The organism is Rhodococcus antarcticus, assembly GCF_026153295.1.
Classification (GTDB): Bacteria; Actinomycetota; Actinomycetes; order Mycobacteriales; family Mycobacteriaceae; genus Rhodococcus_D; species Rhodococcus_D antarcticus.
Map to the genome: position 1 here is coordinate 3,475,621 of NZ_CP110615.1, position 56,423 is coordinate 3,532,043.

A 56,423-nucleotide genomic window follows, 5' to 3' on the forward strand; every position below is an offset into this window, starting at 1 on the left:
GCGCATCTCAGTGCCAGATCCCGGGACACCACGACCGGACCGCGAACCACCGCGCGGACCCCGCGCTGCGCGAAGGGCCCGGTTGCCAAAGCAACCGGGCCCTTCGACGTGGGGGAGACGTCAGGACTGCAACCAGATGATGTGCCTCGCAGCGACCACCTCCGTCGTGTTGAGTCTGGACTGTGTTGTGCGCACTCATGCGCTGCCCCGTGCAGCGCCTCAGGTGATCCCTCTGTGTCTGCCGATTTTTTAGCACCGGCCCCCACACGCGTCAACACCCGCGAGGCCCCGCCTTCGCGTCTACTGCAGGTGAGGTGTTGGGGTGGGCGTGCAGCAGCCCCTTCGTTGGGTGTCCACCGCGGGCACCGTGTGAGGGCAGCCAGCCACCCGAGCGATCGTCACCCCGCCCCGGCCGCATGTTCATGCGGTGGCGCTTCATGAGCACGAATACGAGCGGTTGTGGAACACGTCGCGGGCGCGAGTTCTGCTGAGCGGCGGGTTGCACTCCCAGACACATGATTGTGTCATACGATATTCCGATGGCGAGTGACGAGCAGATCCAGGGATGGGCCGCCGAGGCGGAGGCCGGGTATGACGTCGAGGAGTTGAAGCGGCGTGGGCGTGGCCGTCCGGGGCGGGGGGCCGAGCCGATGCAGGTGGTGGCAGTGAGGTTGACGGCGGAGGAGATCGCGGCGCTGGATGCGGTGGCCGGGCGGGAGCACTTGTCTCGGTCCGAGGCGATCCGACGGGCGCTGGCTGACTTCGCCGCGTGAAGGTTCACCGCAGCGCGCTGAAGCATGGGGTGTCGAGCGAGGACGCGGTGCAGGCCGCCGACTGGTCGCACTGGGTCGAGCCTCTCGAGGAGGACGACTGGCCGCACCGTGAGCTGCGCCTGGGCTTCGACGCCCAGGCCCGGTTGCTGGAGACCGTGGTGCCGGTCTTCGAGAGCGGTGAGCGGCTGGTGATCCACGCGATGCCGGCACGCAAGCAGTACTGGGACCTGCTCACCTGAACCCAGGAGGTCTCCCCACCCATCGTCAGCACCGGCATGTTGCTCACCGTGACCGACATGACGGTGCGCCGTATTCGGCCGGTTGTGGAACGTGAGAACGGCCTGGTCTACCGACTGTCGTTACCGCCGCAGGGACTCGAGTAGGTCCGGGGCCGAGATCAGCAGGTAGCCGAGCGCGATCGCGGGCAGGGTCCAGGCTGCGGTCTGCAGGAGCTGGCGGGGTGTACGGATGGCCACGGCGAGGACCGCGACCACTGCCAGAACACCGAAGCTGATCACCACGACCCCGTCGGAGGGGTAGCTGCTGGCGCGCCGGTAGGCGTCGGCGGCGAGGAGGCCGATTGCGGCGGCGGTGCTGCGGTGGCCGGTGGTGCCGATGCCGGCGAAGGCAGCGCCGAGGGCGATGCCGGCGATGACCGCGAGCACACCCCACTCGGTGAGCTGGGTGGTGTTGAGCTCGTAGGGCATCCCGGGGTAGCGGATGCCGTACATGAGCTTCTTCCCGACGTAGAAGGCGACCACGGCGGCCAGCAGCGCGAGACACGATGCCCCGATCGCAGAGATGCGTGGTTGGCGGGCGCTGAGCAGGGCGACGGTGAGGATCCAGAGTCCGAAGGTGTGCGACAGCCGCCGGTAGACGGCGTCGTAGTAGGCCCACGCGGCGGCGCCACCGGTCAGGGTCCCGGCCAGGACCGCGATCCCCCATCTCGCCCACACCGCTGCCGAGATCGTGTGGCCGAGCCTGCCCTCTGTGTGCAGTCCGTTCATGCGCCATCCCCGATCAAGCATCTCTGCGCAACCACGGTCGGCTCGGTGGTGCCGTCGACGGCGTGAGCTCAGCGGCTGCACTGCCAGTGTTGACCCGAGGGCCAGCTTTTCCGAGAGGGGGCTGCTAGCAGGATGCGGTGATGAGCAAGCAGTGCCGCAGACGATCGGTTGTGAAACGTCAACGTGGGGTCCGGGCGCTTGATGCGGCTGCGGTCACCCGGAGCTCAGGCGAGGTCAGTGCGGTGGTCGGCGGCCGGGCGGTCCGTTGCGTCCGCGGTGGGCTCGGTGGGGAGTCGGCCTGGTCGGGGTGCAGGGCGGTCAACGCGACCTGGATGACCCCAGGGAGGGCGGTGCTGTCGGCGGCCACGGCGATGAGGGTGGCGGCGTCGTCGGCATCGGCGGTGTCGGGGACCGACAACGTCACCAGCACGGTCACCAACCGCTCATCAGGCTCCACGGCTGCAATATCCTCCGCGTGCGAGCCACCAAGGCGGCGAACCCGGGCGGAGCTGCCAGCCGGGCGCCGGTGCGGTCCGCCGGTACATGGCCTGAGTCCGGGGCCGAACTGGAGAACCCGACAGTCGAGCGCAGGCTCGACCTCGCCACCGCACCGCTGGCGTCCACGTGGGGTCGACGCCCACCGACACCCGACCGCGAGTAACCCCGAAACCGCACCCACCCACCCACCCACCCACCCACCCACCCACCCGCCGTGACGGGGCGGGGCGTGGCGTGGTTCATCACAGGGGTGCTCCCCACCGGGGTAAGGGGACGCCGACCGATGTGGCCGCGAAGCCCCCAACAGTGTCCCCGCCACCGTGTGGCGCCACTCAGCCGTGGGCGTTCGTGATGAGCTGGCGTCTGCTGTTGACGCCGGCTTTGGCGAAGATGGACCGCAGGTGGTCGTTGACCGTGTACTCGCCGATGCCCAGCACGGCGGCCACACCTCTGGTGTCGGCGCCACCAACGAGGTGCCCGACGAGTTCTCGTTCTCGGGCCGTCAGGCCGATCACGCGGCAGTAGACCTCGAGCCGCTGTGCGGGTGGGGCGTGTTCGATCGTGACCGCGATCATCGCCCCGGTTTCCGGTTCGGGATCGAGCCGGGCGGCCCGGACCTGGAGCCACCTCCCGCCACCCCGGTGCAGCCGGGCGGTGGGCGCGTGGGTGTCGATGCCGCTCTCGAGGGCGAGGAGCTGGGCGGCGACGTTGAGGGCCACGGCGGGAACCGGGGACTGCCCCGGCAGGGTTGGGAGCAGCGCGCGGAGCTGGGTGTCCGCCTGGGCGGTCTGCGTAGCGAGCTTGAGCGTGTCGTTCAGCAGCAGCACCGCGGGACCGTCGGACGGGGCCTTCTCGGCGGGCACCGCGAACGTGCCGGCCAGACTTGCACGCAGGCTCTGGGTCAGCTCCGGTAGGACGCTGGCGAGGAACGCTCGGTCCGACCGGGAGAACGCGCGCGAAGTGGGTGCGCTGCGCCAGAGGTCGAGGAACCCCCAGCAGCCCTGGGTGTCGCGCAGGACCATCGAGGCGACGTCGTGGACGCCGTAGCTGCGCAGGAGCTCACGCCACACGAGGCTCTGGTCCAGGTGGCCACCGGTAGCTCCGACGAGCGTCGCGACCTCGTCTCCGGCCAGGGTTGTCCATCTGTTCGTCGGTGTCAGGTACTTGAGCCGGATCAGGGTGGGTAGGTCCTGCAGCGACGGCACCTCGGCGAGTGGGGACGCACCTACCGTGGTGGTCGGGTCGGTGAGCACCCAGACGTAGGCGTCGCAGGGCACCACCTGCCGGATCTCGGCGAGCACCGCCGCGCGCACCGCCCGGTCGTCACCCGGCACGGCGCAGATGCGCGCGATTCGCCGTCGCGCACTGTCCTGCTGACGCTCACCGGGCACACCCGATCATGGCATCGCCCCAGCCCGCGGAGGTGGTTGCTCGTCAACCCCAACAACTCGGGATGCCGACGACGATGCCGCGCTGGCTAGCGTCGGAACACACGATACCGATCAGCGATCCGACCCGGAGGAGACCACCGTGCACACCATGATCGTGACCATGACCTTGGATCCCGCCCACCGCGACGAGGTGGACCGGCACTTCCGGGACCAGGTGTCGGTGTGGGCGAAGGCCCAGCCCGGCTTCGTGACCGGCCAGTGGCTTCGCAGCGACGACGGCACCAAGGGTCTCGGCGTGGTCAGCTTCGCGTCGAACCAGACGGCGACCGCGGCGGCGGCGGGACCACGCACATCACTCCCGGCACCAGCATGGTCAATCGACTCCGTCGAGATCTTCGAGCAGATCACGCAGAACTGAGCGACGCCGAGGCCCCCAGGGGCACGACACCCGAACGAGCCCACGTCTGTAGCCCGACCTGCACCGACATCCCACCGCCGCATGGGGCGAGCAATCGCATTAGAGGTGCAGTTCAAGCCCCAGATTCCGGCGAGCGGGCGGCCCGGTGTGGGCGACCTGGGTGCAGCTGCGAGGTCCGTCAGGAGGAGCGGCGTGCCGTCGCGTGATCGCGAGTGCCGCCGACGGGAAGCGTGCCCCACGCGCGCACTGTGAACTATAGTTGACATGTGGTTGAGGTCGTCACGTGATCGACGTTCGACCAGTGGCTGCGCTCCGGGGATTAACTGGTCCTGCTGCTCACCGGAGGGGAGAAGTCGACCCAGGCCGCGGACATCAGGACCGCCCATGACATAGCTCGAAGCTGGCACCGCAGCCAAGGAGAAGCCCGATGAGCACCGACGCCGAGACCTTCACCCCCTTCGACACGGCCAGCTACCTTGACACCGTCGAGGACGCGGCGGCCTACCTGGAGGCGATCATCGAGCAGGCCGACGACGACCCCACGGTCATCGCCCAAGCGCTGGGGTCGATAGCCCGCTCAAGGAACTTCAGTCAGATCGCCCGGCAGGCAGGCATGAGCCGCGAAGGGCTCTACAAGGCACTGTCCGCCGACGGCAACCCCAGCCTCGCGACCGTCGTCAAGGTGTCCCGCGCACTGGGGCTGCGGCTGCACTTCGAAGCCATCGCCTGAGCCGCCAGCGCCAGGTCGCCAGCAGGTGCACCACCGTGGGGGACTGGGCTACCTAGCCGGCCAAGGCTCCACACTTGTCATAAAATTACTGCTGGGGGGCAGACCTGACGGGGCTACCGACCACGACCCAGATGGTTCATCTAGAGATCCCGGGACGCGAAACTTTTTTACCGCCAATTACGAGCCCAGTCCGTACCGGTAGCCAGCCCGTGAGGGGGACGTCCGTGAGGGCTTCTTCAGCGAACCTCGACGGGGCCGTGGCCCGGGCCGCGGAGTCGGGCGGCCACCCTGCCGCCCACCGCCTCCCTCGCGGCGGCCGGGGACGCGGGGCTGCCCCCGTCGGCTACCCCCTCGCGGCGTGGCTCGCGCCGCCGTACCTGGTGGTGGTGGGGCCGGGTTCGCGGTGGGCCTCGCGCTCGTCGTCGCGGCGTGGCGGTAGGCCAGGCCGGAGTACGGCACCAGCACCCACGTCACCGGCGCGACGGCGGCCGGTCCCGTCGCTCGTGGTGCGCGGGGACCAGCCGAGGGCTCAACCGGACGAGGGCGAGCATGGCGACCAGCTCCACCAGGGTCTGGGTGACGACCACGACGGGCGTGAGCTCGAACCCGGCGGGCAGTGCGAGGGCGAGCGGGAGGACGACCAGGCTGTTGCGGGTCACCCCGCTGAAGACCACCGCACGGCCACCCGCAGGGTCGAGGTGACCGGCCCGCGCCGCCGCCACCCCGACGCCGACCATGACGAGGGCGAAGAGCGCGAAGACGGGGACCACCTGGGCGACGGTGCCCATCGCACCCCGCACCGCCGGGACCTGCGAGGCGACGACGACCAGCAGGGTCACCGCCAGCAGGGGCACCATCAGCGAGGTCATGACCTCGGTGACGGTGACGCCGGCACGGTGTCGGCGGGCGAGGAGCTCGGTGGCCAGGGCGAGCAGCAGCGGGATCGCGATGAGCACGGTGAACGCCCGCACGAAGGGGCCCGGGTCCACCACGTCGGCGACCTCGGGGCCGAGCAGGACCAGCAGGTACAGCGGCAGCAGGAGCAGCTGGGCGAGCATGAGCAGAGGTGTGGCGGCGAGCAGGCGGTACGACGACCCTCCGGCCAGGCCGGAGAAGACGATGACGTAGTCGACGCACGGGGTCAGCAGGACCAGCAGCACCCCGAGCAGCACCGCCTGCCCGCCGGGCACCAGGGGCATCAGGGCCCACACCACCAGGGGGACGACCGCGAAGTCGACCACCAGCACCACCGCCAGGAACCGGGCGTCCCGGAAGGCCCGGGTCAGGGCGGTGAACGGCACCTGCAGGAACGTGGCGAACAGCAGCGCCGCCAGCACCGGCTCGATGGCGTGCTCCAGCGGCGGCGCAGTGCCCGGGACGACCAGGCCCAGCACGGCGCCCGCGGCCAGCGCCAGCAGGTAGACCCCGATCTGGTGGTGGTCCGCCCACGCCACCAGGCGGACGGTCGGACCCGGTCCGGCACCGGTCGCCCGGACCTTCCCGCTCACCGGTGCACCACGGGACCGTCGACGCCCAGCCGCACCTGCCCGACACCTCCACCACCACGTCACCGCCGCCCCCACGCGTTGGGGGCGCTAGGGGGTCGATCCGACTCAACAGCTCCCCGACGTGTGGCAGGCCGTCAACGGCACGGTATGGGGCTCCGCCGCCACGCACACCTCCGGGTCCACCGTCCCCTTCGGCGGCCGCGGCACCGGCTCGGCGCCGAGCAGATCGACCAGGCAGGAGGTGCGGCATGCTGGGGCCCATGAGCATCCACATCACCGGCGACGCGGCGGCCGACGAGATCCTGGCCGACCCCTTCGCGTTGCTGCTCGGGATGCTCCTGGACCAGCAGTACCCCATGGAGCACGCCTTCCGCGGCCCGGCGAAGATCACCGACCGCTTCGGCGGTGTGGACCCGGTGGCGATCGCCGAGGCCGACCCGGAGGAGTTCGCGACGATGTGCGCGACCACCCCGGCCGTGCACCGCTATCCCGGGTCGATGGCCACCAAGATCCAGGCGGTCGCCCGGATCGTCGTGGACGACTACGCGGGCCACGCCGAGCGGATCTGGACCGAGGCGGCCGACGGCGCGGACCTGGTGAAGCGGATCGAGGCCCTGCCCGGGTTCGGGAAGCAGAAGGCGAAGATCTTTACCGCCCTGGTGGCCAAGCAGCTCGGGGCGGGGCCCGCCGGGTGGGAGAAGGCCGTGGGGGACTACGCGCTGGAGGGGTACCGCTCGGTGGCCGACGTGGTGGACCCCGCGTCGCTGCGACGCGTGCGGGACTTCAAGCAGGAGCAGAAGAAGGCCGCCACGACCGCGAAGGGCTGAGCGCCAGCCGCTCACGGGGTCAACGCCCCACCCGCTCCGATCAGGATGCTGGAGGGGGTGCCGCTCGTCCGTAGCCGTCGCAGCGCTTCTCGCACCGTGTGCCGGGAGACCCCGTGGTCGGCAACCAGCTCGGTCTCCGTCGGTCGACGGGCCGGCGACGTGGGCACGTGGGCCTCCCGGGTGCGAGGTGCACAGGGGTGGGGCTGGACCGTCGTGCCACAACCCGGTACGGTACGGATGTACGTACTTATCTGGAGGAGAGGGCGACCATGCAGGTCGAGACGATCGAGACCCCGTCGCTGGGGGACCGGAGCTACCTGGTGCACGACGGCGTGGTGGCGCTGGTCGTGGATCCGCAGCGGGACACCGACCGGGTGACTGCTGCGGCGGCCAGGCTGGGTGTGCGGATCGCAGCGGTGGCCGAGACCCACCTGCACAACGACTACGTCACCGGTGGTGTTCACCTGGCCCAGGAGCTGGGGGTGGACTACCTGGTCAACGCCGCCGACACCGTCGACTTCACCCGTCGCCCGGTCGCCGACGGCGAGGTGGTCGAGGTCGGCCGCCTGCGGGTTCGGGTCGTGGCGACTCCCGGGCACACCCACACCCACCTGTCCTACGTCGTCACCGACACCGGGGGGCCTGGGGATTCCGCCGGGCCGGGGGAGGCGGTGTTCTCCGGCGGCAGCCTGCTGTTCGGCTCCGTGGGGCGCACCGACCTGGTGTCGCCGGCGGACACCGACGGGCTGACCCACGACCAGTTCCACTCGGTGCGTGCCCTGGTCTCGGTGGCCACCGACGAGGCCGCGCTGTTCCCGACGCACGGTTTCGGGTCCTTCTGCTCCTCGGGCCCGGCAACCGGTGCGGACAGCTCCACGGTGGGGGAGCAGCGGCGCAGCAACCACGCCCTGACCACCACCGACGAGGACCGCTTCGTCGCCGAGCTCATCGCGGGCCTGGCTGCCTACCCCACCTACTACGTGCACATGGGCCCGGCCAACGCCCACGGTCCGTCCGCGCCGGACCTCGCCGTGCCGGCCCCGCTGAGCGCCGACGAGCTGCGCGACCGACTCGCCGGTGGTGGGTGGGTGGTGGACCTGCGGACGCGGCGGGCCTTCGCCGACGGGCACCTCGCGGGCACCTTGTCCTTCGAGCCCGGGGCGAGCTTCGTCACCTACCTCGGCTGGACCGTGCCCTGGGGTGAGCCGCTGACCCTGCTCGGCTCCGAGGACGACGTCGCCACCGCGGTCCGCGAGCTGGCCCGCATCGGCTGGGACCACCCCGACGCCGTGCTCGGCGACCCCCTCCAAGCCCTGCCCGGGCACCCCGTGCACTCCTACCGGCGCGCCGGGTGGTCGGAGGTTCTCACCGAGGAGCCTGCCCTGGTCCTCGACGTGCGCCGCACCGACGAGTACGCCGCGGGGCACCTGCCGGGTGCGCTGAACATCCCGTTGCACGAGCTGCTCTCCCGGACCGAGGAGGTCCCGGACGGGCAGGTGTGGGTGCACTGCGGATCCGGCTACCGCGCCGGGGTCGCGGCGAGCGTCCTGGACCGGGCCGGGCGTGACGCCGTCCACGTCGACGCCGCGTTCGACGAGGCGGTCGGCGCCGGGCTCACCGTCACCACCGACGCCCGGGGTCGGCCCGGCACGGTGGTCTGATACGTGACCACCGTCGTCGCCCTGCTCGCCGGAGCGGTCATCGGCGTTCTCCTCGGCGCACTCGGTGGCGGCGGTTCGATCCTCACCGTCCCGGTGCTGGTCTACGGCCTGGGACAGGGCACGGGGGCGGCCACCACGGCCTCGCTGGTCATCGTCGGGATCACCTCGGTCGTCGCCGCGGCCGGGCACCACCGCGGCGGCCGGGTGCGGTGGGCCCCAGGCTTGGTCTTCGGCCTGCTCGGGTCGGTCACCGCGCTGCTCGGGACCCTGGCGGCCAGGCACGTGGCCCCGGCCGTGCTGCTGCTCGGCTTCGCGGTCCTGATGCTGCTGGCCGCAGCAGGGATGGTTCGCCGAGACCGGCACGTCCAGGCCCGCGACGACGCGCCCGCCGAGGCCGGCCGCGACACCCGGGTCGCCACCCGGACCCGCACCGCCACCGGTCGGCGGGTGCTCCTGGTCTCCGCCGCACTCGGGGTCGGACTGCTCACCGGGTTCTTCGGGGTGGGCGGGGGTTTCGTCATCGTGCCCGCCCTCGTGCTCGCCCTGCAGCTGCCGATGCCGGTCGCCGCCGCCACCTCGCTCGTGGTCATCGCCCTGAACAGCGGGGCAGGACTGCTCGCCCGGTGGGGTCACCTCGACATTCCGTGGCACGTCGTGCTCCCGTTCACCGCCGCCGCCGTGCTGACCTCCCTGCTCGGCGGCCAGGTCGCCCAGCACGTCCCGGCCCGGCTGCTCACCCGCGGTTTCATCGCGCTGCTCGTCCTCGTCTCCGCCTACGTCGCGGTGCGGGCCGGGACATCGCTGTGACCGACCCGGTGCCAGCATCTCCGCGCTCGTCCGGGCGCGCACCCTGCACGACACAGAAGGAGTGACGTGACCCAGCTCGTGATCGACTCAGTGCATCCGTTCGCGCTCGATGGGCCGGATGGTCCGGTGACGGTGCTCGCAGGCCCGGGGGGTCCGGGAGGCCTGGTGGGCGTGGGGGGCGGGTTCGGCAGCATCACTGCTCTGCTGGTGGTGTTCGCGGTGGTCGCTCTGCTGGCGGTGGTGGCCCGGTTGACGACCTCCCGCCGCCGTGGTCGCGGCCGCGGCACCGGAGTGGCTGAGCTCGACCAGCGAGACGTGCGGAGGGGTGGGTCGTCGTGATGGGTGGGTTCGGGATGGGTGTCGGGTGGCTGTTCGGGCTGCTGATGCTGGCCGGGGTGGTGGCGTTGGTGGTGGTCGGGGTGCGCGCAGCGCGCGGCGGGATCGGGGGTGGACCCATCCGGTCGACGCCCGCCGACCGATCGGCGGGAGCACGGCAGATCCTGGAGGAGCGGTACGCCCGGGGTGAGCTCAGCACCGAGGAGTACCAGGAACGACGCGAGACCCTCGGCGGCGGCTCGTGACCGGGGCCATCAGCCGCCGGAGCTTCATTCTCGTTGGTGGCGCCGGAGTCGTGGCCACCGCGGTCGGCGGCATCGGACTGGTCCGCTCGTCCGGGTCGGGCTTCGACCCGGTCGTCGGTGGGCCGCTTCGGTCGCCCCCGGTGCTGGCCAGCTCGGGTGGGGTGCTGGTGGCCACGTTGGAGGCGGCGCGGTCCCAGCTACCGGTGGCCGGTCGGGTGGTGACCGCACTGGGGTACAACGGTGGGCTGCCGGGCCCGACGCTCCGGGTGCACCCCGGTGACCTGGTGCGGGTGAGCCTGGTCAACCGGTTGGACGTGCCGACGAACCTGCACGTGCACGGCCTGACCGTGTCACCCGAGCGCAACGGGGACAACGTGTTCCGACGGGTGGCCCCGGGGGAGACCGGGCAGTACGAGTACCGGCTGCCGGCGGATCACCCACCGGGGGTCTTCTGGTACCACCCGCACGTGCACGGGGCGGTCGCCGACCAGGTCTTCGGTGGCCTCTACGGCGCGATCATCGTCGAGGACCCCGCCGCCAGCGCGATCGCGGCCCGGGACGAGGTGATGGTCATCTCCGACACCACCATCGACGGCGGCGAGGTCTCCGGGTCGGTGTCGGCGATGCAGCGGATGCGTGGGCGGGAGGGTGAGCTGCTGCTGCTCAACGGACAGGCCAGCCCGACGATCGCTGCGCGCCCCGGGGAGCGGGTGCGGTGGCGGGTGGTCAACGCGTGCGCGTCCCGCTACGTGACCCTGCAGCTCGAGGGTCACCGGTTCGGCGTGCTCGGGGTCGACTCCGGGCGCACCGCGGCGCCGCAGGACACCGAGCAGGTGACCCTCGCCCCGGGCAACCGGGCCGACCTCCTGATCACCGCCGGCGCCGGGCGCAGCGTGCTGCGCGCCCTTCCCCACGACCGGGGCGGGTCGATGATGGGGGGCACGAGCACCGGGCAGGCGACGACGCTGGCCACCCTGGAGGTGACCGGTGAGCAGGCCGCCGCACCGTCGCCGGTGCCCGTGCAGCCGGTGCCCACCGACCTGCGGGGTGCTCCGATCTCCGGGCGACGCACCCTGACGTTCGCCATGGGCATGGGCATGGGGATGGGTGGCGGTATGACGGCCACCATCGACGGGGCGACGTTCGACCCGCAGCGGGTCGATCAGGATCCCCGCTCGGGCACCGTGGAGGAGTGGGTGCTGCGCAACACCTCGACCCTGAGCCACCCGGTGCACCTGCACGTCTGGCCGATGCAGGTCGTCAGCCAGGACGGCACCCTGGTGGCGGGCGTCGTCGTCCGGGACGTCGTCGACGTCCCGGCCGGCGCCAGCGTCACGGTGCGCATCGCGTTCACCGGACCGGTGGGTCGCACCGTCTACCACTGCCACATCCTCGACCACGAGGATGCCGGGATGATGGGCGTCGTCGACGTCCGTTGAGCGATCCGCGTGCGGCCCTTGCTGTCGAAGGAACTGAGGCGGAGGGTACTTCCGTGGCCAGGAAGAGATGGACCGAGCTTGATCCTCACGTTCGCCGGCTGATCGTCGTGGGGGGAGCCGTCGACGGTGTGCTGAAGGTTGCCGCCCTGGTCGATCTGTACCGGCGCCCTTCTGGTGGGGTCAGGGGTTCGAAGAGGCGATGGGCAACGGCGATCACACTTGTGAGCTCAGCAGGCGTCGTACCCGTCATCTACTTCCGCTACGGACGCCGTAGGTAGCTGGTGGCAACGGGCTCTGCCGGTCCACAGGCGGATCGGCGACCGCGGCACGGGTAGGTGGCGGCACGTGGGGCGCCAGCCCTGTGCGGGCTCAGGCCAGGAAGGTTCTCCAGCCCCCGGTCGGGGCGACCCCGGGGCTCAGCGTGCGCAGGCGGGCGATGACGGCGGGGTCCTGGACGTCGAGCCAGTCCACCAGCTGCCGGAAGGACACCAGCCGGACGTCCTCGTGGGCGGCGATGGTCGTCAGCACCTGCTCGACGGCGTCCATGTAGATGCCGCCGTTCCACTGCTCGAAGTGGTTGCCGATGAACATGGGGGCCCGGTTGCTGGTCAGCGCGCGGGTGAAGCCGGCGAGGTAGGACTGGTAGGCCTGCGTGCGCCACTCCGCGAAGCGTGCGGGGTCACCGTCCGGGTCGCCGCCGTTCTGCTTGTACATGAGGTTGTAGTCCATCGACAGCGTCTGGTGGGCCCCGTCCCCGGCGAACGGGATGGACTGCAGCGGCAGGTCCCACAGGCCGGACTTCTTCGTCGGCCACACCTGGCTGCCGCCGGGCGAGCTCGCGTCGTAGCGCCAGCCGAGCTCGGCGGCGGCGGGCAGCAGGTTCTTCTGCCCCTCCAGGCAGGGTGCGCGGCCGCCCACCAGCTCGGTGGCGTAGTCGAAGGGAAGCGGCGGGGCGTCGGGGGCGGCGGCGTTCGTCCGCCAGGTCTGGACGAACCCCACGGCCTGGTCGATCTCGCTGCGCCACTCCTGCGGGGACCAGCGCCCCGCGCCGTTCGTCCCGCAGAAGTGCCCGTTGAAGTGGGTGCCGATCTCGTGGCCGTCGATCCAGGCGAGCCCGATCTCCGACATCGTGGCCAGCACCTCGTCGCGGTTGAACAACCCGATCGCCGAGGCGCCGACGCGGTGCTGGGGCGGGTGGTACAGCTCGCGCCGGTCCACGGGCAGTGCGTAGGTGCCGGTGAGGAAGAAGGTCATGCTCGCGCCCAGGTCGGCGGCCAGCGAGCGGAAGCGCGGGAACTGCCCGGTCGCCAGGTTGCCGGCGCCGTCCCAGGAGAACACCACGAACTGGGGCGGGGTCTCACCGGGCGCGAGCGGTCGGGGCGTGGGCTGGTGGGGCTGCGGTCCGGTGTCGGAGGTCGAGCCGTCGCCGATGAGCCGCAGCACCGGTCGACCGGAGGCCGTGGTGGTGGCGGCCGCGGGGGTCGTGGTGCTCGCCGCGGAGGCCGACGTCTGGTCGACGGTGCTGCTGGCCGACCCGGCCGCGACCGTCGGCGTGGACTCGGTGCAGGCGGCAACCGCCGTCCCGACCGCGGCGGCCAGGAGCGTGCGCCGGGAGATCATCGACACCGCGTCGTCCCCCTCCACGGGTGCTCCGCCGCCCCCAACGGCCATCACCCTAGGTGGATGACGGTCGGGGGCGGGTTACCCCGCACCCCGACCCGCCGGGCCGGCACCGGGTGGCGGGCCGAGAACAGCTGGGGCACCACCTCAGACTCGGCACTCCAGGGCTGCAGACCGGTCGGCGGCGAGGGAACCCTGATGCTGGGATGCTGGTGAGGTGAGCGCTGAGACCCTCGCCCTGCTGGGCCTCGCGCTGGGTGTCGTGGTGATCGCCGGCTCGGCCGTCGCGAGCCGCACCGGGCTCCCGGCCCCCGTCGTGCTCGTGGTGTTCGGTCTGCTCGCGAGCCTGGTACCCGGGGTCCCCTCGCTGAACCTGCCGCCCGACCTGGTGTTCCTGGTGTTCCTGCCGCCGCTGGTCTACCGGGCCTCCTTCCTGACCCACCCCAGGACGCTGCGCCGTCACGCCACCCCGCTGGCACTGCTCTCGGTGGGACTGGTCCTGACCACCGCGCTGACCGTCGCGCTCCTGGTCTCCCACCTCGTGCCCGGGGTTGGGTTCGCCCAGGGGTTGGTGCTCGGGGCGGTGGTCGCGCCCACCGACCCGGTCGCCGCGTCCGGGATCTTCGGCCGGCTCGGGGCACCCCGCACCGTCGTCGACATCGTCGAGGGCGAGAGCCTCGTCAACGATGCCACCGCCCTGGTCCTCTACGCCGTCGCGGTCCAGGCGGTCGTCAGCGGGCCCCCCACCGTGCTCGGCGCGGCCGGCGGACTGGCCGTGGCCGTCCTCGGCGGTGTCGCCATCGGCCTGGTGACCGGGCTCCTGGTCGTCGTGGTCCGCACCCGGATCCGCGACGTCGGCCTGCAGCTGCTGCTGTCGCTGTTCACCCCCTACGCCGCCTACGTCCTCGCGGAGAAGGCGACGGCGTCGGGGGTGCTGGCCGTCGTCACCGCCGGGGTCCTGATCGGCAGCCGCAGCGGCGGCATCTTCGGCTCGACCGCCCGCCTGCAGACCACGGCGTTCTGGTCGCTGCTCGACGTCGTCCTGAACTCCGTGCTGTTCGTGCTGCTCGGCCTGGAGATCCGCACCGTCCTCGGAGACCTCCCCCCGGACGGGATGTGGCGGCTGACCGGCTACACCGTGGCGGTCGTCGCCACCGTCGTGTCGCTGCGCATGGCGTGGCAGCTGCTCGTGCCACCCCCGGTCTACTGGCTCCGTCAGGTGCTGGGCCGTCCCCGCTCCGACAGCTCCGTCGCCGAGCGGGTCGTCATCGGCTGGACGGGGATGCGGGGCGCCATCAGCCTCGCCGCCGCCCTGGCCATCCCGCTCACCGCCGACGGGGCACCGTTCCCCGCGCGTGCCCTGCTGCTGTTCCTCACCGTCGCCGTCGTGCTGTTCACCCTCCTCGCCCAGGGCACCACCCTGCCGTTCGTGCTGCGTCGCGCCGGGCTCGCCAACGACGAGAGCGAGGCCGAGCAGGAGCGCGACGCCCGCCTCGCCCTCGCCGAGGTCGCCCTCGCCCGCCTCGACGAGCTCGAGGACAGCGGCGAGCTGCCCGCGGGCGGCGCCTCGCCCCTGCGGCAGGTGTGGGAGCAGACCCGAAGCAAGCTCCAGGCCTCCGGGACGGACCCCGACGACGCCGGCGAGGGCGGTGTCGAGGTCGACCTCACCACGCTGCGCCTGGACCTCGCCGAGCGCCAGAGCCGCGAGCTCGACCGACTCAGCGCCACCGACGAGATCGCGCCCGAGGTCGCCCGCACCCTGCGCCGGGAGATCGACCTCCAGCAGATGCGACTGGGCGGAGGGGACAGCTGACGCTGGGAGCCGGTCGTCGTGGTGCGGGCGGTGGTGGTGAGGCAGGCTAGGTGCGGTGGCTGACGCCGACGTACCGACACCCGGCGCCCCGCGGCCTCGCCGGCCACCTCGCGCGATCGACGGGCGCACGTGGCGGCGGGCCGCGTTCGCGCTGTTCGCCGTGGCCGCCGGGACCAACGTGCCGACGCCGCTGCTGCTGATCTACCGCGACACGCTGCACCTGTCCCCGGCCGTGCTGACCGCGGTGTTCGGCATCTACGCCGCGGGCCTGGTCCCGGCGCTGTTCCTGGCCGGGCCCGCCTCCGACCGGCTCGGGCGCCGCAGGATCGTGCTGCCCCTGATGGTGCTCAGCGGCCTCACGTCGCTGCTGCTAGTTGCCGCCGGCAGCTCGCTGTTCGTGCTGTTCGCCGGCCGGTTCCTGCAGGGCGCGGTCAGCGGCGCCGTGTTCGGGGTCGGTAGCGCCTGGGTCGCCGAGCTGTCGACCGACGCCTCCACCGCGGGCCGTCGGGCCGCGGTCGCGATGACCGCCGGGTTCTCCCTCGGCCCGCTCGTGGCGGGCCTGCTCGCGCAGTACGTGTCCGCCCCGACCACGCTGCCCTACCTGGTCCACGTGGCCCTGGTCCTCGTGGGCCTCGCTGCTGTCCTCACCCTGCCCGAGACCGTCGTCCCCAGCCGTGGCCCCACCACCCGCGGGCCACTGCTGGAGCCCGGCGACCGGGGCACGGTGCTCACCGTCCTCGCCCCGCTGGCCATCTGCGTCTACGCGTTCCCGTCCGTGGTGATCACCGCCGTGCCGCTGCTGGTCACCACCAGCGCGCCGCCCGTGCTGTTCATCGGGGTACTGGCCGGAATCACCTCGGGAGCCGGCGCACTCGCCGTCCCCCTGCAACGACGCCTCGCCCGCCGCACCGCCCCGATCGCGGCCGGCCTCGGCGCCGTCGGCTTCGTTCTGACCATCCTCGGCGCCGGCTCCGGGTCAGCGTTGCTGCTGCTCGTCGCCGCCCTGCTGCTCGGTGCCGGCGGCGGGCTCGCCCTGTCCAGCGGGCTCGCCCTCACCGCGCGCCTGGCCCAGCCCGGTCGCCGCGGCGCCCTGAGCGCGGTCTTCCTGGGCAGCGCCTACCTCGGCTTCGCCGCCCCCTACGTGACCGCGACGACCTCCGCAGCCACCACCGTCCAGGTCCCTCTCGCCGCGTTCGCCGCCCTGTCAGCCCTGCTCTGCGCACGCCTGACCCTGGTCACCCGCCGAGGCCTCGACTGGTGAGCCACGGGCCACGAGCTGCACGGCTCGTGGCCTACGGTCTGGGCCATGCCGGGACGGATGGACGGCCAACCGGCCCGCACGGGCCCGCTCGGACCGGCGGTGGCCGCCCCGACGTCAGGCACGGGGGCCGAGGCCCTCCCGGTGACCGTGCTGGTGGTGCTGGCCGCGGCGGTGTTCACCGCGATCACCACGGAGGTGCTGCCGGTCGGGCTGCTCCCGGTGATCAGCGCGGGCCTGCACACCAGCGAGTCCCGCGTGGGGCTGCTCGTGTCGGCCTACGCCGGCGTCGTGGTGCTCGGGTCCATCCCGCTGGCCGCGGTCGTCGTCCGCTGGCCCCGGCGCACCGTGCTCTGCACCCTGCTGGTGACGTACGCGCTGAGCAACGCCGTCATGGCCACCGCCGGTGCCTACTGGATCGCCCTCGTCGCCAGGCTGCTGGGCGGCCTGGCCCACGCCGGGTTCTTCTCCGTGGTGTTCGCCGCGGCCGTCAGCGTCGCACCGGCCGGCAGGCAGGGTCGGGCGATCGCGCTCGTCGGCGCGGGCACCGCCGCCGCCCTGGCTCTCGGCGTCCCGCTCGGCACCGCCGTCGGCACCGCGATCGGCTGGCGCTGGGCCTTCGCCGCCTGCGCGATCGCCATGGTCGTGTTCGCGGTGCTCACCGCGCTGGTCCTGCCGACGCAGCCGCCGCCCGCCCGGTCCGCGCAGCAGCCGGTCCTCGCGGCGGTCCGTACCCGCCCCCTGCTCGCCGCCGCGGCCGTGACCGTGGTGCTCACCCTGGGCCACTACACACCCTTCACCTACGTCAGTCCCCTGCTGCGCCACGCCGGGGTCAGCGTCACCGGCGTGAGCCTGGTCCTGCTCGGCTACGGAGCCGCCGGCATCCTCGGCCTCGTCGTGTCCGGAGCCGTCGTCGACCGCCACCCGCGGCGAGGGCTGCAGGCCGCGACCGCGCTCACCACCACCTGCCTGCTCATCCTCGGTCTGGCCCCCCACGGTGCCCCCGGCACCGTCGCCGTCCTGGCCTGGGGCTTCGCCTTCGGCACGCTACCCACCCTCATCCAGGCGGTCGCACTGCGCGCCGCGGCGCAGGCCCCCGACGCCGCCCCTGCCGTCGTCAACACGGCCTTCAACATAGGGATCGCCGGTGGCGCCCTCCTCGGCGCCCGTGAGCTGCTCGTCACCACCCCACCCGGCCTCGCGCTCACCGGCGCGGCCCTCACCGCGGTGGCTCTCGTCCTGCTGCTCGCCCGAGCCGGCGGTGAACCACCCGAGGTCGGCGAGGCCTGACGGCCACGGCCACAGCTATGGCTGCGTCGTGGCGGCGGGCGTGGTCGTCGCGGTCTGGGTGGACGGTGCTGGAGCCGAGCTGGGGATGGTCGTCGGCGTGATCGCAGGGCTCGGGCTCGCCGAGCCGGGAGCAGTGCCGGTGGCGGCTCCCGTGGCTGGTGGTGCGGCGGTGCTCGAGCTGGATGGCGCTGTCGTGGGGGGTCCGGCGGTCAGCAGGGCGGCGAGCTGGGTGGAGTCGACGACGAGTGCGGCGGGGGTGGGGGTGCCCGCGGGTGGACTTTGACCGGGTCGAACGGAGGCGGTTCCTGGTGTTGGTGACGGCGGGGTGGAGACGGTGCCGGTGGCCGCACCGGCCGTCGGGGCGGCGGTCGTGGTCACCGTGAACACCACCTGCCTGGTCGTGGTGGACCCGTCGCGCAGGGTGGTGAGCAGCTCGGTGGTGACGGTGCCCCCGTCCTGCACGCTGAGGTTCACGACCTCCCAGGAGGTGCCCTTCTGGAAGTAGGCGGCGACCGTGGCGGGTCCGACCCCCTGCAGCGAGGGTCCGGCGGAGGTGAGTGCTCCGGCGGGGTCGGTGGGCAGGCGTGCCAGCAGGGCGCGCACTGCCTGTTCGGCACCGGCCGGGGTCGTCACGACGGACGAGGTCGGGGCCGGCTGCGTGGAGCTGGTCGGGGCCGCCGCGGACGGTGCGGTGCCCGAGGAGCCACTGAGCACCGCGACGGCCCCACCGCCGGCCAGGACCACCGCGCCGACGCTCGCCGCGATGAGCACCGGCTTGGACAGCAGCACCGCGAAACCCCCGGCCTTCGCGGCGGTGGTGGTGGTCAGCGCGGTGGTGGCAGCACCGGCAGGTGCCACCTCGGGTGCGGCAGCCGCGGCCGCGGCGGGGGCAGCAGCAGCGTCGGCCCCACCGACCACTGCCGCGTCGGCCCCACCGACCACTGCCGCGTCGGCCCCACCGACCACTGCCGCGTCCGCCCCACCGACTACTGCCGCGTCCGCCCCGGCGGCGGCGATGGTGCTGCTGGCGGACCCCACCGACGACGCGGCCCCGACAGCGGCGCCGACGGCGGCCGCGGCGCCGAGACCGGCGGCGACGTGGCTCAGGGGAACCAGCCTGGTGCGGGCGGCGAGCACCTCGGGCACGGCGTCGGGGCGCCCGGCGGCGAGCCCGGCGAGCTCGTCGCGCACCTGGGCCATCGTGGGGCGGTCGGCGGGGTCGGGAGCGAGCATGCGGGCCAGGAGCGGCTCGGCGGCCCCTGCGCGGGTCATCGGGTCGGTGACACCGGCGGCCACCCGGCGCAGCATCACGTAGTGGTCGTCGTCGCGCCCGAACGGTGGTGCACCCTCCAGGCAGGCGAACAGGGTGGCGCCGAGGGAGAACACGTCGCTGGCGGTGGTGGAGGGCGCTCCGCGGGCGACCTCGGGGGCGAAGTAGGCGGGGGTCCCGGTGAGCGTGCCGTCGTCGGTGAGGCGCGGGTCGCCGTCGGCGTGGGCGATGCCGAAGTCGGTGAGCTTGACGATCCCGTCGCCGTCGCCGCCCTCTCCGACGAGCACGTTGGCCGGCTTGATGTCGCGGTGCAGGATCCCGGCGGCGTGGACGTCGACCATGGCGTCGGCGACCTGGGCACCGATCTGTGCGGCCTGGGTGACGGGCAGGACCATCTCGGCGGCGATCACCGCAGCCAGGTCGCTCGAGGGCAGGTGCTCCATCACCAGCCACGGCTCCCCGGCATCCACCGCGACGTCGTAGACGGCGATGGCGTGCACGTTGTTCACGCGTGCGGCGATGCGACCCTCCCTCAGGGCGAGCTCGCGCTGCTCCACGACCTGCTCCGCGGTGGCCCCCGGCGGTGTCAGCACCTGCTTGACTGCGACCACCCGCTTCAGCCGTTCGTCCGTGGCCGTCCACACGGTGCCCATCGCACCGCCACCGATCCTCTCCTCGAGGCGGTAGCGGGCACCGACCAGCGTCCCGACCCCCACGGGGGTCCCGCCCGGTTCGCTCACGTCAACCACTCCTCGTGTCGTCTGCACCGGCTCCGGAGCCGTCCCGCACCCGTGACGTCCACCGCTCCCGCTGGAGGACGGAGACCTGGGGGGTCCGTCGAACCGGTGACCACCGTGACCCCGCCGCGTGATCGTGCCCCACGATGGCCCGGCCGAGCAGAACGATCCGACCCGGCCCGACCCCGCCAGCGGCCAGACCTCGAGGCCACCGCCGTGGAACAGCCGCAGGCACGGGTAGTCCTGGACGACCTCCAGCGCCCGCGCCTCGTCCACCGGGTCGAGGACGGAGAAGGAGCCGACGTTCTCCTCGGCGTCGAGGTACGGCCCGTCCGTGACGACCGGGACGCCGCCCGTGCTGCGCACCGCCCGGGGCGCGGTGTCGACCCCGTCGACGGACACCATCTCCCCCGATCGCTGCAACGCCGCGGCGAAGGCATCCACCTCGTCGTCGCCCCACACGAGGATCCAGCACGTCCACGCCGCGCCTCGGCCAACGGGTGGGCATCAGCGTCTTCCGCCGCCCGCACGGTCACATCGGGCCCGGTGGTGCCCGGTCGGGGCGTTCCTCCGCTCCCGGCGCGACGCACCGACCCCAGCCCAGGCCGGGATCGATGCGTTCCCCGGACCGCGCCGGGTGCCGGGGCTGCGCAAGGAGGAGCTCGCGGTCCTCGCTCGCGCGCCGGCTGTCCCTCGACCGGTGCTGCTACCGGTGGGTGCGGTCGTTCACCCGACTCCCACCCCGGCGGCCAGCGCCTTGACGTCGGCCGTGGTGAGCGGTTGGCCACCGATCCCCCAGTCTCCGCTGGCCACCTCCTCGACCACGCACCAGGTCACGCCGCGCATGTTCTCGCCCTCGATGCTGACCAGGGCGTCGGTCAGGGTGCGCACGATCTGCTGCTTCTGGTCGGAGTCGAAGACCCCCTCGATGATCTTGACGTTGATGAAGGGCATGGCCGGTCCTCTCGTTGGGTCGAGCTGGTGAGGATCGCCATCGTCCGGGGAGGCTGTTGCATTCGGGTTGCACCGGCCGCTCACGCTCCGCGCCACCGGGTCAGACGGCGCGCACGAGGGAGTCCCTGGCGTAGGCCACCGCGTCGGTGACGCGCAGAGCCCGGCCGTGGGCTGCCGCGACCACCGATGGACTACCGGAGGCGAGGAGCCGGTCTGCGCTCGTGGCGTCCAACGGCGAGGACTTGCCCGCCGCGGTGATGCAGTGGTGCAGCACGAGGGCTTCCTCCCGCGCGCCCAGACGGACGAGAAGCCGGGTGACGTAACGCAGGTTCAGCCACTGCTGCGTCAGATCCCCCACCCGCTGCCAGTGATCGAGCACCTCGAGGAAGTCGTGGGCGGCGAGGAGAGGATCTCCCCGTACCGCGCGGGTCGCGGCCGCCTCCATCAGAGCGACGCCCTGCCACCACCGGTTGTGCACCGACGCCGCGAGCCCGGCCGCTTCGTCGAGCAGGGTCAGTGCCTGCAGCGGTTGGGACTTCTTGAGAACGAGTCCGAGGGCGTAGCGGGCCATGGAGCGGGCCGTGGGGTTGCCGGTGCCGTCGGCGACCGAGAGGCACTCCTGGGCCGCCGCGAGCCCGCGCGTCGGCTCGCGGCGGACGGCCTGGCACACCGCGACGTAGTACAGGGTCCAGACGAGCCGGATGGGATCGCCATCGCCCCGTGCGACCTCCACCGACGCCGCGTAGTGCGCGAGGGCCTGGTCGACCTCTCCCTGGTACAGGGCGATGTCGGCCAGCACGTCTGCGGGATACGCGGTCCGTGCGGAGCCCCGGGCCGGGTCTCGCCCGGCAGCGCGGAGGGCGAGGGTTCGGGCCCGGTCGAAGTCCCCGACGTTCCATGCACCACGTGCCGCCGCGCCCGACGCCGCCACGAACAACGGGTGGTCGGCCGGGGCGAGGCTGACGGCACGCTCAGCCCACCCTGCCGACTCGAACCCCAGCCTCAGCTGAGACACCTCGGCGAGAGAGCTGACCAGACGCAGCGCCAGGTCCACGTCGCCGGCGACCGCGTGCTCGAAGGCGACCCGGAAGTTGTCCCCGTCGGGCAGGGTGCGCTCGATCCACGCGGCCTCGTCACGACCTTGCACCCCACCGGCGGCGGCCTCGGCCAAGTTCACGAAGTACAGCGCGTGCCGGTGCGCGAGATCGTCATCTGCTGTCCGCCGGTCGATGCCGTAGGACCGCAGCGTCTCCAGGACTCGGAAGCGGGTCGGACCCGGCCCCGTCCGGGCCACGACCATCGACTTGCTGACCAGGGCCGTGACGAGGTCGAGGCACTCCAGCACGGTGGACCCGGCCTCCCCGCACACCGCGTGCACCGCGGCGAGATCGGCGCCCCCGGCGAAGACCGACATCCCGACGAACAACCGTCGTTCCGCCGCGTCCAACAGCTGGTAGGACCAGTCGATGGTGGTCGCGAGGCTCTGGTGGCGGCGCTCCCTGGTCCTGGACACCTCGGTGAGCAGCCCCGCGTCGCCGAGCCGGTCCAGGACCTCCTCGGCGCTCATCACCGGCATCCGCGCCGCGGCCAGCTCGATGGCCAGCGGGAGCCCGTCGAGGCGTCGACAGATCCCGGTCACCGCCACCATGGACCGCGGGTCGAGAAGGAGCTGCGGGCGGCTCGCCCGGGCTCGCTGGACGAACAGGGCCGCCGCATCCTGCGCGTCCAGCGGCACCAACGGCCAGAGCTGCTCCCCGCCCACCGACAGTGCCTCCCGGCTGGTCGTGAGAAACACTGCTCGACCGCACCTCGACATGAGCAGCTCGAGCAGCGCAGCCGTCTCGGCCAGCACGTGCTCGCAGTTGTCCAGGACCAGCAGCACCTGCCGGTCGGACAGGTACTCGGCCAGCGCCGCCTCCACGGTGAGGCCGGCCCGCGGGTGCACCCCGAGCTCGGCGGCCACCGCCAGGCTCACACCAACACCAGTCGTGAGGGACGCCAGCTCGCACAACCACACCCCGTCAGCGAACCGGGGACGTTCCCGGCGGGCCACCTCCACCGCCAGCCTCGACTTCCCGACCCCGCCGACCCCCGTGATGGTGACCAGGCGACCTCGACACAGCGCCGCGGCAACCCCGGAGAAGTCCGCCGCGCGGCCCACGAGGTCAGCCCCGCGCCGGGGGAGGATCGACCCCGCCCAGGCTCGTTCCGGAACCAGGTCCGGGTCGTGGTTGAGCAGCTGGCGATGGACCGCTCGGGTCGGCGCGCAGGGTTCGACCCCGAGCTCGGACACCAGGTGGAGCCGCAACCCGGCGTAGGTGGCCAGCGCATCGCCCTGGCGTCCGCACGCGTAGAGAGCCCGCATCAGCAGCACCGCCACGGTCTCGCGTCCCGGGCAGCGCCGCAGCAGCGCCTCGAGCTCCACGACGGCCGCCCGGGACCGGCCCAGACGCAGCAGGGACTCAGCGCGTTCCTCGGTCGCGACGAGCCGCAGCTCGCTCAGCCGGGCCAGCTCCGCACCGGGGTCCACCAGCAGGGGGTCGAACTCCGCCAGTGCCTCCCCCCGCCACAGACCCAGGGCCCCGTCCCAGCTGCGCAGGGCGGCAGCGTGGTCCCCGATCGAGGCCAGGGTGCGCGCCTGTCCCACCAGGCTCGTGAACTGTGCGGAGTCGAGCTGGTCGTCCTGCACCTCCAGCACGTACCCCGGCGCCCGGTACCGCGGCCCGCAGGCCGCGTCGCTGTCCAGCGTCGAGCGCAGTCGCGAGACGTACGCCCGCAAGGACCCCACCGCGTCAGGCGGGGCCTGATGACCCCAGGCCGCCGTCACCAGCCGTTCCACCGAGACCACGACACCCCGCTGCAACACCAGTGCGCCCAGCACGGCGCGCGGCTTCGGGCCACCCAGGGAGAGGTCCGCCCCCCCGGCCGTGACCTCCAGCGGCCCCAGCACGCGGAAGCTGACGGTGGCCCCGCTCACGCCGACGCACCCCCCGCCACCCTGTGGTGAGGAGCATGTCCGACAGATCGTGGAACCACCCCCGGATGTTCCCACGCGTGCACCCGTCCGGAAAGGCATCCGCCCTGCGCAGCGACGCAGTGACGGCTCCAGCCGCCGTCGAGCTCAGGTGCCGAGGTGGGCGGCCAGTCCGGCTGTGACGAAGGCGGCGTACTGCTCGAGGTTCCACCCGCTGCGCACCACGAGCAGGTCGTACACCTCGGGCGAGCTGTAGGTCCACAGGACGTCCGTGGCCCGCCCGAGGGTCAGGCCGGGCGGGAGGTGCCCGGCATCGGCGAGGCGGCGCGCGTTGTCCGCCATCCGGGCCCGCCGCGTGTCATCGAGCTCCCGTGCGAGGTCCGCGAGCTCCGGGTCGTGTTCGGCCGCGACCCGGACGAGGAGCAGGATCGGGGCCACCCGCGGTGCGACCTCGGTGGCCAGCCGGCCCCAGCCCTGCAGCAGCTCCGGGAGGTCCTCGGCGTCCAGGGCGTCGGAGCGGGTCTCGGCGGCGACCGGGCCGGAACCTCCCAGCGCCTGCTCCACCACAGCGCGGAGCAGGCCCGGCCTGCCCCGGAAGCGCTTGTAGACCGACTCCGCAGAGACCCCGCAGGCCACCGCGACCTTCGGGATGGTCAGGGCTGCGTACCCCTCGCCCAGCAACAGGTCGCGGGCCGCCTCGATCAACGCCGCCCGCACCCGCTCGGCCCGTGCTCGACGGGCAGCCCCGTCGTACTGCCTCTTGACGTCCGTCACTGCACGTCCCATGCTTGCAATGTTCGATACAGGGCAGTGTAACGGAAATCGGAGAGCCAGATGCCCAGCGACTCGCTTCCATTTCTCCTGCGACTGCAGCAGGCCACGAACGACCACGACCTCGACGCTCTTGTCGACTGCTTCGACCCCGAGTACCGCAACGACGCGCCCGCCCATCCCAGCCGCGCGTTCGAGGGCACCGACCAGGTCCGCAGCAACTGGCAGCAGATCTTCACGTTCGTTCCCGACGTCCAGGCCCGCGTCCTGAGCCACGTCGTCGACGGGTCCGACGTGTGGTCGGAGTGGGAGATGAGCGGCACCCGCGCGGACGGCACCCCGCACCTCATGCGCGGGGTCATCGTCTTCGGTGTTCGGGGCGACCGAGCCCTCTCGGCCCGCTTCTACCTCGAACCGGTCGACGAGGCCCGCACGACAGCCGATGACGCCGTTCGGGCCCAGGTTCGCGCAGGCACGTCGCCGTGATCGTCGTGGCGGGTGGCAGCGGCCTGCTGGGTCACCACGTCGTCGCCAACCTCCTCGCCCAGGGTGAGACGGTGCGGGTCCTGGTCCGCGACACCACCCGGGCACGAGCACTGTTCGGCGACACCGTCGAGGTGGTCGGTGTCGACGTCCGTCGCGGGGAGGGCCTCGACGAGCTCACGGCAGGTGCATCCGTCGTCGTCTCGGCAGTGCACGGCTTCCTCGGCGGTCGCGGCGCCGGACCGGTCGAGGTCGACGAGCGGGGCAACGCCCACCTCGTCGACGCCGCGACCGCAAACGGCGTCGGCGTCGTCCTCGTGTCAGTTCTCGGTGCCTCGGCAGACAGCCCGCTCGACCTCTTCCGCGCCAAGCACAGTGCCGAGCAGCACCTGCGCGGCAGCGGGACACCGTGGACGATCGTGCGCGCGTCGGCGTTCCTCGAGACCTGGCTGGACATCCTCACCAGGACAGCCCACACGTCAGGCCGACCCCTGATCTTCGGCCGCGGACAGCAACCGATCCCCTTCGTCTCCGCTCTCGACGTCGCCGCAGCGATCAGCCGCGCAGCCACCGACACGACCCTTCGCGGGCACGTCCTGGAGATCGCGGGTGAGCCGATGACCATGACCGAGCTGGCCCGAGCCCTGCAGGCCGCGCAGGGCTGGCACGGCACACCCCGCCACCTGCCACGACTGCTGCTGCGGTCCCTGGCTGTGCTCGCCCGCCCGATCAGCCCCGCCCTCGCCCGCCAGAACAGGACCGCACTCGCCATGGACGCGGGGATCCTCACCGGACCGGCCCCCACCCCCGGCCCACTCGGTCCACCGCGGCAGACCCTGCCCGCCGTGCTCGCCCGACTCGCGAGCTGAGCAGCCCGGGGAACGTCGTGGTCCCACGCAGGAGCACCGTGGGTCAAGGGCACGGGGCCCGCGTCGGAGGGTACTCAGTGGGTGCAGGTTCGAGGCTAGATCTGGGCGTAGTCCTCGGTGAACCACAGCTTGCCGGTCGCGGCGTCGAGGTAGACGTCAACGCCGAGGGTCGTGAACAAGGGGTCGAGCTTGTTGACCTTGTGGTCGTCGTTCGGGGCGACCTCGTTGATCATCGTGGTGTGCAGGGCCAGGGCACCGGCCACCGTTCGATCGGTGTTGAACCCGACGTTCTCCCCGACCGAGAGCCAGGGCACCCCCTGGTCGCTGATGCGGGTGTCGAAGCTCGCTTCACCGGGCGCCTGGTGCGTCATCTGGTTGGCCGCGGCCATGGCGAGGTTGTGCTGGTGGGCGGAGCGTTGCAGGGCGTCGCTCCAGACCACGGCGGGTACCCCGTTCTGCTGGCGGAAGCTGTTGGTGGCGTCGAACAGTGCGCGGGCGGCCTGCGCCTGGACGCCGTCACCCGGCGAGGCGGTGACGGCGGGAGCAGCCGCGGGGAGCACCACCGCCATCGGTGCCGGTGGAGTGCTGGCGGGGGCTGAGGGGGCTGAGGGGATGGCCGCGGCAGCCACTGGCGGGGTGGGCCCGGGTGCGACGAGGGGTGTGGCCGTCGGCGGGGCGCTGGTCTCCGGCGCGACGAGGGGTGTGGCCGTCGTCGGGGCGCTGGGACCGGGAGCTGCGGCGGTGGGCGCGGTGGTGCTGGGCGCTGTCACGGCGGTGACCGCGGCATCGCGTGCGCCGGTGGCGGCGGGAGTGCCCGCGGGGGCGCAGGCCACCGCGGCGAGGCCCACCAGGCTGACCATGACCGTGACGTGCAGTGCTCTAAGCCGGGTGCGGGGTCGTGCTGTGGTGCTCATGGCCCCACCGTCACACGCGCATCGTGATCAAACCCGCCTCAATGGTTCCCCGTTGGGGTGAACAACCCTCCCATTCGAGTGGAACGTGACTCCGAGTACCTCTCGGCGTGCGGTGCGTCACCCGATGCGGCCCCGGAGCTCCCCCACCTCGGGGAGGGGGTGGTGTGGGGTCAGGGGCGGGTGGTCAGGCCGGTGAGGGTGGTGGTGACGACGACGTTGGAGAGGTAGCTGCGGGTGCGGGTGTCGAACTCGCCGCCACAGGTGACCAGGTTCAGGGCACTGCCCCCGTGGGGGGTGTAGACGAGCTGGGCCGGGAACTCGCTCTTCGGGTAGGTCGTCACGGACGTGACCCCGAAGTGGGCGACCGTGCTGTCGTCCAGGACGACCTCGACCTGGTCACCAGGGCGCAGGGAGCCGAGCCGGTAGAACACCGCCGGGCCTTGGTAGGAGTCGACGTGGCCGAGGATGACCGCGGACCCCAGCTGTCCCGGGACCGGGCCCAGCCCGTACCACCCGGCCTGGGCGAAGTCGGTCGGAACCTCCACCGTGCGGTCGGGGTTCAACCCCAAGCGACCCAAGGACGTGGCCACCCCGATCGCTGGGATCCGCAGCGTCACCGGGACCGCTGCGTCCCCCCCCGGAGCCCCGGCACCCGTCGCGCCCACCGCGCTCGCGGCCGCGTCTCCCGACGGTGGCGTCGCTGCTGGTGTGAGGACCTGCGGGCCGGTGACCTGCCCCGAGGTCGTGGCGGTGACGGCGGCCAGGGCGGCGTCACCACCGCGCAGCCCCACCGTCAGACACGCCGTTGCGGCGAGCAGCAGCACCACACCGGTCACCCACCACCGGCGTGGTCCCCGCCGGGGCACTGGGGCGGCGTGACGACTCACCTCGTCACCGCCGCACCCGGTGCGAGATCACGGCCGAGCCCGGTGCGCGCCCACCCCGTCCTCGGCGGCGAGCACCTCACGGCGCTGGCGCACGGCCAGCCCCATCGCGAGGACCGAACCCGCCAACATCACCAGGCCCAGCTCGACCAACATCGTGTTGGTGCGGTTCGCTGCCCCGCCGGCACCCGTCTCCGGGTGACCCAGCGGCACCACGGCGCGGGCCGTCCGCGCACCCGCGACCCCCGAGCTGCCACCAGCAGCCCCCGCCACCTCGGCGGAGCCCGCAACAACGCTGCCGCGGCTGACCCTTGCACCCAGCACACCAGCACTGGCAGCCCCAGTGCCAGCGACACCGGCCCCAGCGGTATCACCGGCCCCAGCGCCACCGGCCCCAGCCCCGGCGCCACCGGTCCCGGCGGTATCACCGGACCCGGCCCCTGCCCCGGCCCCACCGGTCCCGGCGGTATCACCGGACCCGGCCCCTGCCCCGGCCCCACCGGTCCCGGCGGTATCACCGGACCCGGCAGTGCCACCTGCGCCCGCCGGTGCGCCCCCGCCACCGACGGGGGCCCCGGTACCCGTGCCACCGCCCGCACCGGCACCGCCCGTACCGCCCACCACCGGGGGCGCCGTCGCGGTGGTGGTGGTGGCGCCTGCTGTGGTGGTGGTGGCGCCTGCTGTGGTGGTGGTGGCGCCTGCTGTGGTGGTGGTGGCACCCGCGGTGGTGGTGGTGGCGCCCGCGGTGGTCGTCGTGGCGCCCGCGGTGGTGGTGGTGGCGCCCGCGGTGGTGGTGGTGGCGCCCGCGGTGGTGGTGGTGGCGCCCGCGGTGGTGGTGGTGGCGCCTGCGGTGGTCGTCGTGGACTGTGTCTCGCAGGTGGGTCGGGTGATGGTGTTGGTGTCCAGGGTGACGGCCCCGTTGCGGGCCAGCACCCGGCCCTGCACGGTGGCCCCGGTTTTGAGGGAGATGCTGGTCAGGGCGAGGACGGAGCCGACGAAGGTGGTGCTGGTGCCGAGGGTGGCGGAGCTGCCGACCTGCCAGAACACGTTGCACGCCTGGGCCCCCCTGACGAGGGCGACGTTGCTGCTGGACCCGGTGATCAGGGTGGAGCCCACCTGGAAGATGAACACCGCATCGGGGTTGTTCTCCCCGTCGAGGGTGACGGTGCCGGTCAGGCCCAGCGCGGAGGACTCCTTGTAGACCCCGGGCGCGAGGGTCCGCCCTCCCAACTCTGCCGACGACAATGTTTCGGTTGGGGCGCGCCCGGCGGCGTCGTTGTAGCCGATGGTCAGGTCGATCTGGGCCTGCCTTGCGACGTCGTCAGCCGCGTGGATCGAACCGTTGGACACCTCAGGGGAACCGGTGACCGCAGCCCCGGGGTACACACCCAGATCGCCCGAGACCTTCGTCGGGCCTGTGTTGGTCACGGTGGACCCGGCGAGGACCGCGAACGATTTCGCGGTCAGCAGACCCACGGTGGGCTGCGCCGCGAACGCCTCGCCGGCTCCTGAGGCCAGGCCCACGACCAGCAGGGCGCTGGACAGCGCCACCCCCAGCCCGGAGACCGCCATCCACGGGGACCGTCGGGGTGTGCGGGGGGCGATCAACAACGCGTGACGTGCCATGAGAGTGCGCTTTCCCCCGGCGGCCACCCCCTCGCAACGGGGGCACTGCAGGGACATCAAAGGGGGCCACTGGCCGGATCGGAGTCGGGGACGCGGGGTGGTCGGCGACAGGTGTGAAGCGCCCCGGCGGGACGGGCTCGAGCTCACATCAGTGAGTAATTGACTCATCGCGGACTGTAATACCGGTCGGTTTGCGTACTACGCGAAACGGCAGGTACCACCCGTCGGGGTCAACACATCAGCAGGGTGGCCGAACCGACCCCTCGCCGACCATCGCGGAGAGCACCGTCTACCCACGGGTAGCCCCACAGGGTCAGCACCCGGTCAGGCCCTCCGGTTACAAATGGTTACCGATGGCCACCGGAGAAGGCAGGGTGACGACCAGCGGTCGGCAGCTGTGGACCCCACCCCCCGAACCAATCATGATCATCGAAACCTCGACTGACCGCTCATACCCGTCGCCGCGCGGACGCTGGCGGTGTGCCAACGAGAACCGAGCAGCGGGTCAGGTCGCCGACGCCGGCACGGGCCCCATCCCTCTCGAGGTGCGCAACAGTTCTCGTGGCGACTGGTCTCGATTCCTCGTCCGAACCTTCCGGACGGATGGCGATCGTCTGACCACTCCGCGCCGGACGTCCCCATTCATGAGGCATCGGAGCGGATTGCGCATCGTCCAGCAGCACCACAGCAGCACAACGGACGAGACGTGTCTCTACGCCACCAGCCTCGTCCTGGTGGCTGTTGATCCAACGGTCGGCGCTCGTGCTGCTGTCTCGCTCTCCACGGACACGTTGCTGACAGCTTCCAACGGCCCCAGTGCCCAGGTGACCAACAAGCAACCTGACTGCTGCTCCACCCTGGGTGAGACGACGGAATGCCTTGGCCGCTGGCGGGGCGTTGGCGCACCTCGGGGGTGGAGCAGGGGGCTTGCGGGCTTCACCCTCTCCCGTCCACCAGGTCGTCGACGACCTTGGTGATCCGGCGCGCTCGGGTGCCGGCGGCCTTCGCCCCCTCCACTGCGAGGGTGTGCCGACGCCGGTTGCTGTAGGACAGGGCGTCGAAGGCGGTCCGGGCCGCTGGAGCGGCGTCCAGGGCCGCGGCGAGGTCACCGGGCACCACGAGGACCCGGGGCGCGGTGTCCACGACGAGGTCCACCAGGACCTCCTGCCCCGCCTCGATCCCGGCCGCGGCCCGGTGCTCGGCGCTGACGGGCACCATGAACTTCCCGTTCATGCTCGCCACCGTGCTGGGGTAGCTGTGCCCGCCGTTGAGCGTGACCGTCACTGCAGGCTTGCGGCTCGAACCGAGGGCCTCGACCACATCCGGGGGCACCTCGATGCCGGTGGCGGTCGTGCGGGCGAGCAGCAGCACGGTGCGGAACTCCATGCCGCGGTCCTCCCCCGGGGCGCACCGACCTGACCAGGTGCGAGAAGGGGACGTTCACCGGCGAAGGGACACCCGGGGCTCCGCACCGAGAGCATGCCGGGTGAGTACCCCCGACCCCCGGTCGGCTCGCGCTGACGATCGCCCGGCTCCCCGGGCCCTCAGCGGACCTTCAGCCTCGGCGAGGCACAGTGACGAGCAAGCCTTCGTCTCCAGCTCCCCCTTGGAGCTCCCTCACCCCCCTGGAGACCGTCTCGATGAGCGTCCCGCACACCACCGCGGCCCTGGCCCTCGACGGGTCCCAGATCGACGGATCCCTCTACCTCCAGGTCACCACCTTCGCCCGCGACACCCCCTGGCTCAACGGCACCCTCAACGCCTACTCCAGCTACGGGATCGGCGTGTTCGTGCTGCTCATCGCGGCGGCCTGGTGGATGGCGCGCCGCGCGAGCACCACCACGATGACCGCCGCCCTGGCCGTCCCCGTCGCCGCCGTCCTCTCCTACGTGGTCGACGCCCTCGTCAAGGTCGCCGTCGCCGAACCCCGCCCCTGCTTCGCCTACCCCACCGCCTTCGTCCTGGAGGACTGCCCCGCACCCAGCGACTACGCGTTCCCCAGCAACCACTCCGTGGTGGTCGCTGCCATGACCGTCGCCCTCGTCCTCGTCAGCCGCCGCCTGGCCCTGGTCGCGGCCGTGGCGGCCGCGGTCATGGGGTTCTCCCGCGTCTACGTCGGCGCCCACTACCCCCACGACGTCCTCGCCGGACTGCTCATCGGCGCGGTCGTCGGCTACGTCGTCGCGGTGGCCGCGCGCCGATACGCCACCCCGCTGGTCGACAGGCTCAGCACGACCCGGCTGCGCCCCCTGCTCACCACGGGGGCCGGACCACAAGCGGACAGCCAGCCGCGGTAGCGCGCACGGACGTGTCCAGGACGACCTTCGCCGCAGCATGCTGCCGTGGGTCGTGCTGGGACCGTGGACGTCACGGGCTCGGGCTTCGCTACGCCGACGTTGTCCTCGGGCAGCTCCTCCGAGGGGACGAACGCGCACACCAGCTGCATCTCCTCCTCCTCTACCCACTCTGGGTGTCCAGTTGCCCTACCGCGTTGGGTCACGATGGGTTATGGTCAGCATCTACATCACCCTAAGTTACCGACTCCGCGCCAAGGCACACACCGATGTCGCGCCAAGACACTGAGGACTCGCCGTGGACACCTGGTTCGACTCTCACGCCAAGCGCGCTTCCACCCGAGTGGGCGAAGTGGCCCCCTCCACCCTCAACCGTCGGCGCTTCCTCGCCCGGACCGCGGTCGTCGGCGGTGTGGCCTGGACGGCTCCCACGATCTTGTCCGCCTCGCCGGCCTGGGCGGGCATCTCGATGTGCCCGCCCGGCGTCACGTACTGCGGCGTGACGTGTTGCACTACAGCACTTCCTTGTGACACGACTTTAGGCGCCCCGACGTGCTGCAATACGCAATATTGCCCCAATACTCCCACTACGTGCTGTCAAGATGCCCCTTCGGGTGGTTCTGGATCACCTCAGATTTCGTGTAGCAGCTCCGGAGCGTGCCCTGGTACGTTGGGAGGATTTTGCTTGAACAGTGGCCAAGGGAGTGGGGGGTGCTTTACCGGTTCCCAGCACTGCAACAATCCAGGACCACAGCAAAGAGGCATCTGCGGCGGTACCGGGGCAAGTTGTACCGGTGATAGCGATTGCGTTTCCAATATCTGCAACGGCGATGCACAGCACCCACCGGTAGTACCGGTGGGACAGAGGACCTGCGCCGCCGCCTAGCCGGGAAAGTTAGGGATTGCTCTTCGGGCTCCGAGTCGCAAATGATGTGCGCATGAGCCCGACCCCGCCCACAGGCTCCTCGGCGCCCGTAAGCAGACGCGGAGGCGGGGAGCGCGTGGTGTCATCGTCGGCGTGGAGCGCACTCGGTCAACGCTTCACCGTCTCAGGCGGCACCCCTGCTGCGGACGACTCGCTCGCCCTGCTCCTCGGCGGTCTCGACCCCTCCCCTGCGACGGAGGGAGACGAGCGCTTCGAGCTCACCCGCGCGGAGACGGTCGCGATTGATACCGGGTTGCCCGTCACCGACGTCCTCACCGGCTTGGTGGGGTCGATCAACCACGCAGCGCTGGACGGCGGCGAGGGCAACCTGCTTCTGCACGCGGCCGCCGTCGCACGACCCGACGGGGGATGCCTGGTCCTCTGCGGCGCGTCCGGTAGCGGTAAGAGCACGCTGACCGCAGCCCTGGTCGCGGGGGGCCTGGGCTACGTCACCGACGAGACGGTGTGCCTCGACCCGGTCTCGCTGCGCATCACCCCGTACCGCAAGCCGCTCTCGCTCAAGGTCGGTGCGCAGCAGCACCTCCCGCACCTGGCGCCCAGCGCCGAGCTGCCCGTACCTCACGAGGAGGGCAGCGCCTGGCTCGTGGCTCCGAGCCGGCTCGGCCCCTACCCAGATCCCCCGGAGCGGCTGCACCCGGACCTCGTCGTCTTCCTCACTTGGTCCACCGCGCACCCCCCGGGCGTCCGTGACCTCACTACCGGTGAGACCGCATTCCTGGCCGGCCGGAACAGCTCACGCCTCGCGGTCACCAAGGGCGGTCCACTGACTGCGCTGGCCCGGCTGGGGCACCAGGTTCCGGGGTTTCGGATGCACCACCACGACTCCGACTCCGCGGCCGCCGCGGTGCACGACCTGTGGAGCGAGGTGGCGCGGTGACCGGACGCCGGCACCTCGTGCGCGCCGAGGGGGTGGACGACGTGGAGCTCGACGACGAGGTGCTGCTGTGGAGCGGCACCGAGCTGCACCTGCTCTCCGGGGGCGCGGCCCCGGTCTGGCGTGCGACCGACGGGGTGAGCACGCTCGACGAGATCATCACCGCAACGGCGAACTCGGCAGGGGTCGACCGCGCGGTGGTCGAACCGGAGACCGTCGACGTCATCGACCGGCTGCAGCGTGCCGGACTGGTCGAGGAGCACCCCGGATCGCCCGGTCCGCGGTGGACCGTGCCCCCCGGGACCGGGTGGGTACGCGACGGAGACGTCGTCGTAGTGTCCCGGCACGGGTCCGGTGCGCGGGATGCCCTGTCACCCACCGCCGCCCGCATCTTCGAGCTCGCCTGGTCAGGACTTGGGCTCGGGGACCTCGTGGACACCGTGGCGGCGGAGTTCCGCGACGCCCCACCCCACCTCGAGGACGCCGTGACCGCGCTGCTGGCCCAGCTCGAGGCGGGCGGGTACCTGCGACGGACGGGGACGCAGTGAGCCCCGTCGTGGACCACCCCTGCTACATCTCCCTCAAACCCTGCGCCACGGTAGCGACCGGGAGAGGCCCGGCCGACCTCGTGGGTTCGGCACCCGACCACGGCACTCCCTGTCCACCGCGGTGATCGACGGTGTCCGCCGCGGTGATCTACGGTCGCGCTGATGAACGACGAACCACCGGTGCTCGACCCCCGGACCTCGGCCGAGTTGGCCCACGCCGAGATCGCGCACCTGCTCGCCCTGGCGGGCGTGCCGACGCTGGCCATCAAGGGCCCCACCGTCGCCCTGTGGCTCTACCCCGACGACACGCGCAGCTGGGGTGACGCCGACGTCTGGCTCCCCCCGCACCGGATGGACGACGCGGTGGCCGCGCTGGGGGGCCACGGGTTCACCGAGGTGCACCCCGGAGTCGACCACCACACCAGCGAGGACCACGCCGTGGTGCTGCAGCGCCCGGTGGCGACCACGGGGGGCGGCGAGGTCGACCTGCACCACCGCTTCCCCGGTGCCGACGCCGATCCCGAACGGGTCTTCGCCGTGCTGTGGGGGCGTCGGGAGCGGACCGCCCTCGGGCACACCCCGGTGTGGGTGCCCGACCGGAGCACGCGGGCGCTGCTGGTGGTGCTCAACTCGGCCCGCACCACCGGAGTCGCCCAGGCCGAGGAGGACCTCCGCCGGGTGGTCGCGCCGGACGACCCCGGTGGACTGCCCGGGGTGGACTGGGAGGACGTCGTCGACCTCGCGGTGCGGGTGGGGGCGCTCCCCGCGCTGCGCGCCGGGCTGGACCTCGACCCCGGCGGCGCGCGGGTGGTGGCCTCGATCCCCAGGCTCGGCGCGGCGACTGCGTCGCGAGAGTGGTCGTTGCGGTCGTCCGGGGCGTCCCGGACGGCGGTGCGCCTCGCCGAGCTGCGACGGGTACCGCCCCGCGAGCGAGCACGTCGGTTGGTCCGCTGGGTGGTGCCGCACCCGGCCGTGATGCGCATGCGCGACCCGCGCACCGTGCGCGGCCGTGGCGCGCTGCTGGCGGGGTACCTGCGGCGCCTCGGGCAGGGCGCCAGGGAGCTGCCGACCGCGCTCGGGGAGCTCCGACGCGTCCGGCGCCGGTAGCTGGTGGCACGGCGAGCCCGTACCTGAGACACAATGGAGCCCATGACACTGTTGGTCCTCGTCGCGCGGCTGGTCCTCGCCGCCGTCTTCGTCACCTCCGGCGTGGCCAAGCTGCGCGACCAGGCCGGGTCCCGGACCGCGGTCGCGGACTTCGGCGTCCCGGCAGCGCTCGTGCCGCTGGTGACGGTCGCGCTGCCCGTCGTGGAGCTGCTGGCTGCCGTGCTGCTGCTGGCCGCGGACCCCGCCGCCCTCATCGGTGCGGTGCTGGTCCTGCTCATGCTGGCCGCGTTCACCACCGCGATCGTGGCGAACCTGGCGCGGGGCCGGCACCCGGAGTGCCACTGCTTCGGCCAGGTCAACTCCGGGCCCACGGGGTGGTCCTCGGTGGCCCGCAACCTCGCCCTGGCCGTGGTCGCGGTGGTCGTGCTGCTCCCCGGCGCTGGTCGGCCGCCGTGGGTCGGGGCGGTCGTCGCCGGCTACCGGGGCGATCAGCTCGTGCTCGGCCTGCTCGTCGCCGCCCTCGCCCTCGCCGTGGTGGTGCTGGGCGTGCTGCTGCAGGCGCTGACCACACGCTACGGTCGGGTGCTGCTGAGGCTGGACGCCGTAGAGGACGCCCTGGCCGACGACGGGACACCACGTACGGCGCCCGGGTTCGAGCTTCCGGACCTGGAGGGCCGCCCGGTGAGCCTCGAGGGAGTGGTCGACGACGGCACCTCGACGCTGGTCGTCTTCATCAGCCCCGGCTGCGCGCACTGTGGGGAGCTGATGCCCGACCTCGCCCGCTGGCAGTCCGCCGACGGCCCCGTGCGAACCCTCGTGGTCTCCGAGGGAACCGCTGAGGCGAACCAGAGCAAGGCAGTGGGCTCGCCGGGGCTGCAGATCCTGCTTCAGGCCGAGCGGGAGGTCACCGAGGCCTACGGCATCAAGGGAACCCCCGGGGCGGTGCTGGTCGGACCGGACGGCTCCCTCGTCGGCCCCGCGGTCTACGGCGTCGACGCCATCCGGCAGAACCACGACTTCGTGCTCGCTGAGCTGACCGGGGACGGCACCGGTCACGGCCACGGCCACGGCCACGGCGACGGGTTGCTGCAGATCGAGCCGCGTCCCGTACGGGTGGGCGACACCGTTCCCCTGACCGCGCTGCGCGACGAGTCCGGTGACGGGGACGGTCCGGTCGGGGCCGAGGACGACGCCGTGCTGGTGTTCTGGGAGAGCACCTGCGGGTTCTGCCTGCAGATTGCCGGCGACCTGGCCGCCCACGGGGAGGACGGCCCGCTGGTGCTGGTCAGTGCCAGCGATGCCGCCGCCGTGCGAGGGGTCGGCATCGTGGCCCCGATCGCCCGGGACCCCGGCGGCGAGGTGGGGGCGGCAGTTCAGGTGCCCGGCACCCCGACGGCGGTGCGGGTGCGCGCGGGCGTGGTCAGCGAGCCGCCGGCCGTCGGGGGACCTGCGGTGATCGCACTGCTGAACCGCGTGGCGGTCGCGGTCGGATGAACCGCAGCCACCCCTCGTAGGCGATCAGACCTCCGGAGGGGCCCCCTCGACAGCGCTCGGCGCACCGCGGCGGCACAATCTGGGCGGACCGACCCGGATGTCGGCGGCCCGGGCCGGGCTCCCGTCGTGGCGACCCTCCCCCGGCTGGGTGGACGCAGCGCTGCCATCAGGCGCTTCCGGGCCGTCGCCTGCCTCGTGACTCCGGCCTGGCGCTGCGGACCTGCCTGCGGTGTGAACCAGCCAACGACTCCTGGCTGGTGTCATGGTTGTGGTACCCGGCATCAGTGTCGTCGTCACCGACCGCGACCACGCCCACCACGTTCGCCTGCACCCGCTGAAGCGTGCTCAGGGTCGTGCGCAGGCTGTCGAACGTGGTCGTCCCGAGCCGGGTCACCACCACGGTGCCTTTGACCGCCACGCACACCTGACCCGCGTCGCTGACCGCCAGCGTCGGTGTGGTGTCGACGATGACGACGTCGTAGGACGCGGCGAGCTCGGCGATGACGGCGCGCAGCCGCTGCCCCTCGAGCAAGGCGCTGGGGTCACGGGGGCTGGGCCCCGACGTCACCACCGTGACACCCGTGGGGTGAGTACGGGCCACCTCTCCGAGGCTGAGCTCACCGGCGAGCACGTTCGAGAGCCCCGTGTCGTTGTGCAGCTCGAAGTGCTCGTGCAGCGTGGGTCGACGGAGGTCTGCATCGACCACCGCCACCTGATGGCCGGCCTGCGAGCAGACCACCGCCAGATTCATGGCCAGGGTCGACTTGCCCTCCCCCGCCAGCGAGCTGGTGATGGCGAGCGTCGACGGGAACCCGTCCAGCCCCGAGAACAGCAAGCTGGTACGGATCTTGCGGTAGGCCTCGGTCCGAGGGGAGTCCGGATGGCTCACCGCGGGCAGGTGAGCTCCCTGCAGCTGGTTGGGCACGACACCGAGAACCGTGACCTCCAGCCGGTCCTCCAGTCCCCTCGAGTCACGAATGCGCTGGTCGAGGCGCTCGCGCAGAACAGCCAGCAGCAGGCCGAGCACGAGCCCGAGCGCCAGCCCGATCGCGGTGTTCACCACCGGGTCCGGCGAGACAGGGGTCGCGGGAAGCGCAGCAGCGCGTAGGACCTTGAACGCGAGCGGGGCGCGCGACGAGAGCTGCTTGAGCTGGATCAAGGTGTCGGGGAGGGTGTCCGGGTACGCGTTCGCGACCGCCTGAGCTGCGGCCGCGGACGACGAGGTGACGGTGATGGTGATCGTCGCCGAACCCGGGGCCGTTGCGGCGCTCACGGCGACCGACGGGGACGTGGTGAGTGCGGCGGCGCCAATCGCCGCCTGGACCGCCGGCGGCGTCACCGCGATCTCCGAGTAAAAGGCCGCGATGTCCGGCAAGGTGGTGGTGTACGCCTTTGAGCTCGGTCCGGCCGGATCAGGTCCGAAGGATGTGAGCGCCACGAGGAGGTCGGTGGAGGCTCGGTACACCGTTGGCTGCAACGCGGTCACCACCGCGGAAGCCGCGAGAGCCGCCACGACCACGATCAGCACGGTGCGCCAGCGGCGCCGCAGCACCTGGACGTAGTCACGCAGTTCCACGAAGGCAGCCCCGGATCTCGAGGTGTGGCCCCACCCGGGCCGACGCACCGCGATGCTACCGGTGGACCCCTCACTGTGGACCGGGCTGAGTCTCAGCGGGCGCCGCGGCGGCGGAGCACGGCCAGGACGGTGCGCACGACGATGAGCAGGTTCGCCGGCACCGAACCTGGTCCCGGCTCAGGTGCTGCGCAGCAGCGATGCCGCGGCCGCGACCCATGACGACGGCGACGAGCGCGTCGAGCACCCGCCAGGCGCCGGGGCGGGCGAACAGGGGGCGGGCAAGCCGGGCGCCGAGGCCCAGGGCGGTGAACCGGAGCAGGCTACCGATCGCGGCACCGGCGCCGAACGGCCACCGCTGCGCCCCGTGGGTGGCGGCGACCGTGCCGAGCAGCACGACCGTGTCGAGGTAGACGTGGGGGTTGAGCCAGGTCAGCGCCGCAGCCGTGCCCAGCGTCGCCCGCAGCCCCGCGCCCGGTCCGGCAGCCGGGGTCAGCACACCGGGGCGCACCGTGCGGCGGGCGGCAAGGGCCGCGTAGCCGATCAGCTCGACCGCCCCGGCCACCCGCACCACGGCGAGCACGCCCAGGTGTCCACCGACGAGCGCTCCCGCCCTCGCCACAGTGGGTAGGACCTCACAGAACGAGCCACCGAGCGTCGAGCTCGTCGCGCTGCGCGATCACCGCGCGGGTGGAGGCCGTAGCGTCGGGTCTCCCGCCGTCGCACGTGCTGGAGCCGTCCCATGCCGGAGCCCCTGCCCACCGCCGAGGTCGACCGCGTCCTCGTCGTGGTCGCCCATCCCGACGACGCCGACTTCGGCGCCGCGGGCACCACGGCCACCTGGACGCGGGCGGGGGTGGAGGTGACCTACCTGCTGTGCACCTACGGCGACCAGGGTGGCTTCGACGACACCCCGCGCGAGCAGGTGCCCGCCATCCGGGAGGCCGAGCAGCGTGCGGCCGCCGCCGCGGTGGGAGTGTCCGACGTCCGCTTCCTCACCGGGTACCACGACGGGTCGTTGGACCCCACCCGCGAGCTGCAGCGCGACATCGTCCGGGTCATGCGCCAGGTGCGCCCGCGCCGGGTGCTGACGCAGAGCCCGGAACGCTGGTGGGACCGCATCGGTGCCTCCCACCCCGACCACCTCGCCGCCGGGGAGGCCACGATCCGTGCGCTCTACCCCGCCGCCCGCAACCCGTTCGCCTACCCCGAGCTCCTCACGGACGAGGGCCTGGAGCCCTGGACGGTGGAGGAGGCCTGGCTCATGGCCGACGAGCGCGCCGACCACGCCGTCGACATCACCGACACCTTCGACGCCAAGCTCGCCGCCCTGCGCGCCCACGCCAGCCAGACCGCCCACCTCGGCGACGACCTGGAGGAGAGGCTCCACTCGTGGGGCAGGAAGGTTGCGGAGGACGCCGGGATGGCGCCGGGGCGGCTGGCCGAGGTCTTCCGGGTGATCGCCACCGGGTGAGACGCCGCCGCACCGGCACCCCCCGCCGGACAGCGGCGTGCTCGGGTGGGCGTGGTGGGTCAGCCCCCGGCGGCGGCCGGGGCGGCCCAGAGGTCGGGGCCGAAGACCTCGTAGCGGATGTGGTCCGCGGGGACGCCCCGGGCGAGCAGCGCGCCGCGGACCTGGCGCATGAACGGCAGCGGGCCGCAGGTGAACACGTGGACCCCGTCGGGCAGCGGCACGTCGGTGAGGTCCATCAGCCCGGTCCGGGCACGGTGGTCGTCGCGGTCCACGCTCTCGTACCAGGTGTAGCGGGTGAAGTCGTCGATCTGCCGGCCGGCGTGCAGCACCGTCTCGCGCAGCGCGTGGTCGGCCGCGGTGCGGTCGGCGTGGGCCACGATGACCGGGCGCTGGGGCTGGGTGCGCGCGATGTGCTCGACGATCGGGAGCACCGTGGTGATGCCGGCGCCGGCGGTGGCCAGCAGCAGCGGCGAGTCCGAGGACGGCACGACCAGGTCACCGGCCGGCGCGCTGACGTCGACCAGGTCCCCGACCCCGACCTGGTCGTGCAGGAACGACGAGACCCGGCCGTCCGGGTTCCCTCCCGTCCCGCGGACCTTGCGGACGGTGACCTGCAGACGGGTGCCGACAGCGGTCGAGGAGACGGTGTACTGGCGGGGCTGGCGGTCGCCGCCGGGCAGGTCCACGAACAGCGACACGTACTGCCCCGGCTCGATCTCCGGCACCGAGGCATCGTCGGCCGGCTCGAGGACCAGGGACACGACGTCGTCGGTCTCCTCGATCCGGCGCACCACCCGGTAGGGCCGGGTCGGGGTGGAGGGGTCGACGCCGGCGCGGGCGTAGAGGCGGGCCTCCTCGGCGATGAGCTGTGTCGCGAACAACCAGTAGACCTCGGCCCAGGCATCGGCCACGGCGGGGGTGACCGCGTCACCGAGGACCTCGGCGACCGCCGCGAGGAGGTGGTGGCCCACGATCGTGTACTGCTCGGGGCGGATGCCCAGGGACACGTGCTTGCCGGCGATGCGGGTCATGACGTGGTCGAAGGAGGGTGCGTCGGGGTCGATGAGCTGGACGGCGTAGGCCACCACGGAGGCGGCCAGGGCGCGGTTCTGCTCACCGGTGGCCTGGTTGGCCAGGTTGAACACCCGCAGCAGCTCCGGGTGCTCGGCCAGCATGCGCGGGTAGAACCGGGCGGTGACCTGCTCGGCGTGCTCCGCGACGACAGCGGCGGTCGCCGCGATCACCGCGGCGGAGCGGGCGGACAGCAGGCCGGTCGGGGCCGGGCGGGCGGGCAGGGTCGTCGTCATCGTCAGGGGTCTCCTCGTTGCTGCTCGGTGGTCGGGCACCCCAGGGTTGCGTGGCGGGGAGGGTGACGGACAGGGATGAAGGTCCCGACAATCGCCACGCCCGACCCCGGGGCCACGCGCGGTCAGGGCGCAGCGCGGAAGACGTCGGCCAGGGTGACCGTGCGCAGCGCGCGCTCGTGGATGATGTCGAGCAGCTGCGGGTAGGTGTGGGTCACCGCGGGGTGGTTCGCGTGCCCGATGACGATGTGCTGCGGCTTGAACCACAGCCGGGCCTGCCCGAGGAGGAAGTCCTCGGTGATCACCGAGGAGTCGCTCAGGCTGCCCTCCCACAGGGTGATGGTGGGGTGGCCGAGATCGGCGGCGACCCGGTCGGTGCGGGCGTTGTGGTGGCCGTAGGGCGGGCGGAAGAAGGGCTCGGGCGCAGCGCCGTAGGTGGAGCGCAGGAAGGCGTCGTTGCGGGTGATCTGGTCGGTCAGGGCCGAGCTGCTGATGGTGGTGACGTCGGGGTGGGACCAGGTGTGGTTGGCCAGCAGGACCTGCCCGGAGTCGACGAGCGGGCGCAGCGCGGGGGCGTTGTCGGTCCACGACCGGTAGACGCCGTTGACGAAGAACGTCAGCCGGACCCCGCTGTCCGCGCAGAACTGGGTGTAGGCGGCGACGACCTCGCTGCTGGTGCCGTCGTCAATGGTGAGCGCCAGGAGGTTGCCCTGCCCGGGCAGGGCGGTGATGACGCCCGTCGGTGCGGGCACCGCCGCGGGCAGGGGCGGGGTGGGGGAGGTCGGGGCAGAGGTGGTGGTCGTCGCGGTGGTGGAGGTCGGGGCAGGGGTGGGGGCCGGGCCGGTCGGGCCGGTGCCTGCGCTCGCGTCCGCGGCCACGTCAACCGGACGGTCGACCAGCTCGAGGCCCGCCCCGAGGGCGACCACGCCGGCAGCGAGACCGAGCAGGAGGCGGCGGCGGTCGAGAGCGCCCGGACCACGGCGGGGCGGGTGCGGGCGACGGGAGTGGTGCTGGCCGGGTGCGGTCACTCGGACGACGGTATCCCGTGCAGGGGTTCTCCCGCGTCGATCCGGCGCGCTCCGCCGTGGCGGCCCGGAGGCCTGACCCGCTGGGCATGATGGGCGCATGCGCCTGGCCACCTGGAACGTGAACTCCGTGACCGCCCGCCTGCCCCGGCTGCTGGACTGGCTGGCGACCGCGCAGCCGGACGTGCTCTGCCTGCAGGAGACCAAGACCTCGGTAGTGGCCTTCCCCACCGCCGAGGTCGCGGCCCTGGGCTACGAGTCGGCCGTCGCCGGGCAGGGTCGGTGGAACGGGGTGGCCGTGCTCTCCCGGATCGGCCTCGCCGACATCGCCACGACCTTCGCCGGGGCGCCGAGCTGGGACGCCGACACCGCGGCCGACACCCTGTTCACCGACGGCGCGGGCATCGTCGAGGCCCGTGCGGTAGGTGCCACCTGCGGCCCGCTGCGGGTGTGGTCGCTGTACGTGCCCAACGGCCGCGAGCCCACGCACCCGCACTACGCCTACAAGCTCGCGTGGCTGGAGGCCTACCGCGCCGCGATCGCCGACGAGGTGACCGCCGGCCCGTTCGTCGCGGTCGGGGACTACAACGTCGCCCCCACCGACGCCGACGTCTGGGACGTCGCGGCGTTCGCCGGCTCCACCCACGTGACGCCGGCCGAGCGTGACGCCCTGGCCGCGCTGCGCGAGCTGGGACTGAGCGACGTGCCGGCCCGGGCGCTGAAGAACGACGTCCCCTACACCTACTGGGACTACCGGGGCGGGGCGTTCCACAAGAACCTGGGCATGCGGATCGACCTGGTCTACGCGAGCGCGCCCGCCGCCGCCGCCGTGACCGACGCCTACGTGGACCGGGACGCCCGCAAGGGGACGGGCCCCTCGGACCACGCGCCGGTGGTCGTCGACCTGGATCTGTAGCGCGGCGGCCCGGCCGTAGGGTCGGCGCCGTGGACGAGCCGGTCGTGATGGTGGACCCGCCCGGCCGGGGGCGGCTGCGCACCGAGCAGCGCCGGGTCCGCTCGGGCGACGCCGACGCCGACCGCGTGCTCCGCCTGGACGGGGTGGCCCGGTACGCGCAGGACATCGCCTTCGACGACGTGCACGACGCGGCCGCGGGTGGCGACGAGGGCCTGTGGGTGCTGCGGCGCACCGTGATCGTGGTGCACCGGCTGCCGGTGTTCCACGACCCGGTGCAGGTGCGCACCTGGTGCTCGGGCATCGGCGCGCGGTGGTGCACCAAGCGGACCACCGTGAGCTCGGCCGGGGGCGCACGGGTGGAGGTGGAGGGCTTCTGGGTCACCGTGGACGCCGGGACCGGCCGCCCGGCCCCGCTCTCACCACGGATGGTCGCGATCTTCGCCCCGTCGGCCGCCCCGGAGCCGCTGCGCTGGCGGCGCCTGCTGCCCGCCCGCCCCGGTGGCACGAGCGGTGCTGTGCGCCGACCGGTCCCGCTGCGCTCCACCGACGTCGACTGGATGGGTCACGTCAACAACGCGACGTGCTGGTCGGTGGTCGAGCAGGTGCTGCCGGGGCTGCGGGCCACGCCGGTGGAGGCCGTCCTGGAGCACGCCGGCCCCATCGCGGCGGACGACCAGCTGGAGGTTCTCGTGGAGCCGGCGGCCGGGGCCACCCTGGTGTGGTTCCTGGTCGGCGACACCGTGCGCGCGGTGGCCCGGGTGCGCCCGGTCGGACGAGAGGTGCCTCCGCTGCCGAGTGGCTCGACTACCGAGTGATCGGTACGGTCGTCCGGTGACGACGGCGGAGACGGACGCGGCCGAGGTGTCCCGTGCGCTGCGCGAGGTCACCCGCGCCGCCTCCGCTATCGACCACGCGCTCACCCGAGCGCTGCACCTGCGCCCGCTGGACTACGCCGCCCTGGGTCACGTGATGTCCGCCGTGCAGCCGCTGGGCCCCGCCGAGCTCGGGGTGCGGCTCGGCATCTCCAGCGGCTCGGCCACCGAGCTCGTGGACCGGTTGGAGCACGCCGGGCACCTGCGACGGGAGCGGCACCCCGGCGACCGCCGCCGGATCGGCCTGCACGCGACCGAGTCCGCCGTCGGGGAGGTGCTCGGCGCGCTGGGACCGGTGGTCGCCGGGCTCACCGAGGTGGCCGAGGCGCGCTCGCCCGCCGAGCGCTCCGTCATCGCCGCCTACCTCCGCGACGTCGCCGAGCGGATGCAGGCGTTCGCGGACGACCAGTGAGCCACGCCCACCACGCTCCCCAGCCCCAGACCGCCCCACCGAGAGGCCACCGATGACCACCACCGCACCTGCGACCACCGTCGCCACCGGTGTCGACGACGCCCGCCTGGCCGGGCTGAGGCGGTGGAACACCGGCCTGACCGTGCTGCACGCCGCGCAGGCCGTCGCCGTCCTCGTGCTCGCCAGCAGCTTCGCGATCACCGTGACCTCGTCCTACCCCGCGGGCCCCCCGGGAACCGAGGTCCCCGCGGCGGCGCCGTTGTTCGACGTCCGCGTCGGGGTGGCGATCGCGGTGTTCCTGACCCTGGCCGCCCTGGACCACCTGATCACGGCGACCGTCGGTCGCAGTCGGTACGAGGCCGGACTCTGCAACGGCCGCAACATCTTCCGCTGGGTCGAGTACTCCGTGAGCGCCACGATCATGGTGCTGCTGATCTGCTTCTACGCCGGCATCACCGGCATCTCCGCCGTCATCGCCGTGGCGGGGGCCAACATCGCGATGGTCCTGTTCGGCTGGCTGCAGGAGGTGGCGAACCCCCCGGGGCGCACCACCACGACGATGCTGCCGTTCTGGTTCGGGTGCGTGGCCGGCGCGACACCGTGGGTGGTGCTGATCGTGAACTTCCTGGGCGCGGCGCAGATCCCGGGCTTCGTCTACGGCATCTTCGTGACGCTGTTCATCTTCTTCTCCAGCTTCGCGGTCAACCAGTGGCTGCAGTACCGACAGGTCGGCCGGTGGGCCAGCTACGCCCACGGCGAGAAGGTCTACCTGGTGCTCAGCCTGCTCGCGAAGTCCGCGCTGGCCTGGCAGATCTTCGCCGGCTCGCTCGCGGTCTGAGCCGGGCGCCGGCGCGAGGACTACCCGCGCAGCCCGTCGAGCAGCTCGGGGTAGCGCTCCAGGGTGGTGCGCAGCGACGTCGCCGGGTGGCCCGTGAGCCGCTGGACGGTGTCGGTCACGGGCGCCATCTCCCCGGAGGCCACCGCGGTGTACGTCGAGACCCAGCCGTCCACCTCGAACGGGGTGGCGTCGAGGTGGGCCCGGGAGGCGTAGGCCTGCGCAGGGGTCTCCCGCTCGTAGCGGACGCTGTGGCCGGAGAGCTCGGTCAGCGTGGCGGCCACCTCGTCGAGGGTGAGCGCCGCCGGTCCGGACAGGTCGTGGCGCTGCCCGTCGTGGGCGGTCGTCCCGTCGAGCAGCACGGTGGCCGCCACCTCGGCCACGTCGTCCACCGCCACCGCGGCGACCGCACCGTCGCCGGCCGGACCGCGGAGCACGCCGGGCTCGACGACGAAGGACGGCAGCACGTCCTGGTAGAACGCGTCGCGCAGCGCGGTCCAGCGCAGCCCCGAGGCCGCCAGGGCCGCCTCGGTGTGGAAGTGGTCGCGGCCGAAGGTGAACGTGCAGTCCGCGGGCGCACCCAGGAACGACGTGTAGACGACGCGCTGCACCCCGGCCGCGACGGCGGCGGACAGCGCGCGGGCGACGCGGGAGCCGATGCGGCCCGTGGACCCGGTGACGGCGATGGGGGGCGTGCCCGGCACAACCGCGGCGTGCGGCCCCTGCTTCCCGCACCGCGGGCCGCTAGCGTCAGCGGCATGCGAGTCCTGCTCACCGGAGCGGCCGGGTTCATCGCCGGCCACGTCAGCACCGCCCTGCACGACGCCGGCCACGAGGTGGTGGGGCTGGACGTCATGCTCCCGGTGGCCCACGGGGTGGACGCGCCCACGCCCGCCGGGATCGAGCGGGTGGACGTGCGCGACGCGGACGCGCTGACCGCGGTGCTCGCGGGCGTGGACGTCGTGTGCCACCAGGCGGCCATGGTCGGGGCGGGGGTGGACGCCGCGGACGCGCCGCTGTTCGCGGGTCACAACGACCTCGGCACCGCCGTGCTGCTGGCCGCGATGGCGGAGGCTCGAGTACGGCGGCTGGTGCTGGCCAGCTCGATGGTCGTCTACGGCTCCGGCCGCTACACCTGCCCCACCCACGGCACCGTCGAGCCCGCCCCGCGCACGACCGCGGACCTCGACGCCGGCGTCTTCGACTCCACCTGCCCGCACTGCGAGCGCCGGGTGGAGTGGGCCCTGGTCGACGAGGACGCCCCGCTGCGCCCCCGCAGCACCTACGCCGCCAGCAAGCTCGCGCAGGAGCACTACGCCCTGGCGTGGACCCTGGCCACCGGCGGTTCGGTCACCGCGCTGCGCTACCACAACGTGTACGGCGAGCACATGCCCCGGGACACCCCGTACTCCGGGGTCGCGGCCATCTTCCGGTCATCGCTGGAGGCGGGACAGGCACCGCGGGTGTTCGAGGACGGCGGTCAGGTGCGCGACTTCGTGCACGTCCGCGACGTCGCCCGGGTCAACCGGCTCGCGGTCGAGGCCGCGCTGGGCGGGTTCACCCCCCTCAACGTCTGCTCGGGCGTCCCGGTGACCATCGGTGCCGTCGCCGCGACCCTGGCCCGCGCGCACGGGGGCGCCGAGCCGGTGGTGACCGGTCAGTACCGCTCCGGGGACGTGCGGCACGTGGTGGCCGACCCCGCCCGCGCGGCATCGGTGCTCGGCTTCCGGGCGTCCGTCGGCCCCGAGGAGGGGATCACGGCGTTCGCCGACGCCCCGCTGCGCGCCGTCCCCGCCCGCGCCTGAGAGCCCCGGTCACGCGGCCCGGTCGGGCGGGGCGGCACCGGTGCGGTCGTCGATCCGCTCACCCGTGTAGCGCAGCGCCTCGGCGGCCACCGCGACGACGGGGACCGCGAGGAACGCCCCCACGATCCCGAACAGCGAGCCACCCCCGGTCACCGCGAGCAGCACCACGGCGGGGTGCAGCCGGAGGCTGCGGCTCTGCAGCACCGGCTGGAGCACGTTGCCCTCGACCTGCTGGACGAGCAGCACCACCGCGAGCGCCAGCAGGGCCGTGGTGAACCCGTTGGTCACCAGGGCGACGAGCACGGCCAGCGCCCCGGCCACCACCGCGCCGATGATGGGGATGAAGCTGAGGATGAACGTGAGCACGGCCAGCGGCAGGGCCAGCGGCACCCCCAGGACCACCAGCCCGAGCCCGATGAACGTGCCGTCGATGAGGCTGACCAGGGCCTGGGTGCGGATGAACCCGCTGAGCACCGTCCACCCCCGGCGGCCCACCTCCGCCACGTGACCACCCACGCGGTCACCCGCCACCCGCTGCACCCACGGCAGGAAGCGGTCGCCGTCCTTGGCGAAGTAGAACCCCAGCAGCAGCACGAGCACGGCGGTCACCAGGGCGGAGGTGACCACGCTGACCCCGGTGAACACGCCGCCGGCGATCACGCTGGCACTGCTCTGCAGACGGTTGGTGAGGGTGTCGACCGCGGCGGTGATCTGTTCGGACCCGAGGTTCAGCGGCGGGCCCGTGAGGTAGTCCCGCACCTGGCTGAGCCCGCCGGAGGCCTGGTCGGCGATGTCGCCCACCTGCCCGACCACCGAGGGCGCGACGCCGAGGACGAGCCCCACGAGCGCGGCGACGAACCCGAGCGTGGTGATCGCGGCCGCGGCGCCGGCCGGCACCCGGTGCCGCCGCAGCCAGGCGGTGGGCGGGGCCAGCACCGTGGCCAGCACCACCCCGAGCACGGCGGGCAGCACCACGACCCACAGCTGGCCGACGACGAGGCCGACCACCGCCGCCGCCGCGGCCACGAGCACCAGGCGCAGGCTCCAGGTGGCCAGCCACGCGCCACCGCTGCCCAGCACGGCGGCACGGTCGGGTCGGGGGCTGCCCGGTTCGTCACTCATGCCGCAGAGCGTCCCACCCGCGGGCGGATCAGCCGAGGACGGGCAGACGCACCTCGAACCGGCACCCGGCGCCCTGGTTGTGCACCGTGATCTCGCCGTCGTGCGCCCGCACCAGCCCGGCGGCGATGGCCAGACCCAGTCCCGCTCCGGCGGGGCTCCCGTCGCTGACCGGGGTCCGGGCCGCGCTGCCCCGGTAGGCGAGCTCGAACACGCGCGGCAGCTCGTCGGCGGGGATCCCACCGCAGCCGTCGTCCACCCGCAGCCACGCACCACCCTCGTCGACCCCGCTGGAGACGAGCACGCTGCCGTCCGGCGGGGTGTGCCGCACGGCGTTGCTGAGCAGGTTCACCAGCACGCGGGTGAGCTCGGGGTCGCTGCCCCGCACCCGGGCCCCCGCCGGACCGGGCTCGGAGCTCAGCTGCACGCCCTTGCGGACGGCCTGGGCCCGGATCGCCGCCACGGCCTCCTCGGCGAGCTCGGGCAGCGCCACCTCGCCCATGGTCAGGACGAGGGCCCCGGCGCTGATCTTCGACATCTCGAACAGGTCGTCGACCATCGCGGTCAGCCGGACCGACTCCTGCTCGATCTGCCGGGCGTACTGCGCGACCTCGGCGGGCTCGCTGACCACGCCGTCGGCCAGCGCCTCGGTCATGGCCCGGATGCCCGCCAGCGGGGTCCGCAGGTCGTGGCTGACCCAGGCGACCAGCTCGCGCCGGGACCGCTCGGCGGCGCGCTCGCTGTCCCGCGCCTCGCGGTCCCACACGGTGCGTCGGGCCTGCCAGCGGCCCAGGGCCAGCGCGGCCGGGACGGTGATCACGGTGACGACGGCGGCGACGAGCAGCGTGCGGTAGAGGTCCTCGGAGAACATGAGGCCGGTGGCCCCGGTGATCCCCGCCGTCGTCGCCAGCGTCGGGATGAGCACGAGCACGGCCATCGACCCCGTCAGCGAGGTGCGCCGCAGCCACCGCAGCACGAGCCAGCCGACGACGACGACGGGCACCGAGAACAGCAGCACCCACGGCAGGGCGTGGGCGACGTCGGTCAGCACGGGTGCTCCAGGGGCTCGGTGAAGGTGCCGGGCCGCCAGCGGTAGCCGACGCCCCAGACGGTGCCGACGGGGTCCTCGGCCCCGGTGCGCCGACCGGCGGCGATCTTGGTCCGCAGCCGCTTGACGTGCACCGTCACGGTGGAGTGGTCGCCGAAGCTCCAGCCCCACACGTGCTCGAGGAGCTGCTCGCGGGTGAACACCTCGTCCGGGTGGCCCACGAGGAAGCTCAGCAGGTCGAACTCCCGGGTGGTCAGGGCGAGCTCGGTGGGTCCGACGAGCGCGCGGTGCGCCCCGGGCTGCACCTCGAGCAGGCCGTCGCGCAGCACGGCGGGCGCGGGCGGGGCGGGAGCGGCGGCCCGGCGCAGCACGGAGGCCACCCGCAGGGCCAGCTCGCGGGGGCTGAACGGCTTGGTCACGTAGTCGTCCGCGCCGACCTCCAGGCCCAGGACCCGGTCGTCCTCCTCGCCCAGGGCCGTCAGCATGATCACCGGGACGGTCGGGGCGACGCCCGCGCGCAGCCGCCGGCACACCTCCACGCCGTCGGTGCCCGGCATCATGACGTCCAGCACCACCAGGTCGATCCCGCCGGCGGCGGCGACGAGCAGGGCCGCGTCGCCGTCCACCGCCACCGTCACGCGCAGCCCGTCGCGCTCGAGGTAGCGGCGCACCACGTCCCGGAGCAGGGGGTCGTCGTCGGCGACCAGCACGTGCGCGCTCATCGCGCGGCCAGCAGCACGTGCGCGCTCACGACCCGCTCACCACGCCGTCAGCAGCAGGTGGTTGATCGCCAGCGCGACCACCGCACCGGCGGCCAGCCAGGCCCGCTGGTGGCGCACCGGCAGCAGCGCGGTCGCGGCCAGCAGCCACACCCCGAACGGCAGCCAGATGCGCTCGGTCTCCGAGCGGCTGAGCCCGCTGACGTCGGCCGCCACCACGGCGAGCAGGGCGCCGACCACCAGCAGGCTCAGCCCGTCGCGCCGCCGCAGCCTGGCGGGGGCCAGCGCTCGGCGCACCCCGGCGGGGGTGGCGAGGCCGACGGCGCAGACCAGGGCAGCCACGTTGGCCCAGATCCAGTACGAGTAGGTGCGGTCGGCCGCGATCCCCTGGTAGTAGCGCTGCACCACCAGGTCGTAGCCGTCCAACCACCAGAAGCCCAGCGCGGTGAACAGCGCGACGACGGCGAGCGCGCCGAGCACGGCGGGCAGCAGCGGTGTCCACGAGCGGGCCGCCACCAGCACGGCGATCGCGACGACGCCCAGGACGACGAGCCCGTAGGAGAGGTAGATGCCGAACCCCAGCACCACCCCGGCGCCGACCGCGGCCACCACGGGCCGCCGCACCGTGCGCGTCGCGGCCAGGGCCAGCAGCGCGATGCCCCAGGCCGACACCCCGGCGAACATCCCGTCGGCCGAGACCGCGACCCAGATCGCGGTGGGCGCCAGGGCCAGGAACGGCGCGGCCCGGCGGGCGAGCTGCTCCCCGCCCGGACCGCCTGCGCGCCCGGCGAGCACCCGCACCGCCACGAGCACCGCGACCCCGGCGCTGCAGCCCACGGCCCAGGTGAGCAGCGAGGCGAAGGTGCCGCCCCCGAGGCCGATGCGGTCCAGGCCCACGTAGACCAGGAAGGCCCCGGGGGGGTGGGCCGCGACGTGCGTGGTCCAGCGTCCGGGCTGGTAGTCGATGATGTGGCTGGTGAACGCCTGGAGCATGCCGTGCACGTCGGTCACCCGCGGCACCTCGGCGAGGTACTCGTCCTCGCTGGTGAGGTTGCCGGCGAACCCGCGCTGCCAGCCGTCGACCATGGCCAGCGACATGGACCACGCCAGGGTCAGCACGTAGGTCGCCCCCAGCAGCTGCCGCCACGACAGCCGCTGCGCCACCGTCGGCCCCCACGCCACCCCGGCCACGGCGAGCAGCACCGCGAACGGGGTGCCCCACCCCACGTGCGGGTCCCCGTTGGCCAGCAGCGGGGCGACGGTCGAGGTGAGGTTGCCGCGGGGGTCGGTGGCCAGCAGGTGCGGCGCGACGGCGGCGGCGATGACGAGCAGCACGCCCGCCGCCCCGAGCGCGAGGTCCCAGCGCACGGCAGCGCGGTCTCCGGCGGTCCCCACCGCGGGGTCCGCCGGGCGGAGCTCGGCTGCGGTGCTCACCCCACGACGATAGGCGGGGTGACCGGTGCGGAGCCGGCCGGGCACGCGCCGTCACGCGATCGTCACCGCGCCGCGCGGCGCGGTGGCCGGTGGCGGCCCTATGTTCACCATCATGATGGCGACCGAGCGCGTGGACGTGGTGATCCCGTGCCGTGACGAGGCGGGCTCGCTGGCCGGCGTCCTGGCCGCGCTCCCGCCGGGCTACCGGGCCGTCGTGGTGGACAACGGCTCCACCGACGGCACCGCGTCGGTGGCGCGCGAGCACGGTGCCCTCGTGGTCGAGGAGGCTCGCCCCGGCTACGGCTCCGCCGTCCACGCGGGTGTGCTCGCCGCCGACGCGGAGATCGTCTGCGTGCTCGACGGGGACGGTTCCATGGACCCGGCGGCGCTGCCGGAGCTGGTGGCCCTGGTGCGCGCCGGGGCCGACCTCGCCGTGGGCCGACGGCGACCGGTGGTGCGCGGGGCGTGGCCCTGGCACGCCCGGCTGGGCAACGTCCTGGTCTCCGCGCTGCTGCGGCGTCGGCTGCACCTCGACGTGCACGACATCGGCGCCGTGCGGGCCTTCCGCCGGCAGGGGCTGCTCGACCTCGGCGTCACCGACCGTCGCTCCGGCTACCCCCTCGAGCTGCTGGTGCGGGCCGGACGGGCCGGCTGGACCGTGGTCGAGCGCGACATCACCTACTCCCCGCGCACGGCCGGGCGGTCCAAGGTCTCCGGCTCGCTCACCGGTACCGTGCACGCGGTCCGCGACTTCCGGGCGGCGCTGGCGTGAGCGCCGCCCTGACGCTGCTCGTCGTGGCGAAGGCGCCCGTGGCCGGGCTGGCCAAGACCCGCCTCATGACGGTGCTGTCCGCGGAGCAGGCCGCCGTGGTCGCCGCCGCCTCGCTGCTCGACACCCTCGACGCCGTGGCCGCGACGCCGGCGTCCCGGCACGTGGTCGCCCTCACCGGGGACCTGGACGCGGCCACCCGTCGGGTGGAGCTGCGACGCTCGCTGGAGCGGTTCACCGTGGTGGGCCAGCGGGGCGACGCGCTGGGCGAGCGCCTGGCGGCCGCGCACACCGACGCGGGGCCCGGCCCGGTGCTGCAGGTGGGCATGGACACCCCCCAGGTCTCCGCCGCGCTGCTGGCCGAGGCCGCCGCCCGCCTCGCGGAGCCGCGGGTGGACGCCGTGCTCGGCCCGGCCCACGACGGCGGGTGGTGGGGACTGGGCGTGCGCACCCCGGAGCTCGCCCGCGCCCTGGTCGAGGTCCCGATGTCCCGCGCGGACACCGGGGACCGGACGCTGGCCGCCCTTCGTGCGCTGGGCGCCCGGGTGGAGCTGCTCGACCCGCTGGGCGACGTGGACACCCCGGCCGACGCCGCCGCGGTCGCTGCCCTGGTGCCCGGCTCCCGCTTCGCCTCGGCCGTCGCGGACGTCGGGCTGCTCGTGGGGCCGATCGTCGTGGCCGGCGAGGTGCACCGGTGACCGCGGGGCCCGCCCGGTCCGACGTGCTGGTCGACGACGTGCTGGTCGACGACGTGCTGGTCGACGACGCCGAGGTCCAGCACGAGCTGCTCGCCGACGTGCTCTTCGAGCGCGCCCTGGCCGGGCTCCCGTGCTGGGTGCATGACGCCACCGGTCGACGCACCGAGCTGCCGGTGCGCCGCTGGTTGGGCGGGGCCTCGTCCAGCGACCTCGACCGGGCCGTGGACGCCGCCATGCTGCGGCACTGCACCGGGCCGACGATGGACCTCGGGTGCGGCCCCGGTCGTCTCACCGCGGCCCTGGCCGTCCGCGGGGTGGCCGCGCTCGGGGTGGACAGCTCCGCGCTCGCCGTCCGGATGACCGTCGCCCGGGGTGGACTGGCCCTGCAGCGCGACCTGTACGCCCCGCTGCCCGGTCACGGCCGGTGGGCGCACGTGCTGCTCGCCGACGGCAACATCGGCATCGGCGGAGACCCGCTGCGGGTGCTGCGGCGTGCGGCCGAGCTGCTCGCCCCGGACGGCGTGGTGGTGGTGGAGGTCGAGGCCACCGGACCGACGCTCGTCCAGCGGCTCCGCCTGGAGACCGAGAACGGTTTCGGCGACTGGTTCCGCTGGGCGCGGGTGGGCCTCGCCGGTGTCGGCGCCCTGGCCGCGGCCGCCGGGCTGGAGCTGCTCGAGGCGACGGTGGTGCACGAGCAGGCCGTCGCGGTCCTGGGCGTGCGGCGGGACGAGGAACGGAGCAGCGCATGAGCACCGAGGAACCCACGATGTTGCGCGACCGGCTTCCCGGGCCCGCACCCCACGAGCACCACTTCACCTCCCGGCTGCGCACGCCCACCGTCACCGCCCGGATCGGGCTCTGGCTCGGCATCTTCTTCGGCATCTCCTTCGTCACGGGGCTGCTCAGCCACTTCCTGCAGAACCCCCCGTTCTTCTTCACCTGGCCCACCCGTCCGGTGTCGCTGTACCGCTGGACGCAGGGCCTGCACGTCGTGACCGGCACCGCCTCGATCCCGCTGCTCGGGATCAAGCTGTGGTCGGTCTACCCGAAGCTGTTCGCCCGGTTCGACCTGAGCTCCGCCCGGGCCGCGCTGGTCACGGTGGTGGAGCGCGGCTCGGTCACGGTGCTCGTCGGCGCGTCGCTGTTCCAGCTGCTCACGGGTCTGTTCAACACCGCCCAGTTCTACCCGTGGGCGTTCTTCTTCACCACGGCCCACTACGCCATGGCATGGGTGGCCATCGGGGCGCTGCTGGTGCACATCGCGATCAAGCTCCCGGTCATCCGCACCGCGCTCGGGGTGCCGGTCGAGTCCACCGTGGACGCCGCGACCCTCGAGGTCACCCCGGCCACCCAGGATCCCGCCGACGCTTCGCTGCGGCGCGGGCCCACCCGGCGCACGGTGCTGCGGGGCACGTGGATCGCGGCCGGTGTCGCGGTGCTGGCCACGGCGGGCGTGACGGTCCCGCTGCTCCGCAAGGTGTCGGTGCTGGCCACCCGCAGCGGCCAGGGCCCCCTGGGCGTGCCGATCAACCGCAGCGCGCAGGCCGCGGGCGTGCGGGAGAAGGCCACCGCGCCCAGCTGGGCCGTCGTCGTCTCCGGGCCGAACGGGTCGCGCTCGTTCACCCTCGCCGACCTGAACGCGATGCCCCAGTCCACCCAGAGCCTGCCCATCGCGTGCGTCGAGGGCTGGAGCGCCAGCGCGGTGTGGACGGGGGTGCCGGTGGCCGACCTCGTCGCCGCGGTCGGCGGCTCGACCGACGCCGACGTGTCGTTCAGGAGCTTCGACACGGGCCTCTACGGCTCCTCCGTGCTGCCCGCCCGGCACGCCCGCAGCCGGCTGACCCTGCTGGCCACCCGGCTCAACGGCGAGGTGCTGACCCTCGACCACGGCTACCCGGCCCGGCTCATCGCGCCCAGCCGACCCGGTGTCACGCAGACCAAGTGGGTCTCGACGATGGACGTCCTGTGACCGGCGTGCGCACGGGCCTCGCCACCGCCGGGGTGGCGGCCGGTCTCTTCGGTCTCGTCCTGCTGCTCACGGGGTCCACGACCGACCTGGTGTCCATCGCGATCTGGTTCGCGGGCTGCATCGTCGTGCACGACGCCGTGCTCGCCCCCCTGTTCGTCGCCGGCGGGATGGCGGCGAGGAGGGCGCTGCCGCACCACACCCGGCCACCGGTCGTGGCGGGGGCCATCTGCACCCTCACCCTGGTGGTCATCGCCTCGCCCGTGCTGTTCCGCTCGAACGCCTTGAGCGACAACCCGACGATCCTCGACCGCAACTACCCGGCGGGTTTCGCGGTGTCGCTGGCGGTGGTGTGGGCCGCGGTGGCGGTGTCGGTGGTGCTGCGCCGGTCCCGGCGCCCCCTGGCGAGCCCTGCGGCGTGAGCAGCCACCGGGACCGCCACCGGTGGAGCTGCCCGGTGGTGGCGGTCCTCGGCGGGGGCGTGCTGCTCGGCGCGGTGGCGGTCGCCGTGGCCCGGCCGAACCTGGTGCGCAACGTGCTGACCAGTCCCCGGACGCTGCTCACCGCCGCGGTGGTGCTGGTCCTGGTCGTCGGGCTGGGACTGCTCGTGCGGCGGCTCTCCGGGCGGGCGTGGGCCGGGGGGCTGGCGGCCGCCGTCCCCGTGGCCGCGGTGCTGGCCCTGGTGGTGTGGCCGACCTTCGTGCCGACCACCGTCGACGAGCCGGACCCGCTGGCCGACGTCGTCGCGCTCGCACCGGGTGCTGACGGTGCCGCGGTGGCCGCCGTGCCGTCCCCGCCGGCCGGGACGCCCGAGCTCCGCCTCGACGCCACGCCGGTCCCGGACGGGCCGACCACCGCCACCCCGCCGCCGGCCCCTGTTCCCGCCGGGCCCCGGGCGCTCGCGTCCGCCGTGCTCACCGGCATCGACCGCGACGTCACCGGCACGGCCACCCTCGTCGACCTCGGCGACGGGACGTCGGTGGTGCACCTGGGCGCCTTCGACGTCGAACCCGGACCCGACTACCAGGTGCACCTCGTGCCCGGCGCCGGTCAGGAGCGCCCGGACGGGGTGTTCCTCGGTGCGCTGAAGGGGACGCGGGGCGACCAGAGCTACACGGTGCCCGCCGGCTCGCCCCTCGACGGGCCGGTCACGGTGCTCATCTGGTGCCGGGCGTTCGGGGTTCCCGTCGCCGCAGCCACCCTGGAGCTGTAGCGGCCCTGGAGCTGTGGACCGACCGGCCGTGGGATCGGACCAGCGCGCGCCCCGACCACGGTTCGGTGGTCCGGGTCCCTCCCGCGAGACCACGCACTGCCGGGACGCTCTGCGACCGGGGCGCGGAACGCACTCCGGGCGTGCAGAACGGTCCCCGATCCCACCTCTCACCCAGGGCGGTAGAACGGGTGGTCGGGGCGCGGAACGCACCCCCGGCGTGCAGAACGGTCCCCGATCGCAGAGCGTCCCGCACGGCAGTGCTGCCTCGCGGTCCAGCCGGTCCAGCCGGTCCAGCCGGGCAGCGGGTCGTGCTCCGCGCGCGTCCGGACCGGTCAGGTCCTGGGCTCGGCCAGCCGCGTGGTCGACGCCCGCCCGCGGAGCTCCACCTCCGCGCCCTGCTCCCACCGGCCCCGCTCCGGGTCCCCGGCCCGCTCCAACGACGTGAGGGAGGCCAGCACCCGCCCCGGCCGGGCCTTCGCCAGCTCGGTCAGCCGGGCGGCCTCGTTCACCGGGTCCCCGATCACCGTGTACTCGAAGCGCCGGGCCGCACCGATGTTGCCCGCCACCGCCGCCCCCGAGGACACCCCGATCCCGAAGTCCACCTCCGAGACCGCCCGCAGCTCCGCGTGCAGCTCACGGGCCGCCCGCAGCGCTGCCGCCGACGCCCCCGGGTGCTCCAGGGGGGCCCCGAACACCACCAGCGCAGCGTCACCCTCGAACTTGTTGACGAACCCGCCGTGGCGCCCGACCACCTCCACGACCACCCGGAAGAAGTCGTTGAGCAGCACCACCACCTCCGCCGGTGGCCTGGTCGCCGCCAGGTGCGTGGAGCCCACGAGGTCCACGAACAGCACCGCGACCTCGCGGACCTCCCC

General features: G+C 73.3%; 55 protein-coding genes (1 of these 55 running past the window's edge). 32 read left to right on the forward strand and 23 right to left on the reverse strand.

Translation table 11 applies throughout. From position 1 onward, the window contains the following. The first annotated feature begins 539 nt into the window (after positions 1–539). Together RHODO2019_RS16950 and RHODO2019_RS16955 are read left to right on the forward strand one after the other, a co-directional pair. Positions 540–773, forward strand: coding sequence for a ribbon-helix-helix protein, CopG family (locus RHODO2019_RS16950; protein ID WP_265382878.1), 234 nt, complete (start codon positions 540–542; stop codon positions 771–773). Then, entirely contained in the window at positions 770–1,012 is a 243-nt protein-coding gene (locus tag RHODO2019_RS16955) for a toxin (protein WP_265382879.1), read from the forward strand. Before RHODO2019_RS16950 ends, RHODO2019_RS16955 begins: the two co-directional genes overlap by 4 nt. Before the next feature lie 120 nt (positions 1,013–1,132). Here the strand turns inward: RHODO2019_RS16955 and RHODO2019_RS16960 are convergent, their stop codons facing one another. The 3 genes from RHODO2019_RS16960 to RHODO2019_RS16970 all read right to left on the reverse strand — a co-directional run bounded on the left by RHODO2019_RS16960 (position 1,133) and on the right by RHODO2019_RS16970 (position 3,612). Then, complete coding sequence (locus tag RHODO2019_RS16960) at positions 1,133–1,780, reverse strand: DUF6518 family protein (RefSeq protein WP_265382880.1); 648 nt, start codon at positions 1,778–1,780, stop codon at positions 1,133–1,135. Positions 1,781–1,958: 178 nt separating this feature from the next. Beyond that, on the reverse strand, positions 1,959–2,216 hold the full coding sequence (locus tag RHODO2019_RS16965; protein ID WP_265382881.1) for a hypothetical protein: 258 nt from the start codon (positions 2,214–2,216) through the stop codon (positions 1,959–1,961). A 394-nt stretch (positions 2,217–2,610) separates the two neighbouring features. Next, positions 2,611–3,612 (reverse strand): helix-turn-helix transcriptional regulator, encoded by a 1,002-nt coding sequence (locus RHODO2019_RS16970; protein WP_265382882.1) that lies wholly within the window; start codon positions 3,610–3,612, stop codon positions 2,611–2,613. A 196-nt stretch (positions 3,613–3,808) separates the two neighbouring features. Between RHODO2019_RS16970 and RHODO2019_RS16975 the strand changes: the two genes are divergently transcribed. Both RHODO2019_RS16975 and RHODO2019_RS16980 read left to right on the forward strand, forming a co-directional pair. Next, entirely contained in the window at positions 3,809–4,087 is a 279-nt protein-coding gene (locus RHODO2019_RS16975; RefSeq protein WP_265382883.1) for an antibiotic biosynthesis monooxygenase, read from the forward strand. 427 nt (positions 4,088–4,514) lie between these two features. Further along, positions 4,515–4,817, forward strand: coding sequence for an addiction module antidote protein (locus tag RHODO2019_RS16980; protein ID WP_265382884.1), 303 nt, complete (start codon positions 4,515–4,517; stop codon positions 4,815–4,817). A 470-nt stretch (positions 4,818–5,287) separates the two neighbouring features. Here RHODO2019_RS16980 and RHODO2019_RS16985 read toward each other — a convergent pair whose 3' ends face one another. Continuing rightward, the gene (locus tag RHODO2019_RS16985; RefSeq protein WP_265382885.1) at positions 5,288–6,325 is read right to left on the reverse strand and encodes an arsenic resistance protein; all 1,038 of its coding nucleotides are present in this window, start codon (positions 6,323–6,325) and stop codon (positions 5,288–5,290) included. A gap of 260 nt (positions 6,326–6,585) precedes the next feature. Between RHODO2019_RS16985 and RHODO2019_RS16990 the strand changes: the two genes are divergently transcribed. From RHODO2019_RS16990 to RHODO2019_RS17015, 6 genes are all read left to right on the forward strand, one after another. After that, entirely contained in the window at positions 6,586–7,152 is a 567-nt protein-coding gene (locus RHODO2019_RS16990) for an HhH-GPD-type base excision DNA repair protein (protein WP_265382886.1), read from the forward strand. Positions 7,153–7,421: 269 nt separating this feature from the next. Further along, the gene (locus RHODO2019_RS16995; protein WP_265382887.1) at positions 7,422–8,813 is read left to right on the forward strand and encodes an MBL fold metallo-hydrolase; all 1,392 of its coding nucleotides are present in this window, start codon (positions 7,422–7,424) and stop codon (positions 8,811–8,813) included. Positions 8,814–8,816: 3 nt separating this feature from the next. Beyond that, positions 8,817–9,620, forward strand: a complete 804-nt coding sequence (locus RHODO2019_RS17000; protein WP_265382888.1) for a sulfite exporter TauE/SafE family protein — start codon at positions 8,817–8,819, stop codon at positions 9,618–9,620. 126 nt (positions 9,621–9,746) lie between these two features. Next, positions 9,747–9,959: a hypothetical protein gene (locus tag RHODO2019_RS17005; protein WP_265382889.1), complete on the forward strand. Its 213-nt coding sequence runs from the start codon at positions 9,747–9,749 to the stop codon at positions 9,957–9,959. Then, entirely contained in the window at positions 9,959–10,201 is a 243-nt protein-coding gene (locus RHODO2019_RS17010; protein WP_265384840.1) for an SHOCT domain-containing protein, read from the forward strand. The genes RHODO2019_RS17005 and RHODO2019_RS17010 overlap by 1 nt, the downstream gene beginning before the upstream one ends. A 50-nt stretch (positions 10,202–10,251) precedes the next feature. After that, on the forward strand, positions 10,252–11,640 hold the full coding sequence (locus RHODO2019_RS17015) for a multicopper oxidase family protein (protein WP_265382890.1): 1,389 nt from the start codon (positions 10,252–10,254) through the stop codon (positions 11,638–11,640). Between the two features lie 369 nt (positions 11,641–12,009). On the opposite strand, the gene RHODO2019_RS17020 is transcribed toward RHODO2019_RS17015, so the two are convergent. Then, entirely contained in the window at positions 12,010–13,284 is a 1,275-nt protein-coding gene (locus RHODO2019_RS17020; RefSeq protein WP_265382891.1) for a polysaccharide deacetylase family protein, read from the reverse strand. 193 nt (positions 13,285–13,477) lie between these two features. Here RHODO2019_RS17020 and RHODO2019_RS17025 point away from each other — a divergent pair, with 193 nt between their 5' ends. From RHODO2019_RS17025 to RHODO2019_RS17035, 3 genes are read left to right on the forward strand one after another with little or no spacing between them, the layout of a single operon-like run. Then, entirely contained in the window at positions 13,478–15,073 is a 1,596-nt protein-coding gene (locus RHODO2019_RS17025; protein ID WP_265382892.1) for a Na+/H+ antiporter, read from the forward strand. A 55-nt stretch (positions 15,074–15,128) separates the two neighbouring features. Continuing rightward, positions 15,129–16,334 (forward strand): MFS transporter, encoded by a 1,206-nt coding sequence (locus RHODO2019_RS17030; RefSeq protein WP_265382893.1) that lies wholly within the window; start codon positions 15,129–15,131, stop codon positions 16,332–16,334. A 45-nt stretch (positions 16,335–16,379) separates the two neighbouring features. After that, positions 16,380–17,621 carry an MFS transporter gene (locus RHODO2019_RS17035; RefSeq protein ID WP_265382894.1) on the forward strand — a complete coding sequence of 414 codons (1,242 nt, stop codon included), beginning with the start codon at positions 16,380–16,382 and terminating at the stop codon, positions 17,619–17,621. A 15-nt stretch (positions 17,622–17,636) separates the two neighbouring features. Here RHODO2019_RS17035 and RHODO2019_RS17040 read toward each other — a convergent pair whose 3' ends face one another. The 4 genes from RHODO2019_RS17040 to RHODO2019_RS17060 all read right to left on the reverse strand — a co-directional run bounded on the left by RHODO2019_RS17040 (position 17,637) and on the right by RHODO2019_RS17060 (position 24,342). Then, positions 17,637–20,090, reverse strand: coding sequence for a protein kinase domain-containing protein (locus tag RHODO2019_RS17040; protein WP_265382895.1), 2,454 nt, complete (start codon positions 20,088–20,090; stop codon positions 17,637–17,639). A 264-nt stretch (positions 20,091–20,354) separates the two neighbouring features. Further along, complete coding sequence (locus RHODO2019_RS17050) at positions 20,355–20,582, reverse strand: tautomerase family protein (RefSeq protein ID WP_265382896.1); 228 nt, start codon at positions 20,580–20,582, stop codon at positions 20,355–20,357. 100 nt (positions 20,583–20,682) lie between these two features. Next, complete coding sequence (locus tag RHODO2019_RS17055; RefSeq protein ID WP_265382897.1) at positions 20,683–23,559, reverse strand: AfsR/SARP family transcriptional regulator; 2,877 nt, start codon at positions 23,557–23,559, stop codon at positions 20,683–20,685. Positions 23,560–23,703: 144 nt separating this feature from the next. Continuing rightward, a complete protein-coding gene (locus RHODO2019_RS17060; protein WP_265382898.1) occupies positions 23,704–24,342 on the reverse strand; it encodes a TetR/AcrR family transcriptional regulator in 639 nt (212 codons plus the stop codon). Positions 24,343–24,390: 48 nt separating this feature from the next. On the opposite strand from RHODO2019_RS17060, the gene RHODO2019_RS17065 reads away from it, so the two are divergent. Continuing rightward, positions 24,391–24,813 (forward strand): nuclear transport factor 2 family protein, encoded by a 423-nt coding sequence (locus tag RHODO2019_RS17065; RefSeq protein ID WP_265382899.1) that lies wholly within the window; start codon positions 24,391–24,393, stop codon positions 24,811–24,813. Beyond that, complete coding sequence (locus RHODO2019_RS17070; protein WP_265382900.1) at positions 24,810–25,679, forward strand: SDR family oxidoreductase; 870 nt, start codon at positions 24,810–24,812, stop codon at positions 25,677–25,679. Before RHODO2019_RS17065 ends, RHODO2019_RS17070 begins: the two co-directional genes overlap by 4 nt. A 95-nt stretch (positions 25,680–25,774) precedes the next feature. On the opposite strand, the gene RHODO2019_RS19230 is transcribed toward RHODO2019_RS17070, so the two are convergent. The 4 genes from RHODO2019_RS19230 to RHODO2019_RS17090 form a co-directional block, all read right to left on the reverse strand. Then, a complete protein-coding gene (locus RHODO2019_RS19230) occupies positions 25,775–26,539 on the reverse strand; it encodes a CAP domain-containing protein (protein ID WP_290428881.1) in 765 nt (254 codons plus the stop codon). A 224-nt stretch (positions 26,540–26,763) separates the two neighbouring features. Next, entirely contained in the window at positions 26,764–27,429 is a 666-nt protein-coding gene (locus RHODO2019_RS17080) for a class F sortase (protein WP_265382901.1), read from the reverse strand. Between the two features lie 78 nt (positions 27,430–27,507). Further along, entirely contained in the window at positions 27,508–29,049 is a 1,542-nt protein-coding gene (locus RHODO2019_RS17085) for an ice-binding family protein (RefSeq protein ID WP_265382902.1), read from the reverse strand. 990 nt (positions 29,050–30,039) lie between these two features. Then, complete coding sequence (locus tag RHODO2019_RS17090; protein WP_265382903.1) at positions 30,040–30,489, reverse strand: YdeI/OmpD-associated family protein; 450 nt, start codon at positions 30,487–30,489, stop codon at positions 30,040–30,042. 254 nt (positions 30,490–30,743) lie between these two features. Between RHODO2019_RS17090 and RHODO2019_RS17095 the strand changes: the two genes are divergently transcribed. The 5 genes from RHODO2019_RS17095 (at position 30,744) to RHODO2019_RS17115 (ending at position 36,366) form a co-directional block, all read left to right on the forward strand. Further along, the gene (locus RHODO2019_RS17095; RefSeq protein ID WP_265382904.1) at positions 30,744–31,400 is read left to right on the forward strand and encodes a phosphatase PAP2 family protein; all 657 of its coding nucleotides are present in this window, start codon (positions 30,744–30,746) and stop codon (positions 31,398–31,400) included. A gap of 998 nt (positions 31,401–32,398) precedes the next feature. Next, positions 32,399–33,220: a hypothetical protein gene (locus tag RHODO2019_RS17100; protein ID WP_265382905.1), complete on the forward strand. Its 822-nt coding sequence runs from the start codon at positions 32,399–32,401 to the stop codon at positions 33,218–33,220. Continuing rightward, positions 33,217–33,765: a PqqD family protein gene (locus RHODO2019_RS17105; RefSeq protein WP_265382906.1), complete on the forward strand. Its 549-nt coding sequence runs from the start codon at positions 33,217–33,219 to the stop codon at positions 33,763–33,765. The genes RHODO2019_RS17100 and RHODO2019_RS17105 overlap by 4 nt, the downstream gene beginning before the upstream one ends. Before the next feature lie 162 nt (positions 33,766–33,927). Then, positions 33,928–34,872 (forward strand): nucleotidyltransferase family protein, encoded by a 945-nt coding sequence (locus RHODO2019_RS17110; protein WP_265382907.1) that lies wholly within the window; start codon positions 33,928–33,930, stop codon positions 34,870–34,872. A 42-nt stretch (positions 34,873–34,914) separates the two neighbouring features. After that, entirely contained in the window at positions 34,915–36,366 is a 1,452-nt protein-coding gene (locus tag RHODO2019_RS17115; protein ID WP_265382908.1) for a MauE/DoxX family redox-associated membrane protein, read from the forward strand. A gap of 166 nt (positions 36,367–36,532) precedes the next feature. Here RHODO2019_RS17115 and RHODO2019_RS17120 read toward each other — a convergent pair whose 3' ends face one another. After that, positions 36,533–37,942, reverse strand: a complete 1,410-nt coding sequence (locus tag RHODO2019_RS17120; RefSeq protein WP_265382909.1) for a tyrosine-protein kinase domain-containing protein — start codon at positions 37,940–37,942, stop codon at positions 36,533–36,535. A 70-nt stretch (positions 37,943–38,012) separates the two neighbouring features. After that, on the reverse strand, positions 38,013–38,561 hold the full coding sequence (locus RHODO2019_RS17125) for a LysE/ArgO family amino acid transporter (protein ID WP_265382910.1): 549 nt from the start codon (positions 38,559–38,561) through the stop codon (positions 38,013–38,015). Between the two features lie 120 nt (positions 38,562–38,681). Here RHODO2019_RS17125 and RHODO2019_RS17130 point away from each other — a divergent pair, with 120 nt between their 5' ends. Beyond that, positions 38,682–39,413, forward strand: a complete 732-nt coding sequence (locus tag RHODO2019_RS17130) for a PIG-L deacetylase family protein (protein ID WP_265382911.1) — start codon at positions 38,682–38,684, stop codon at positions 39,411–39,413. Between the two features lie 59 nt (positions 39,414–39,472). Here the strand turns inward: RHODO2019_RS17130 and RHODO2019_RS17135 are convergent, their stop codons facing one another. Then, entirely contained in the window at positions 39,473–40,720 is a 1,248-nt protein-coding gene (locus RHODO2019_RS17135) for a globin domain-containing protein (protein WP_265382912.1), read from the reverse strand. Between the two features lie 122 nt (positions 40,721–40,842). Then, the gene (locus RHODO2019_RS17140; protein WP_265384842.1) at positions 40,843–41,664 is read right to left on the reverse strand and encodes a polysaccharide deacetylase family protein; all 822 of its coding nucleotides are present in this window, start codon (positions 41,662–41,664) and stop codon (positions 40,843–40,845) included. 178 nt (positions 41,665–41,842) lie between these two features. On the opposite strand from RHODO2019_RS17140, the gene RHODO2019_RS17145 reads away from it, so the two are divergent. Genes RHODO2019_RS17145 through heR form a run of 4 tightly spaced genes read left to right on the forward strand, consistent with a single transcriptional unit; the run spans position 41,843 to position 44,780 of the window. Beyond that, on the forward strand, positions 41,843–42,658 hold the full coding sequence (locus tag RHODO2019_RS17145; protein ID WP_265382913.1) for an exodeoxyribonuclease III: 816 nt from the start codon (positions 41,843–41,845) through the stop codon (positions 42,656–42,658). 29 nt (positions 42,659–42,687) lie between these two features. Continuing rightward, a complete protein-coding gene (locus RHODO2019_RS17150; RefSeq protein WP_265382914.1) occupies positions 42,688–43,473 on the forward strand; it encodes an acyl-[acyl-carrier-protein] thioesterase in 786 nt (261 codons plus the stop codon). Positions 43,474–43,489: 16 nt separating this feature from the next. Beyond that, entirely contained in the window at positions 43,490–43,942 is a 453-nt protein-coding gene (locus RHODO2019_RS17155; protein ID WP_265382915.1) for a MarR family winged helix-turn-helix transcriptional regulator, read from the forward strand. 52 nt (positions 43,943–43,994) lie between these two features. Beyond that, positions 43,995–44,780 (forward strand): heliorhodopsin HeR, encoded by a 786-nt coding sequence (gene heR, locus RHODO2019_RS17160; RefSeq protein ID WP_265382916.1) that lies wholly within the window; start codon positions 43,995–43,997, stop codon positions 44,778–44,780. Positions 44,781–44,800: 20 nt separating this feature from the next. Here heR and RHODO2019_RS17165 read toward each other — a convergent pair whose 3' ends face one another. Continuing rightward, positions 44,801–45,481, reverse strand: coding sequence for an NmrA family NAD(P)-binding protein (locus RHODO2019_RS17165; RefSeq protein WP_265382917.1), 681 nt, complete (start codon positions 45,479–45,481; stop codon positions 44,801–44,803). 54 nt (positions 45,482–45,535) lie between these two features. Here RHODO2019_RS17165 and RHODO2019_RS17170 point away from each other — a divergent pair, with 54 nt between their 5' ends. Then, positions 45,536–46,582, forward strand: a complete 1,047-nt coding sequence (locus tag RHODO2019_RS17170; RefSeq protein WP_265382918.1) for an NAD-dependent epimerase/dehydratase family protein — start codon at positions 45,536–45,538, stop codon at positions 46,580–46,582. 9 nt (positions 46,583–46,591) lie between these two features. Here the strand turns inward: RHODO2019_RS17170 and RHODO2019_RS17175 are convergent, their stop codons facing one another. Genes RHODO2019_RS17175 through RHODO2019_RS17190 form a run of 4 tightly spaced genes read right to left on the reverse strand, consistent with a single transcriptional unit; the run spans position 46,592 to position 50,902 of the window. Beyond that, on the reverse strand, positions 46,592–47,704 hold the full coding sequence (locus RHODO2019_RS17175) for an AI-2E family transporter (protein WP_265382919.1): 1,113 nt from the start codon (positions 47,702–47,704) through the stop codon (positions 46,592–46,594). Between the two features lie 28 nt (positions 47,705–47,732). Next, positions 47,733–48,752, reverse strand: coding sequence for a sensor histidine kinase (locus tag RHODO2019_RS17180; protein WP_265382920.1), 1,020 nt, complete (start codon positions 48,750–48,752; stop codon positions 47,733–47,735). Further along, positions 48,746–49,471, reverse strand: coding sequence for a response regulator transcription factor (locus RHODO2019_RS17185; protein WP_265382921.1), 726 nt, complete (start codon positions 49,469–49,471; stop codon positions 48,746–48,748). The genes RHODO2019_RS17180 and RHODO2019_RS17185 overlap by 7 nt, the downstream gene beginning before the upstream one ends. 36 nt (positions 49,472–49,507) lie before the next feature. Then, complete coding sequence (locus tag RHODO2019_RS17190; RefSeq protein WP_435532144.1) at positions 49,508–50,902, reverse strand: hypothetical protein; 1,395 nt, start codon at positions 50,900–50,902, stop codon at positions 49,508–49,510. Positions 50,903–51,017: 115 nt separating this feature from the next. On the opposite strand from RHODO2019_RS17190, the gene RHODO2019_RS17195 reads away from it, so the two are divergent. The 6 genes from RHODO2019_RS17195 to RHODO2019_RS17220 all read left to right on the forward strand — a co-directional run bounded on the left by RHODO2019_RS17195 (position 51,018) and on the right by RHODO2019_RS17220 (position 55,548). Then, a complete protein-coding gene (locus RHODO2019_RS17195) occupies positions 51,018–51,674 on the forward strand; it encodes a glycosyltransferase family 2 protein (protein ID WP_435532239.1) in 657 nt (218 codons plus the stop codon). 65 nt (positions 51,675–51,739) lie between these two features. Beyond that, a complete protein-coding gene (locus RHODO2019_RS17200; protein ID WP_265384844.1) occupies positions 51,740–52,369 on the forward strand; it encodes a TIGR04282 family arsenosugar biosynthesis glycosyltransferase in 630 nt (209 codons plus the stop codon). Next, positions 52,366–53,118, forward strand: coding sequence for a methyltransferase domain-containing protein (locus RHODO2019_RS17205; RefSeq protein WP_354005549.1), 753 nt, complete (start codon positions 52,366–52,368; stop codon positions 53,116–53,118). The genes RHODO2019_RS17200 and RHODO2019_RS17205 overlap by 4 nt, the downstream gene beginning before the upstream one ends. A 17-nt stretch (positions 53,119–53,135) precedes the next feature. Then, the gene (locus RHODO2019_RS17210) at positions 53,136–54,338 is read left to right on the forward strand and encodes a molybdopterin-dependent oxidoreductase (RefSeq protein WP_435532240.1); all 1,203 of its coding nucleotides are present in this window, start codon (positions 53,136–53,138) and stop codon (positions 54,336–54,338) included. Next, the gene (locus RHODO2019_RS17215) at positions 54,335–54,757 is read left to right on the forward strand and encodes a hypothetical protein (protein ID WP_265382924.1); all 423 of its coding nucleotides are present in this window, start codon (positions 54,335–54,337) and stop codon (positions 54,755–54,757) included. The genes RHODO2019_RS17210 and RHODO2019_RS17215 overlap by 4 nt, the downstream gene beginning before the upstream one ends. Then, positions 54,754–55,548, forward strand: a complete 795-nt coding sequence (locus RHODO2019_RS17220; protein WP_265382925.1) for a DM13 domain-containing protein — start codon at positions 54,754–54,756, stop codon at positions 55,546–55,548. Before RHODO2019_RS17215 ends, RHODO2019_RS17220 begins: the two co-directional genes overlap by 4 nt. 332 nt (positions 55,549–55,880) lie before the next feature. Here the strand turns inward: RHODO2019_RS17220 and RHODO2019_RS17225 are convergent, their stop codons facing one another. Continuing rightward, positions 55,881–56,423, reverse strand: partial view of an adenylate/guanylate cyclase domain-containing protein gene (locus tag RHODO2019_RS17225; protein ID WP_265384846.1) — the final stretch only. Its footprint extends 897 nt past the window's final position; the window shows 543 of its 1,440 coding nt (coding positions 898–1,440); its start codon lies off the right edge, out of view — the gene reads right to left on this strand; its stop codon occupies positions 55,881–55,883.

Excerpts from the sequence above, each read along its gene's own strand:
- RHODO2019_RS16950 (WP_265382878.1), top strand. The coding sequence starts at position 540 with ATGGCGAGTGACGAGCAGATCCAGGGATGGGCCGCCGAGGCGGAGGCC.
- RHODO2019_RS16960 (WP_265382880.1), bottom strand. The coding sequence starts at position 1,780 with ATGAACGGACTGCACACAGAGGGCAGGCTCGGCCACACGATCTCGGCA.
- RHODO2019_RS16980 (WP_265382884.1), top strand. The coding sequence starts at position 4,515 with ATGAGCACCGACGCCGAGACCTTCACCCCCTTCGACACGGCCAGCTAC.
- RHODO2019_RS16990 (WP_265382886.1), top strand. The coding sequence starts at position 6,586 with ATGAGCATCCACATCACCGGCGACGCGGCGGCCGACGAGATCCTGGCC.
- RHODO2019_RS16995 (WP_265382887.1), top strand. The coding sequence starts at position 7,422 with ATGCAGGTCGAGACGATCGAGACCCCGTCGCTGGGGGACCGGAGCTAC.
- RHODO2019_RS17010 (WP_265384840.1), top strand. The coding sequence starts at position 9,959 with ATGGGTGGGTTCGGGATGGGTGTCGGGTGGCTGTTCGGGCTGCTGATG.
- RHODO2019_RS17035 (WP_265382894.1), top strand. The coding sequence starts at position 16,380 with ATGCCGGGACGGATGGACGGCCAACCGGCCCGCACGGGCCCGCTCGGA.
- RHODO2019_RS17050 (WP_265382896.1), bottom strand. The coding sequence starts at position 20,582 with ATGCCCTTCATCAACGTCAAGATCATCGAGGGGGTCTTCGACTCCGAC.
- RHODO2019_RS17060 (WP_265382898.1), bottom strand. The coding sequence starts at position 24,342 with ATGGGACGTGCAGTGACGGACGTCAAGAGGCAGTACGACGGGGCTGCC.
- RHODO2019_RS17065 (WP_265382899.1), top strand. The coding sequence starts at position 24,391 with ATGCCCAGCGACTCGCTTCCATTTCTCCTGCGACTGCAGCAGGCCACG.
- RHODO2019_RS19230 (WP_290428881.1), bottom strand. The coding sequence starts at position 26,539 with ATGGTCAGCCTGGTGGGCCTCGCCGCGGTGGCCTGCGCCCCCGCGGGC.
- RHODO2019_RS17085 (WP_265382902.1), bottom strand. The coding sequence starts at position 29,049 with ATGGCGGTCTCCGGGCTGGGGGTGGCGCTGTCCAGCGCCCTGCTGGTC.
- RHODO2019_RS17090 (WP_265382903.1), bottom strand. The coding sequence starts at position 30,489 with ATGGAGTTCCGCACCGTGCTGCTGCTCGCCCGCACGACCGCCACCGGC.
- RHODO2019_RS17095 (WP_265382904.1), top strand. The coding sequence starts at position 30,744 with ATGAGCGTCCCGCACACCACCGCGGCCCTGGCCCTCGACGGGTCCCAG.
- RHODO2019_RS17110 (WP_265382907.1), top strand. The coding sequence starts at position 33,928 with ATGAACGACGAACCACCGGTGCTCGACCCCCGGACCTCGGCCGAGTTG.
- RHODO2019_RS17115 (WP_265382908.1), top strand. The coding sequence starts at position 34,915 with ATGACACTGTTGGTCCTCGTCGCGCGGCTGGTCCTCGCCGCCGTCTTC.
- RHODO2019_RS17130 (WP_265382911.1), top strand. The coding sequence starts at position 38,682 with ATGCCGGAGCCCCTGCCCACCGCCGAGGTCGACCGCGTCCTCGTCGTG.
- RHODO2019_RS17135 (WP_265382912.1), bottom strand. The coding sequence starts at position 40,720 with ATGACGACGACCCTGCCCGCCCGCCCGGCCCCGACCGGCCTGCTGTCC.
- RHODO2019_RS17145 (WP_265382913.1), top strand. The coding sequence starts at position 41,843 with ATGCGCCTGGCCACCTGGAACGTGAACTCCGTGACCGCCCGCCTGCCC.
- heR (WP_265382916.1), top strand. The coding sequence starts at position 43,995 with ATGACCACCACCGCACCTGCGACCACCGTCGCCACCGGTGTCGACGAC.
- RHODO2019_RS17170 (WP_265382918.1), top strand. The coding sequence starts at position 45,536 with ATGCGAGTCCTGCTCACCGGAGCGGCCGGGTTCATCGCCGGCCACGTC.
- RHODO2019_RS17175 (WP_265382919.1), bottom strand. The coding sequence starts at position 47,704 with ATGAGTGACGAACCGGGCAGCCCCCGACCCGACCGTGCCGCCGTGCTG.
- RHODO2019_RS17185 (WP_265382921.1), bottom strand. The coding sequence starts at position 49,471 with ATGAGCGCGCACGTGCTGGTCGCCGACGACGACCCCCTGCTCCGGGAC.
- RHODO2019_RS17195 (WP_435532239.1), top strand. The coding sequence starts at position 51,018 with ATGGCGACCGAGCGCGTGGACGTGGTGATCCCGTGCCGTGACGAGGCG.
- RHODO2019_RS17200 (WP_265384844.1), top strand. The coding sequence starts at position 51,740 with ATGACGGTGCTGTCCGCGGAGCAGGCCGCCGTGGTCGCCGCCGCCTCG.
- RHODO2019_RS17210 (WP_435532240.1), top strand. The coding sequence starts at position 53,136 with ATGTTGCGCGACCGGCTTCCCGGGCCCGCACCCCACGAGCACCACTTC.